This is a genomic window from Nguyenibacter vanlangensis, from assembly GCF_038719015.1.
GTDB lineage: Bacteria > Pseudomonadota > Alphaproteobacteria > Acetobacterales > Acetobacteraceae > Gluconacetobacter > Gluconacetobacter vanlangensis.
Map to the genome: position 1 here is coordinate 1,520,764 of NZ_CP152276.1, position 57,671 is coordinate 1,578,434.

Genomic DNA, 57,671 nt, shown 5'->3' on the forward strand with positions numbered 1-57,671 from the left:
CAGCCAAAGATCGGCACCCGCAACCAGCATCCTCGCCTGCGCGAAGCCGTAGTCGGGCAGGAAGACGATCGGCACGCGCCCCGTTGCGCGGCGCGCGGCGTCCGCAATGCGCGCGATCATCCGTTTGCCGTCTCCGTCGCGTGGATGCGCCTTGCCCGCGAACACGATCTGGATTGGGTATTCCCCGGCGAGTTCCATCAGGCGCGGAAGGTTTTCCAAGATCAGGTCCGCCCGTTTATAGGCCGTCATGCGCCTGGCGCAGCCGACGATCAGGACCGACGGATCCAGGGCCTGCCCCGTCGCCCGCTGAATCGCGGCCAGAAGATCCGACTTGGCCGCCTCATGTGCCGCGAACCAGTCCGTGGGCGGCAGGATATCCGCATAGGCCAGGAATTCCGGCTCGTGACGCCAGCGCGGGCATATCCGGTCGTAAAGTCGCGCGAAGGCCGGATGCACCCAGGTTTCCGGATGGACGCCGTTCGTAATCGAACGGATCACATAGCCGGGGAACAATTTCTGCGTCGTTTCGCCATGACGCTCGGCGACGCCATTGATGTAGCCGCACAGATTGACGGCCAGTTGCGTCATGTTCAGCGAGCCGGCGCCGGCCAGTTGCTGCAGCATCGGCAGGTCGATATAACGCCCCAGGATGCGACCGACCAGTTCGTACCCGAACCGGTCGTGCCCTGCCTCGACCGGCGTATGGGTGGTAAAGACGCAGCGTTCCAGCACACGCTCCCGGTCATACGGAAACATATCCGTCGAGACATGGCTGGGCGGTCGCGGATGCTGCCGCAACAGCGCGAGCGGCAACAGGGCGCCATGCCCCTCGTTGAGATGATAGGTCGCGATGGAGAAGCCGAGCGCACGCAGGACCTTCTCGCCGCCGATACCCAGAACGATCTCCTGCGCCAGCCGGTGCGCTTCGTTTCCGCCATAGAGGCGATCCGCGACGTCCCGGTCGCGGCGGTCATTTTCGGTAAGGTGCGTGTCGAGGAGCAAGACCGGAATCGCCCCGCCCGCCCGTTTCAGGACATGGAGCCAGGGCCGGATCCAGACCGCGCGGCCTTCGATGAAGACGGCGACCATCGCCGACAGCGGCCGGGCCACGGCGGAGAGATCCCATGGTTCGGGATGATCGTGCTGGACGCCCCTGGCGTCGATTTCCTGGTGAAGATAGCCCTGGCGGCAGGCAAGGGTCACGAACACCATGGGCAGATCGAGATCGGCCGCCGACCGCGCCGCGTCGCCCGCCAGAATGCCAAGGCCCCCGCTATAGGTCGGGATTGCCGGATCCAGCGCGATTTCCATGCTGAAATAGGCGATCGACGCCGAGCCGACAAAGCGTTCCAGGGGCCCCATCCCGACACCACTCCGGCAAAGATAAAGAAGATAGAGAAGATAGAGAAAATAAACCGGGCAGAGACGAGCGGACTGCCCTGCCAGCCGGCCCATAACGCCGCAGCGACCGGCCATCCCGCAAAAAAGATTCCGTGAAGGACGCATCCGCCGCCGGCCACGGCGCGCTAGTGTCCCGAAGGGCCGATCCCGGACTGATCCTCGGGAGGAAGACCTGCTCATGGCCAGCACGGGCGACGCTTTCCTTGACGAACAGATCGCCCTGGTCGGGGCCGATCGCGGCCGCCTGATGGACGTGCTGCGCGCGGTCCAAACCAGATACGGCCATGTCAGCGATGCCAGTGCATCCGCGATCGCTGCGGGGTTGGGCATGCATGTGGGTGACGTGATCGATGCGTTGTCCTTCTATGCATTCTTCAGCCGCGTCCCGGCCGGCCGGTTTCAGATCCGCCTGTCCCGCACCCCGATTTCGCGCATTCACGGCGCCGATGCCGTCGCCCACGCCTTCTGCCAGGCGCTGGGCATCGCCATGGGCGAGACGTCGCCCGACGGCCTCGTCACCCTGAACTGGACCAGCGATATCGGCATGGCCGATCAGGAGCCCGCGGCCCTGGTCGACGACGTGGTCGTCACCGCGCTGACCCCGGAGGTCGTCCCGGCGATCCTGGCCGCGCTGCGGGCCGCGATCGACGCCTCCACGGGCATCCCGTCGCCGGGTAACCGCGTCCCCCTGCCCCATGCGCGCGTCCATCCCAACGTGATCCAGGCCGGACCATTGCTGTCGCGCGCCGCCCGCCGCGGCGACGGGATTCGCGCCGCCCTGCTGCTGCCCCCGGAACAGGTGGTCGCGCGGATCGCCGCAGCACGCCTGCGCGGCAGGGGCGGCGCAGGCTTCCCGACCGCGCTGAAATGGCGCCTTTGCCGTAACGGTCCGGACGGCGAGCGCCACATCATCTGCAATGCCGACGAAGGCGAGCCGGGGACATTCAAGGACCGGGTGCTTTTGTCGGATTTCGCCGACCTTGTCTTCGACGGCATGACCATCGCCGGCTATGCGCTGGGGGCACCATCCGGGGTGATGTATCTGCGGGCGGAATATGCCTGGATGCTGCCGGCCCTGCACGATGTCCTGGCCGCGCGCCGCCGGCTGGGGCTGCTGGGCGGCGCGATCTGCGGGCATGATGCGTTCGGCTTCGAGATCCGCATCCAGTCCGGTGCCGGGGCCTATATCTGCGGCGAGGAATCGGCGCTGATCGAATCGTTGGAAGGCAAGCGCGGCGCGCCGCGCGACCGTCCCCCTTTCCCGACCGAACATGGATATCGCGACCGGCCGACCGCCGTGAACAATGTCGAGACCCTGGCCTGCGTCGCCCGAATCATGGAGAACGGGCCGGAAACCTTCGCCGCCCTGGGCACCCGCGAATCCACGGGCACGAAATTGATGAGCCTGTCCGGCGATTGTCCGCATCCCGGCCTGTACGAGGTTCCGTTCGGCATCACGCTGAACGGCCTGCTCGATCTGGCCGGTGCGCCGGACGCGGGGTTCGTGCAGGTCGGCGGCCCGTCGGGCCGATCGGTCGCGCCGAAGGATTTCGGCAGGCGCCTGGCCTATGAGGACCTGTCGACCGGCGGGTCGATCATGATCTTCGGGCCGGATCGCGACGTGCTGGACATCGTTCTGCAATTTGCTGAATTCTTCGCCGACGAATCCTGCGGCTGGTGCACGCCGTGCCGCGTCGGCACCGCGCTGCTGCGCGACCAGATGGCGCATGTCGCCGCCGGACGCGCCACCTTGCGCGACATCGGGGCGCTGGAATCCCTGGCGGGCACCGTGGCGCGCACCAGCCGATGCGGACTGGGCCAGACCGCGCCCAATCCGATCCTGAGCACGATGCGCGATTTTCCCGAACGCTATGAGGCGCGATTGCACGCCGCGGATTTCGTCTCGAAGATCGACCTGGTCGCCGCCCAGCGGGAAAGCGCCGCCCTGCAAGGTCGGCACCCTGTCGAGGAGTTGTTCTGAAATGCCGCTTGGGACACTGCAATTCACCATCGACGGGATTACCGTCCAGACGCAGGAAGGCCAGAGTCTGATCGCGGCATGTGATGCGGCGGGGCTTTATATTCCGCGCCTGTGCTATCATCCCGATCTGCGCCCGGCCGGGAATTGCCGCGTCTGCACCTGCCGCATCGACGGACACCAGGCCGCCGCCTGCGTAACCCCGGTGCGCGACGGCATGGTCGTCGAGAACGACACGCCGCAACTGAATGCCGATCGCCTGGCCCTGATCGAGATGATGTTCGTCGAAGGCAATCACCCCTGCCCGTACTGCGTGGCCAGCGGCGATTGCGAACTCCAGGCCCTGGGCTACCGGCTGGGCATGACGGCGCCGGTCTATCCGTTTTTCTGGCCGCGCCACGAGATCGATGCCAGCCATCCGGATATTTTCCTGGACCGCGAACGCTGCATCGCGTGCTCGCGCTGCATCGAGGCCTCCCGCATGCCGGACGGCAAGTCTGTCTTCAGCTACGAGGGGCGCGGCATCGCCATGCATCTGCATGTGGATGGATGGGGCGGACTGGGCGCAACCCAGATGGCGGCGATCGACAAGGCGGCCCATGTCTGTCCGGTGGCCTGCATCGTCATCCGGCGTGACGGCTATCGGATTCCGAACGGGCAGCGCCGCTTCGACAAGACGCCGATCGGAACCGATATCGAGGCGCGCCGCAAGGCGCCGCCGTCGTGATCCGCTGGAGGGCGACATGACCCGGCCGCGCCTCGCCACCTGTTCGCTGACCGGCTGTTTCGGCTGCCACATGTCCCTGCTGGATATCGACGAACGGCTGCTCGACCTGGCCGATCTCGTCGAACTGGACCGCTCTCCGTTCGACGACAAGAAACGGTTCGATCGCCCCGTCGATATCGGATTTATCGAGGGCGGATGCTCGAACACGCACAATGTCCACGTGCTGCGGCAATTCCGTACCCATTGCCGGACCCTGGTTTCAGTGGGGGCCTGCGCCCTGTACGGCGGCGTGCCGGCCATGCGCAACGTCGTCACCCTGCGCGCCTGTCTCGAGGAAGCATACCAGAACGGCCCGACCGTCACATGCGGCGGCCATATCCCCGACGATCCCGAATTGCCCCTTCTGCTGGATCGCGTCTACCCGGCGCACGACATCGTCCGGATCGATCATTTCCTGCCGGGCTGCCCGCCATCGGCGGATGCGATCTGGGAAACATTGCGCGCGCTGCTGACCGGCCAGGCACCGGACCTGCCTTATCCGCTTTTGAAATACGAATGACAATGCGTGACGGACCATGAACGACAAGGATAATGGCAACCGGGATTCGGGCACGCGCCGGATCGTCATCGATCCGGTCACGCGCGTCGAAGGCCACGGCAAGGTCACGCTGCGGCTGGATGACGCGGGAAACATCGCCCAGGCGCGTTTCCACGTCGTCGAATTCCGCGGGTTCGAACGCTTCATCCAGGGACGGATGTATTGGGAAGTCCCCGTCATCGTGCAGAGGCTCTGCGGCATCTGCCCGGTCAGCCATCATCTGGGCGCCGGCAAGGCGATGGATGCGATCGCCGGCGTGGACCGGCTGACGCCCACCGCCGAGAAGATGCGCCGGCTGATGCATTACGGCCAGGTCCTGCAATCCAGCGCCGTCAATTTCTTCCACCTTGCGTCCCCGGACCTGCTGCTGGGCTTCGAGGCCCCCGTCGAGACGCGCACGATCATCGGCGTGATGGAGCGCTATCCCGAGGTCGGGAAATGGGCGATCATGATCCGCAAGTTCGGACAGATGGTGATCGCCGCCACCGGCGGACGCCGGATCCATCCCCGGCTCTGCGTACCGGGTGGGGTCAACCAGAATCTCTCCGTGGAATACCGGGACAATTTGCGGCGCGATGTCGAACCGGTTCTGGCCTGGTGCTGCCAGGCGCTCGAACTCCATCGCGCCTTCATCGACGCCCACCCCGAACTGCACGCGGAATTCGCGCGGATCGAATCGCATTACATGAGCCTTGTCGCCGCCGATGGCGGGCTGGACCTGTATGATGGGCGGTTGCGCGCCATGGACGCAAAGGGCGGCATGATCTTCGACGGAATTCCCGCCGATCGCTATGCCGATCATCTCGGCGAGGAGGTCCGGCCGTGGAGCTACATGAAATTCCCCTATATCCGTGCGCTCGGCCCCGAACAGGGCTGGTACCGTGTCGGCCCCCTGGCGCAGTTGAATTGCTGCGCCTTCATCGGCACCCCCCTGGCGGAACAGGCGCGCCGCGATTTCATGGCCCAAGGCGGCGTCAGGAATGGCGGCGGGCCGATTCATGCGACCCTCGCCTATCACTGGGCGCGGCTTGTCTGCATGATCCATTGCGCCGAGACGATCCGCATCCTGCTCCATGACGACGACCTGCAGGGCAGCGACCTGGTCGTCACGGGCGAGAAGCGCCTGCGCGGCATCTCCGTCCTGGAAGCGCCGCGGGGCACGCTGTTTCATCATTACGAGATCGATGAACAGGACCGCATCGTGCGTGCGAACCTGATCGTCGCGACCACTCACAATAACGAGGCGATCAACCGTTCGATCCGCCAGGTCGCCGAGCGTGATCTCGCCGGCCGCGACATCAGCGAAGGACTGCTCAACCACCTGGAAGTCGCCATCCGGGCCTATGATCCCTGTCTGTCCTGCGCCACCCATGCGCTGGGACAGATGAAGCTGGTCGTGACGCTGGAGGACAGTGACGGCACGCCCATCCTGTCGAAGGCGCGCGGATGATCGCACGAACGCTGGTGATCGGCGTCGGCAATCCGGGGCGCGAGGACGACGGGCTGGGCCCCGCCGCCGCGACGGCGATCGCCGGCCTGCGCCTGCCCAACATCGCGATCCATGATCCGTACCAGCTCGCGATCGAGGATGCCCTCGACATCGCGGAAAACGACGTCGTCTGGTTCATCGACGCCACGCTTCGCGGGCATGCCCCATTCCGTGTGACGCCGGTCTTTCCCGCGCCCGAAATCGGCTTTACCAGCCATGTTCTCTCACCCCCCGCCGTCCTGGCCATCGCACGCGATTATCTCGGCGCGACGCCCCGCGCCTACCAACTGGCAATCCGCGGCTACAGCTTCACCCTTGCCGAGGATCTGACGCCGCGCGCGGCGCGCAATCTCGGCCACGCCGTCCGGGCGCTCGGCGCGCGGCTGCGCGGCGATGCGGGATAAGAAGATCATGGGTAATATCGGGCTTGGCGCGAAACGGCGCACCCTTCTGCTGATCGATACCGACGCGACCGCCCGGGGCGCCCTGCGCGACGCGCTGGAACAGGCCGGCTTCAGCGTCGGCGAGGCCGCCGACAGCCGCGAGGGCCTGCGCACGACACGCCGGGTTCGTCCGGATGCGATCCTGGCCGACCTGATGCTCGAAACCGCCGACGCCGGCGCCCATCTGGCGGAGACGCTGCGCAACGAGGGACTCGCAATCCCGCTTTTCATCATCAGCACCGCGTCGCAATCCCTGTCGGGCACGACGGGCTTTCACGAACTCGGCATTTCGGGCGTGTTCCTTAAACCCGTCGATGCACCGATCGTTATCCAGGCCTTGCGGTCACGGCTGAGCGCCTCCTGAAATATGGACCGCGCAGAAAGCCCGACATGCACGAAATGTCGCTCGCCGAAAATCTTCTGGCATTGATCGAGGAAGAATCCCGCAAACAGGGTTTTCGCTGCGTTCACACGGTCACGGTGGCCATCGGGGTGCTTGGCCCGGTCGAGCCCATGGCGCTGCAATTCTGTTTCGCCGCGGTCGCGCGGGGTACAATCGCCCATAAGGCGCGACTGCAAATCGAGACCGTACCGGCCAACGGTTTCTGTCCCGATTGCGGGTACACAGGCTCCGTAACCGAGTGGCATCAGGATTGTCCGCGCTGCGCCCTGGCCAACCTGGTGGTGACCGGCGGCGACGATTTTTTCCTGACCGGACTGGAGGTGATCTGATGTGCGTGATCTGCGGATGCGGAACGCCGGGTACCGAGCCGGCGGATCATGCCATGGCGCATCGGGAGGGGCATGCCCACCAGCACCATGACGGCGGCTGTCTTGATTTCAGATCCGGGCTTGATTTCGGATCCGGGGATGTCGGGCCCGACAGCGCACATGCGCATGCGCCGGGCGTCGGAAAGGAACGCGCGATACGGATCGAGCGCGATATTCTGGCGGCCAACGATGCCTTCGCGGCGGCCAATCGCGCGCGGCTGCTGCAACAGGGCAGCTTTGCGCTTAATATCGTCTCCAGCCCGGGTGCGGGGAAGACTTCGCTTCTGGTCAGACTTGTCGAACATATACGGACATTCCTGCCGGTCGCGGTCATCGAGGGCGACCAGCAGACGTCACGCGACGCCGAACGGATCCGCGCCACCGGGGCTGCGGCGGTGCAGGTCAATACCGGCAAGGGCTGCCATCTGGATGCGCACATGGTGTCGCACGCGATGGACATGCTGCCCACGCCGCAAAACGGCGTCCTGTTTATCGAGAATGTCGGAAACCTGGTTTGCCCCGCCGCCTTCGACCTGGGGGAAAGATCCCGCATGGTCGTGCTGTCGGTGACCGAGGGAGAGGACAAGCCGCTCAAATATCCGCATATCTTTTCCTCGTCGCATTTGATGGTGCTGAATAAGATCGACCTGCTTCCGCATCTGGATTTCGACCGCGACGCCTGCATCGCGGCGGCGCGCCGGGTGAACCCGCACCTGCAGATCCTGGAGGTTTCCGCCAGGACGGGCGCGGGGCTGAACGAACTGGCCGGCTGGGTCATGCAATGTCGCCCGGCCGCGGTCCCGGACGGGCCGGACCATGCATACCCTGCCCGGCGCTAGGGATACGCGCCGCGCGGCGCGGCGTGTCCAGGTTCGTATCGGCGGGGTCGTACAGGGTGTGGGCTTTCGTCCTTTCATCTACGGGCTTGCGCGGCAACATGGCCTTTCCGGCTACGTCCTGAATGACGGCGACGGCGTGCTGGCCGAAATCGAGGGTGCATCCCTGGACGGGTTTCTTGCCGCCCTTCGCGCCGCACCGCCGCCCCTTGCCCGCATAGAGCGGGTGGATGTGCGCGATATCCCTCCCGACGGCGGCAAAGGGTTCGAAATCCGCGAAACCATCCACCGCCCAGGCCACACCCGTATGGCCACGGATGCGCCACCCTGCCCGTCCTGCCTGCAAGAGCTTTTCGATCCGGCCGGCCGCTTTTACCTCTATCCATTCATCAGTTGCACGCAGTGCGGCCCCCGCCTGACGATCACGCGGGCGCTTCCGTTCGATCGCGCGAACACGACGATGTCTGCCTTCAGTCTCTGCCCCGATTGCCGGCGCGATTATCAGGCACCCGGCAACCGGCGCTTTCATGCCGAAACGATCGCCTGCGCGTCCTGCGGGCCGCGTTTGAGTGCCTCGACGGACCAGATCGCCAGCGCCCTGTGCGATGGCGCCATCGTGGCGCTGAAGGGCGTCGGCGGGTTCCATCTTTATTGCGATGCAGGGAACGAGGCCGCCGTGCGTCGGCTCAGGGTCCGGAAGAACCGGCCGGCCAAGCCCTTCGCCACCCTTGTCGCCGACCTGGCCGCCGCCGGGCTGGTCGCGATCGTCGATCCGCTGTCGCGCCGGATGCTTGAACGGCCCGAACGGCCGATCGTGCTGCTGGCCCGACGCACGATCGTGGCGCCGTCCGTGGCCCCTGGCCTGAGGCAGATCGGCGTCATGCTGCCATCGGCCCCGATCCATCACCTGCTCTTCCACGCACTGGCGCAAGAGGCGCGCCGGCGCGGCACCAGCGCGCCGGCCTGCCTGGTCGCGACCAGCGCGAACCGCGCCGGCATGCCGTTGATTACCGATAACGGGGCGGCGCATGCGCAACTGGCCGGCCTGGCCGACCTGATCGTCACCCATGACCGCGACATCGAAAACGGACTGGACGATTCGGTCATGACGGTCATCGACCGGGCTCCCGCCTGTCTCCGCCGGGCGCGGGGCATCGTCCCCGCGCCGATCGACCTGGCAGAGGACGGACCGCCCGTCCTGGCCGTGGGGGCCTATCTGAAGGCGACGATCTGCATCATCCGGGGGCGCGAAGCCTTTCTTTCCCAGCATATCGGGGATCTGGACAGCCCCCAGGCCATTCGGCGCCATGCGGACGCGATCCGCCGCATGACCGCGTTTCTGGGCGTTGTCCCGCTTGTCGTCGCCTGTGACCTGCACCCGGATTATCCGTCGAGCCGCTATGCGCAGGAAAGCGGAATGCCTGTTCTGCCGGTCCAGCATCACCTGGCCCATCTTGCTGCGGTGGCCGCCGAGCGGATCGTGCGCGGCCCCTATCTGGGCCTGGCCCTGGACGGCCATGGTCATGGTCATGACGGCGGCAATTGGGGTGGCGAACTGCTCCATGTCGACGGATCGACGTGGCACCGGCTTGGCCATCTTGCCCCCGTGCCGCTGCCCGGCGGGGACCGGGCGGCACGCGAACCCTGGCGCATGGGTGTCGCCGTTCTGGCCACGCTGGGGCGGGGGGACGAGGCAGGTCGAAGATTTCATACCGTTCCGCAGGCGGCGCGCCTGGCGGGTCTGGTGGCCGGCGGCGCCTTCCCGGGCACGAGCAGCATGGGCCGGCTGTTCGATGCCGCCGCCGCCCTGCTGGGAATCTGTGTCCGCCAGAGCCATGAAGCCGAAGCCGCCATGGCGCTGGAAGCCCTGGCCACGGCACCGCGGGGTCTGGTGAACGGCTATCGGCTGAATGGCGGCACGCTGGATTTCCTGCCGCTGCTTGCTGCGCTGTCGCAGCCGGGGATGGATGCACGCACAGGTGCGGACCTGTTTCATGGCACCGTCATCGCCGGCCTGTCGGCATTGACCGCCAGCCATGCCGCGCGCCTGGGGGTACGGACTGTGCTTCTGGCCGGAGGATGCCTCGCAAACCGGCTGCTGGCCGACGGGCTGGCAGGCGCATTGCGGAATGCGGGGTTGAATCCGATCATGCCGCGTAGCGTCCCGGCCAATGACGGGGGGCTGTCCCTGGGACAGGCGGCGTGGGCCAGGCTGTGCCTGAAAGACGGTACCCGCGCGGGCATTCCCGGATATGAAAGGACATAGCGATGTGCCTGGCGATTCCCATCCGGGTCGATGCGCTGCTGCCCGACGCCATGGCCCGCGTTACCCTGAACGGCGTCTCGCGCCTGGTCTCCGTCGCACTGCTCGAGGACGTGGCTGTCGGCGACTATGTCATCATCCATGTCGGATATGCCCTGGCCAGGCTCGACCCCGAAGAGGCGGCGCAAACGCTCGCCTTGATGCGCGCCGCCGGCCTGTCTTCGTTCCCGGGCGGGCAGGACGTCCTTCAATGAAAGACGCGTCGTGAAATACATGACGGAATATCGCGACGGGCATCTGGCCCGTGCGCTTGCCGAGACGCTGGCGCGCGAGGCCGATCCGCACCGCGATTATCGGATCATGGAATTCTGCGGTGGTCATACCCACGCCATCGCACGATACGGTATCGAGGATCTGCTGCCACGCAATGTACGGATGGTCCATGGCCCCGGTTGCCCGATCTGCGTCCTGCCCGTCGGCCGGATCGAGGATGCGATCCGGCTGGCCGGGCAACCCGGCATCACGCTATGCACCTATGCCGACCTGATGCGCGTCCCGACCCCGGACGGCGGCAGCCTGCTGCGGGCCCGCGCGGCCGGGGCCGATATCCGGATGGTGTATTCCACGCACGACGCCCTGCAGATTGCCGAGACCGAACCGGAACGCCGGATTGTCTTTCTGGCGGTGGGTTTCGAGACGACGACGCCGCCCACCGCCCTTGCAATCCTTCACTCTAAGGAAAGGAATATTTTTAATTTCAGTATATTGTGCAACCATGTTCTGACACCGCCGGCCATCCGCGCCATTCTCGACAATCAGGACGTGGCGATCGATGGGTTGGTCGGCCCGGCACATGTCAGCACGGTCATCGGCACGTCTCCCTATGAGGACATCGCGGCACGCTTTTCAAAACCCGTTGTCGTGACGGGGTTCGAACCGCTGGACGTGCTGCAGGGGATCGTCATGCTGGTCCGGCAGATGAACGCGGGGCGCTGCGTCGTCGAAAACCAGTATCGCCGTGCGGTGATACGGGGCGGCAATCTCCTTGCCCAGCGGGCCATTGCCGATGTCTTCGAGATTCGCGAATCGTTCGCATGGCGTGGGCTGTGCGAGATTCCATACAGCGCATTGCGCCTGAACGACCGCCATGCCGCATTCGATGCCGAACGGCGATACGGCATTACCACCCTGCCGGCCGCGGACAATCCTGCCTGCGCCTGCGGCGACGTATTGCGCGGCGTACGAAAACCGACCGATTGCCGTCTGTTTGGTACGGTCTGCTCGCCGGAAACGCCGATCGGTTCCTGCATGGTCTCGCCCGAAGGCGCCTGCGCCGCCCATTGGACCTATAAACGATTTCGAGACAGGACGCCGCCAGGTGCGCGGGACCGATGAGCAGGCAGGTCCCCCGCCAACGCCGGCTCGACATCGCCAATGGCCGCGTCGACCTGTCGCACGGGGCCGGCGGCCGGGCCATGGCGCAACTGATCGATGAGATCTTCCGCGCGGCATTTTCCAACCCTTTGCTCGACCAGGCTAATGATTGCGCCGTCTTCCCGGTGACCGGCGGCCATATCGCGCTCTCCACCGATTCATATGTCGTATCGCCGATCTTCTTCCCCGGCGGCGATATCGGATCCCTGGCCGTGCACGGCACGATCAACGACCTGGCGATGGCCGGTTCCGTCCCGGTGTACATGGCCGCGGGATTCGTGATCGAAGAGGGATTTCCGTTGCGTGACCTGCAGCGGATCGCCGCCAGCATGGGAACGGCCAGCCGCGCGTCGGATGTTGCGATCGTAACCGGCGACATCAAGGTCGTCGAACGCGGCAAGGCGGACGGCGTGTTCATCACGACGACCGGGGTCGGACGCATCCCTCCTGGGGTTGCGTTGTCAGGTGATCAGGCCCGGCCGGGGGACAAGGTACTGGTCTCCGGCTTCCTGGGCGATCATGGGGCCGCGATCATGTCCAAACGCGCCGGCCTGGGTTTCGAAACCGACATCCTGTCCGATAGCGCGGCACTTCATACCCTCGTCGCCGAGATGATCCGCGCATCCGGCAGCGCGCTCCGACTGCTGCGCGATCCGACGCGCGGCGGCATCGGCGCGACGCTGAACGAGATCGCGCATCAATCATCCGTCGGCATAATGCTGCGGGAAGAGGCCATACCCGTGCGGGAAAACGTGGCCGCCGCTTGCGAACTTCTTGGCCTGGACCCGCTCTATGTCGCCAGCGAAGGCAAATTGATCGCGATCGTCGCCCCCCAGGAGGCGACGCGCCTGTTGCAGGCGATGCGGAAGCATCCTCTGGGCCGCGATGCCTGCATCATCGGAGACGTGATCGAAGACCCAGACCATTTCGTGCAGATGACGACCGGATTCGGTGGCGGACGGATCGTGGACTGGCTGTTCGGCGAACATCTGCCGCGAATCTGCTGACGCGGCCGGGTCCTCCGTCCTCCATCCCCCGGGCCCGTCATCCCGTGGTCAGCCTTTCGACCTGTCCGCGGCAACACACGGGAAATGTTGCTTCGCCCGCTCGTACAGGCTGCCCGGCCGATGCATCGGCAATTTCAGCACGTAATTCCGAACGGCACGCGGCAGATGCACGACCAGATACGCAATAGCCTGCTGCTCGGAAATATCCGCCAGGGCCAGAAGTTTCCGCATGTCTTCTGGCGGGATCAGGACATGGATCATCCCGGGGGCCGCCTCGGGCGGATGGGGCTGGCACCCCCAGCCGCGCACCTGGTCATAGATCGCCGCGTCGGCGGCCCGGCTCAGCAGCCCGTACACCCCCTGGCCCGGCTTGTCCGCGTCGAGATATTGCTCCAGGGCCGCGGCAAACCTGTGCCGCTGGTCGGGTGTCAGGGCTGCCGCTTCCATGCCGGCGTTGGGTAATCCTTGTTCCATGCTGCGTTTCTCCTTTCCCTTTCCAACCTCATGAAGCGCATGACAGATCTTGGAAAATCCGCGCCGATGCCGACCAAAATCAGGTTTTTTCCCCGGCATGACGGACCAGAAGCAGCGCGATCGCGCATGACCCGAGACGGGCCAGCGTCTTGTCGGCACGACTGGTCAGAATGATCGGTACCCGGGCGCCGAGCGCTATGCCCGCCATCTGGGCATCGGCCAGATATTCCAGTTCCTTGGCCAGCATGTTCCCCGCTTCCAGGTCCGGCACGACGAAGATGTCCGCATGCCCCGCGACGGGCGAGACGATCCCCTTGGCCTTCGCCGCCATGACCGAGACCGCGTTGTCGAACGCGAGCGGACCGTCCAGTATGCCGCCGGTAATCTGGCCACGTTCAGCCATCTTGCATAAGGCGGCCGCATCGAGCGTTGAACGAAGAGCCTCGGTCACCGTTTCCACGGCGGACAGGATCGCAACCCGGGGACACGGAATGCCCAACGCATGGGCCAGCGCGATCGCGTTCTGGACGATATCCCGTTTGTCGGAAAGTGTCGGGTCGATATTGACCGCGGCGTCGGTCAGCAGGATCGGGCGCGGATAGAACGGCGCGTCGATCGCGAACACGTGGCTGAGCCGCCGTTCGGTCCGCAAGCCGTGATCGCGGTCCAGAACGGCGCGAAGCAGCACGTCCGTGTGCAGCGCCCCCTTCATCAGGGCCTCGGCCCGTGCCTCGCGGGCCAAGCGGACCGCGGCTTGCGCTGCCTCCTCGGGCCGATCCGCCGGGACGATTTCGTACCCCGACACATCGACCTGCGCCCGCGCGGCCTCGGCGCGTATCCTGTCTTCCGGACCGATCAGGATAGGCTCTATCAGATTGGCGCGCGCGGCCTCCATGGCACCGAGAAGGGAGATCGTCTCCACCGGATAGATGACGGCCGTCCTGATCGGCGCCAGCCCCCGGGTCAGGGCGATCAGCCGTTCGTACCGGCGCCCCTTGCCCGACGACAATTGATCCGATCGGGTCTCGCGAAGGCGCGATATCTTCTCGGTCGGCGCGATGATCTCGGCACGCCCACGGGCGACGATCTCGCCCCGCTGGTTCGTTGCCAGGCAGTCCATGCCGACGATGCCGTCCCGCGCATCCTTCGCCGTCACCGTCAAGGTCACCGTCATCGTATCGCCCAGCGCGATCGCGCGTTCGAAGTGAAGGCTCTGCGCGGCATATTTGCTGCCCAGGCCGGGAAGCCGGGTCGCGACCAGCGCCGAAACCAATGCGGGCAGCCACATTCCCTGGGCGGCGACATCATAGAACGGCTCGCTGCGGGCGGCCGCTTCGTCGATCGCGGCAGGGCACATATGCCGCGCCATCGTCGAGAATATCTGCATGTCCTTATAGGTCAGCGTGTGGGTCACGCTGGCCGCCTCCCCCGGCGCGATCGCATCGAATACGCGGTTTTCGATCGGCTGCATCCCCTCTCGACCCTTGCCTTGCGCGCGCGTGCGACACCGCGCATCGCCGCTTGCCGCGGCATCCGACAGATAGGGATCCTTCTCCGCGCGGATCAGTGTCCGCCCCTCGATTTTTTCGACACGACACAAAGCACGCAGCCGGTGCTTCGGGTGACAACTTACCGCCGGATCCCGCGTTCCCTAGCCCCAGAGACCAGCTTGCCCCCTGCCTGGTACTCGCAGTGCGAAGACATGGAGATTCCCATGGCAGACCCCAACAAACTCGCGATCAAACCGGAATCCAGGCCCGCAAAACCGCTACGGGCGGCATCCTGGCCGGCGCTCGATACGTTGCGCCGCGAACTGGACCGCAGGTTTGACGAACTCCCGTCGGGGTGGTGGCGCCGTCCCTTTGGCCGTTCATCGGGCCTCGATATGTTCTGGCCGCGGGGCGAGGGCCTCGACATCGCGCCTCCGATCGACATTCTCGACCGGGACAACCGCTATGAAATCACCGTCGAGCTTCCCGGAATGGACGAGACCGACGTCGAGGTCAAAACGACGAATGACACTTTGATCATTCGCGGTGAAAAACATGAAGAAAAAGAAGAGAAGAAGAACAATTATTACCACTCCGAGCGACGCTTCGGCACGTTCCTGCGCTCCTTCCAGATCCCTGACGAGGTGGATGTCGGGGCGATCGAAGCATCCTTCAGCAAGGGCGTGCTGACGGTGACCCTGCCCAAGACGGCCGAGGCCCAGAAGAACGAACAGGTCATCCCCATCAAACATACCTGAACACGACCGCGACGGAGACGCCGGAACCGGCGGCAGGAATGCCGCAACACGGTACGGGATCGTGCCCCCGGCTCAGGCCGCGGAGTGCGGCCCCGTGCCGTGTGACGTCCTGCCCTGGTGCTGGAACAGCAGGCTGCCGACGAATTCCTGGAACGGCTCGTGGGAGATGCCGTCATGCCCGTCCACCACATGGGAACCTGCACGCACGATCCAGAAGGGCGTCCCCGGCCGGTTGGCATTGCCGGTCGGGGTCAATGAAAACATTTCGCCATCGACGGGACCCCTCAACCGGTGCGTGCGAAATGGGCGGATATTTCCGATCGTGCGCCCCAGGCATCTGCGCTCCAGCCGGGACCGGCAGCGTTGCATCATGCGGGCCGCGGCATGTCCCAGCGGAAACAGGATGCGGTCGGGCCAGTCATTGCGCGCCGACACACATACGAAGACCGGTGGCGTGTCATGACCATGCAGAGGGACGCCCGGCCGCCGCAGGATGTCGTAGATCGGCAGATAGCGTGTCGCTTCCAGCACGGGGTTGATCAGCAGGACCAGATCTGCGAACCGGGGCGAATCCTGCGGGTCCGGCGAGGACGCATATTCGATCAGCGACTGGCTCAAGACCGAGTACACGATCATCCCGCCGAAACTATGACCGATGACGGCAAGCAGGGGGCACCCGCCTGCCGCGCGTCTAGCATCACGATACCGCCGCAACAGCCCGAACAATTCGCGTACCGACCCGCCGGCAACCCGCCGCCCTGCCGCCTGGCGCCCCCAGAAAGTGAGATATTCGAGCACGGGATGAAAAAGCGTCCGGCCGCGCCACCCGACGAATATCCCCAGAATGGAGCGGGGACGGGCCGGGTTCAATTGCCGTTCGTGCCGCGCGGCGATCGACAGGACATGCCGAAAACCCAGCAGACCGGCATCCAGGGGATCGGCGTTATGGTTCCAGCCATGAACAAAGACGACGATGACGGCGTCCGTGTCCTGACGGACCAGACGGGCGACCTGGTCCGCCAGGGCGGCCATCTGCGCGCGTTCATAATAGCAGCCCTGGTCGTCGAATTCGACGATGGCCAGTTCGTAATCACCCGAGGCATCGGCGACGAACCCGCGACGATCGGGCTGCCGCGGGCAATTGCCGATCAGCAATCGCCGGCGCCTTTCGGATATCTGCCCCTGCCCGGCCGGACTGTATTGAAGCATGGTGGCCTCCGCACGGATGCGACATGCCCGAAGAAAAGGATGACCCAAAACCGGCGGATCGGCCCGTGCCAATCCACTCTAAGTGTAGCGAGAGGCCCCAGGTTCAAGGGAACACGAAACCGTCACATGATCCGGCTTCGCGGCATCCAACTCTTCAGAACCATCCCAGGACCATCTCGACGGTTGAAACCGCCATCACGAAGGTCGCGATCCATCCAAGCGCCAATATGGTCTTGCTGACCACGAATTTTCCCAATGTCAGGCGCCGCCCCCCGAGCAGAAGCAGGACGGCCATCAGCGGCGCGGCGACGACGCCGTTCAGGACGGCACACCAGAACAGCGCCTTCATGGGGCTGAGGGGGGAGAACTGGATGACCAGCGCCGCCAGGACACTGACGATGATGACACCATAGAAGCCGCGCGCGTCGGTCGCCTTGCGTTCCAGCCCCCATTGCCAGTTCATCGCCTCCGAAAAGCCATAGGCCGCCGATCCGGCCAGGACAGGGACACCGATCAGGCCGACCCCCCAGATACCGACCGCGAACAGGTAATAGGCGAAGTCACCCGCCAGGGGCCGGAGCGCATCGGCGGCCTGTGCCGCCGTTTCGATCCGGGTGACGCCGTGCGCATGCAGCGTCACCGCCGTCGCAAGGATGATGAAATACGCGGTCACATCCGAATAGAACATGCCGCTCCATGTATCCCACGAAATGCGGCGCAGCTCGCCGGCGGCGCCCATGTCATCGGTCAGCAGGGGTTCCGCGTGATGAATCCGCAGATCCTCCACTTCTTCCGAGGCCTGCCAGAAGAACAGATACGGGCTGATCGTCGTGCCGAACACGCCCAGCACCATTTCGGCGGTACGTCCATCCCAGGTCACATGGGGCCGGATCGTCCGCATCGCGACGTCGTGCCAGGGCACATGAACGATCATGGCCACGATGAAATAGGACAACAGGGAAAGCGTAAGCCATTTCAGAAAATATACATATCGGTGATACGGGACGAAGACCTGCAGCACAAGGGTGACGATCACCCAGAATATGGCTGCAAGCTGCTTGTTCAGGCCGGTGACCAAAGAGGTGACGTCGCCCATCGCGGCGATGTCGGCCGCGATGTTGAGCGTATTGGCAAGCAGCAGCAGGCCGGTGACGGCCAGCAGCACCGGGGCGGGAAACGCGGTCTTGATATTGGCCGCCAGGCCACGCCCGGTGACCCGGCCGATGCGCGCGCAGACCAACTGGATCGCCGCCATCAGCGGAAATGCCAGCGGCATCGTCCAGAGCATGTCCAGACCGAAGGTGGCCCCTGCGTGCGAATAGGTGGCAATTCCGCTGGGATCGTCGTCCGCGACCCCGGTAATCAGGCCGGGTCCCACCCGCGTGATGGGACTCTTTCTGATACGGGCCCCGATTTTGGCTAGGCGGCCCTTCATTCCCCGCTGTCCCAGGATCGTCATGTTCTGTTCAGTTTCCGATGTTCCGAACGCCCCCCGGTTACGGTGAACTCGTTCGTAGCGGGCCTCGTCCCTCGCAGCGTACGACAGGCAGACGGCTTCGCAAAGCGCCGCAAACACATAATCTCCCGACAAACACATAATCTTCAGCCAGCCGCTCCGGCAGACGCGCCACCGGCAGGTGATCGGCCGCGCCGGGGGATGGGCGCGCCCTGTCCCCTACCGTTCCCGCTCAAGCAGGCGATAGATTTCCTCCTCCTGCGCGAAATGCAGGCGGGTAATGGCTTCGAGGCCGTAGAGCAGGCGCTGCAGTTCGCGGCGCTGCAGCGCATTCGCGCCATGTTCCGACACGGCGCGGCGCAGCGCGGCCAGATTGTGGATCTGGCGCCGTATCTCCATGTGGGTGCGGCTCATGCCGGCCAGCAGGTCGGGCATGCGCGCCTGCCGCCTGATGCGGGCATAGATCTCCCGGTCATCCTGCCGCTCATGCGGCAGAAGCCGCTGTCGCAGCATCTGATCCAGGATTTCCAGATCCTTGTCGAGATCCGGCCCCGACACGTCATGCGACCGGTCCGCGGTCACGCGAATGCGGTCGACGACGTCGAGCAGCGCCTGGTGTTCGGCATCGAGGGCGCGCAATTCATCCGGTGCGAGGCCGGCATGTCCGGCGCGGCGCCAGAGGCCGCCATGCAGCGCGCGCAGGGCATTGAGAATGACGGCGGCATCGATACCTTCCTGCAGCAGCGCGCCCTCGACCGGGATGAGATACCCCGCGGTGGCGGCCAGCATGGCGCAAATGGACAGGCCCACGCCCGCATAGACGCTTTGCAGCGCGATCCGGCGCGCCCGCCGGGCGATGCGCAGGGCATCCACCAGCCGGTCCAGCCTGTCGACCAGGATGACGATGTCCGCCGCCTCCGACGAGGCCGCGGCACCGCGGGCGCCCATGGCCACGCCCAGGTCGGATGCGGCCAGGGCCGGCGCGTCATTGACCCCGTCCCCGGCCATCAGAACCGGGCCGGCCGATTTCTCCGCGGCGACGATCGCCGTCTTGTCCTGGGGCTTGAGATCCGCCACGACGGCATCGACCTCGAGGAATACGCCGACACTGGCCGCGAGGTCGGCCCGGTCCCCGGTCGCCAGTACGATCCGGCTTATGCCGGCATCCCGCAATTGCCGCAGCACGACCCCGGCCTCGGGCCGGACCTGGTCCGCCAGCAGGAACGCGCCGGCGACATGGCGGTCGATGCCCACCGCGACCGCCACCGCGCCGTCGCGGCGCATCCACTCCGAAATTTCCGCCGCAAACGGCGTGTCGTCGGTGGCGGCGCGCACATAATCCCAACTGCCGACCACAACCAGATGCCCCTCCAGCCTGCCGGTCACGCCGGCGCCGGACTGTTCGTGGGCCGCCTCGGGCAGGGACAGGACGATCCCGCGTTCTCCGGCGCTCAGCACCAGCGAACGCGCGACGACATGGTGCGAAACCTGGTCGAGCGACGCCGCGATGCGCAATAATTCGCGCGGATCGATGGTGTCGCACATCATGTCCAGAATGCGGGCCCGGCCGTCGGTCAGGGTGCCGGTCTTGTCGAAGATGACGGTCCTGATCCGGCTGAGCTGTTCCAGCGCGCCGCCGCCCTTCACGAGGATGCCGCGGCGCGCGCAGCGGGAGATGCCGGACATGATCGCCACCGGCACCGCGAGGATGAGCGGACAGGGTGTTGCCACGACCAGGACCGCCAGGGCCCGGACAGGATCGCGGCTGACGATCCAGGCCGCCCCCGTCACGAAAAGAGTAAGCGCGAAGAAGACCAGCGCATAACGATCGGCCAGGCGCACCATGGGCGCCCTTGCGGCGCCCGCGGCCTCGACCAGACGGACGATCCCGGCATAGGTGCTGTCGGCGGCCGTGCTGGTCGCCTGCATGCCGAAGGCGTCGCCGGCATTGGTCGTGCCGCTGACGATCGCGGCGCCGACCCGGTGCGATACGGGCAGCGCCTCTCCCGTCAGCGCCGATTCATCCAGGACGGCGATCCCCTTGGTCACCAGCCCGTCCACGGGAACGACATCGCCCTGCCGCACCAGGATGCGGTCGCCGGCCAGAAGCGCGGCCAGAGGCACGTCCCGCAATTGTTCCCCGTCATAGCGGGCGGCGCTGCGCGGCACGCGATCGAGCAGCGCGGTCATCTCGCGCCGCGCGCGCCCCTGCGCAAAACCTTCCAGCGCCTCTCCGCCGGCAAACATCAGGGCAATGATGATGCCGGCCAGATTCTGGCCCAGCAGAAGGGCGCCCCCCATGGCGAGGGCGGCGATCAGGTCGAGTCCGAATTCGCCGCGACGCAGCGTCAGGGCGATCTGCAGCAGCAGGAAGCACAGCACGACGGCGGTTCCGGCCATCCAGAACCAGTCGCTCCATGCCCAGCCCAGCAGACGCCCCACACCGCCGATGCACAATGCCCCGGCAACCAGAGGAAGCAGGACACGCCGTGCCGCCCCGTCCAGGATGGCGCCCAGGGTGACGCCCAGGGTGATGGGATGCCGCGTGATGGGATGCCGCGCATCCTCGGCCCGCTGAGGCATGATGAAGGACCCCCTCCGACAAGCGACCGGACCGCATGATCGGGCGCGTATATCGGGAAATCTTGTATCGACGCGAACCTGAAACCAGCCGCGTCGCGAAAGACGTCCGAGGGCGAACCCGACCGTGCGTCGCGCGTTGCGAATGCGATCGGGCCGTCACGCCCTTTCGGTCGCAGGCAGGGCCGCGGCAGGCGGGGCCGGATGTCCAGGGGACGACGCCATGGCCATTCCCGTGCAGATCACCTTCAAGAACATGGATCCCTCGCCGGCGCTCGAGGCGAAAATCCGCGCCAGGGCCGCACAGTTGACGCATTTCGAAAGCGACATCCTGCGTTGCCATGTGACGGTCGAAATCCCGCACCGCCATCATCACCAGGGCGATCTGTACCACGTGCAACTGGTGGTGAGCACCCCGGCGGGCGACATCGTCGTCTCGCGCGAAGGACCGCGAAACCATGCGCATGAGGACGCCTATGTCGCCGTCCGGGACGCGTTCGACGCGGCAGTCCGCCGGCTGGAAGACCATGTGCGCACGCGCGGCGGACAGGTGAAACACCACGAACCCATCTTGCAGGAGGGCCACGTCACCCGCTTCGTCGCCGGACAGGATTACGGCTTCATCGAACTGCCCGATGGGAAAGAGGTCTATTTCCATCGCCACAGCGTGGCCGACGACGGATTCGACCAGTTGCAGGTCGGCAGCCCGGTGCATGTCGCCGTTACCGAGGGGGAAACCGGCCTCCAGGCCGCCATCGTGCGTCCGGGCGAGAAACGCCGGCCGGCGTCCTAAACCTGACGCCGCCATGTCCGACCTCACCCTCCTGCTCGGCGGCGACGTCATGCTCGGGCGCGGCGTGGACCAGATCCTGCGCCATCCCGGCCAACCCGAACTGCATGAGCGCCATGTCGCGTCGGCCCTCGGCTATCTCGACCTGGCCGAGCGGGAAAACGGTCCCATTCCCCGGCATGTCGCGCCGGACTATGTCTGGGGCGATGCCCTGCCCTATTTGCGCGATGCCGGCCTTTCGGCGCGGATCGTCAATCTGGAAACGGCCGTCACCACGTCCGGCGCCTATGTGCCCAAGGGGATCAATTACCGGATGCATCCGGACAATGTCGATTGCCTGACGGCGGCCCGCATCGATTGCTGCGTGCTGGCCAACAATCATACGCTCGACTGGGGGCAGGCCGGCCTGATGCAGACCCTCGATACGTTATGGAAGGCGCATATCCAAACCGCCGGCGCGGGGCGCGACCTGGCCCAGGCCACGGCCCCGGCCGTACTGCCGCTTGCCGGCGGCGACCGGCGCCTGCTGGTCTTCGCCTGCGCCCTGCCGAGCAGCGGCGTGCCGGAGGAATGGAAGGCCGGCGCGCATATGCCGGGCCTGTATCTTCTGCCCGACCTGTCGGCCGGCAGCGCCGAACTGGTCGCGCAAGACATGCAACGCTGGCGCCGGCCGGGCGATATCGTGATCGCCTCCATCCATTGGGGCGGCAATTGGGGCTATCTCATCCCGCAGGCGCACCGACAATTTGCGCAGGCCCTGATCGATCGCGGCGCCGACCTGATCCACGGGCATTCCGCGCATCACCGGCTGGGGCTGGAATGCCATCGGGGGAAACTGATCCTGTATGGCTGCGGCGACCTTATCAACGATTATGAAGGGATCGGAGGGTACGCCGCGTTCCGGCCCGATCTGGCCGCGCTCTATCTCCCCCGCCTGGGCACAGACGGCCGGCTGGCCGCCCTGCGCGTCGTACCGATGCAGATCCGCAATTTCCGCCTCCGAACGCCACGGCAATCCGATATCACGTGGTTCCATCATGTCCTGGCCCGCGAAAGCGCGGCGCTGGAAACATCGCTGACTCCGCTGCCATCGGGAGAGTTCGAGATCCGATAGCCAGGCCAAGAGCCGGGACCAGCGTCTAATACCAATCCACTTGGACATTGACCGTTTGGAAGACAGGTCGGGCTCCGCCCGAACCCGGCAGGGGTCACTGACCCCTGCACCCCATTACCCCCGTTATATTGATAAATAATCGGTTTCCAAAGGCACCGCCTTTGGCGGGGTTCGGGGCAGCGCCCCGAAAAGAGAGAACGGGACGGTCAATCATGACACGCGCTGGTATAATCGGCTTCGTGCCCGGCGGTACAGCATTGGGGGTCGCTGAGGACCATGCCGGTCACCGGATTGGGGCGAAAAGTGGTGCAGCCCTTGAGGCCGCTGTCATAGGCAAGGTCGTAGACGCGCTTGAACGCGTCGAACGGATAGTCCTGCGGCACGTTCACGGTTTTCGAGATCGCGCTGTCCACGAAGGGCTGCAGTGCCGCCTGCATGGCGATGTGATCCTCCGGCCCCAGGTCGCTGGCGGATACGAAAGCGGGCGGCAGGCCCGGCCGCCCGCTTTCGCCCCCGGCCCCGCGCGCCCCGGCCCCCCGAGCCCAGACCTCAACGGCATAGTCGGTCAGCAGAAAATCCCGGGGCGCCGCGGTTTCGTCCAGTATCGTGCGGTGATGGGACGCGGCGAAGATCGGCTCCAGCCCGCTCGAAACATTGCCGGCCAGCAGGCTGATGCTCCCGGTCGGCGCGATCGCCAGCAGATGGCTGTTGCGGATGCCGGACGCGGCGATCGCATCGCGGATATCGCCGGGCAAGGCGCGGATGAACGGCCCCTGCATATAGGCATCACGCACGAAACGCGGGAAAGGCGATTTCTCGCGCGCCAGGGCAACCGAGGCGCGATAGGCCGCGTGGCAGACGACGCGCATCATGTCCGCGGCAACGGCGCGCGCCTGTGCGGAATCGTAGCGCAGGCCCAGCATCAGCAGCATGTCGGCCAGCCCGGTCACGCCCAGGCCGATGCGGCGCGAGGCGCGGGCGTTCTCGGCCTGCTGCGGCAGGGGATAACGCGAGACATCGATCACGTCGTCGAGAAAACGCACGGCGCCTCGCGTGGCCTCCGCCAGGCGCCCGGTATCGAGATCCGCCTGCGGGGTAAAAGGCGCGCGCACGAAACACGCCAGGTTGAGCGAGCCCAGGTCGCACGCCCCGTAAGGGGGCAACGGCATCTCGCCACAGGGATTCGTGGCGCTGATCCGCTCGCAATACCAGAGCGTGTTGGACGCGTTGATCCGGTCGACGAACAGGACCCCGGGCTCGGAAAAATCATAGGTGCTGCGCAGGATGTCATCCCATAGCGCACGGGCGCCGACACGCCGCACGACGCGGCACGGGACCGGAACGGACAACCCCGGCCATCGCCGCGCCACGCTCTCGCCGCCCTGATCGTCCGGCCCGAATGCGGCGGCCGGAAACACCAGCGGCCAGGCCGCGTCGGACCGCACGGCCGCCATGAAGGCGTCGGTCACCTGGACCGACATATTGAACCGCCGCAGCATGCCGGGCCGATGTTTGGCCGAGACGAATTCCGCGATGTCCGGATGATCGCACCGCAGGGTCGCCATCATCGCGCCGCGCCGGGCACCGGTCGACAGCACGGTCCCGCACATCGCGTCCCAGATCTGCATGAACGAGACCGGACCGGATGCGATGGTGCCGGCCGCCCATGCCCGCAGGCCGCGCGGGCGAAGCGTCGAGAAATCCAGCCCGATCCCGCCGCCGGCCTGCATGGTCACCGCCGCTTCCTCCAGAGCCCGGAAGATGCCCGGAATCGAATCCTCTATTTCTCCCATCACGAAACAGTTGAAGAGGGTGACATTGCGCGCGGTTCCGGCCCCGGCCTGAATCCGGCCGCCGGGCAGGAAGGACCGATCCTGCAGGAGATCGAAGAAACGCGCCTCCCATAACGGCGCGCCGGACGGCTCGGCGGCGGCGATGGCACGCGCGACGCGCCGCCAGCTATCGGCAATGCCCGCCTCGCTCCGGCCGGCATCGACCAGCCGATATTTGGCGCGCCATACATAATCGGAAATTTCGGCCGGGTCCATGTCCATTGAACCTGTCCGTGTCGCAAAACGGGCAAAAACGGAATGTGACCCGGCCGCCGCGCGGAAAAAGCCCCCCGCCCCTGGATTCATGGGGGATCATGCCAATGTGCCATCATTATCCTGCGATGCCGATGGAGCAGGCGCATGCCGGTCCAGAATGCCGAGATCGCGGCGATGTTCGACCAGACCGCGGACCTTCTGGAAATCGAGGGCGCGAACCAGTTCCGGGTACGGGCCTATCGTCGCGCGGCCCGCACCATCGACGGCTTGCCCGAAGCGGTCACCGCGATGCTGGAGGCCGGGGAGAACCTTGCGGACCTGCCCGGCATCGGTGAAGACCTGGCCCACAAGATCGCGGATATCGTCGGCTCCGGCCGCTTCGCGCTGCTGGACAAGCTGAAGGCCGAGCTTCCGGGCGAACTCGACGCGCTGGCGACGCTTCCGGGTCTCGGACCGAAGCGCGTGAAAATCCTTTACGACCTGCTCGGGGTCCGCTCGCTGGATGATCTGCGCCGGGCGGTGGCGGCGGGGCATGTCCATGAATTGCCGGGGTTCGGCGACATCACGGAACGCAAGCTCGGCGAGGCGCTCGGAAGACCGGTGGGCCCCAGGCGCTTCAAGCTTGCGGTCGCCGAGGCCGAAGCCCAGGCGCTGACCGGCTATCTGGGCGAAAGCGGGGGACGCGTGGCGGTGGCCGGCAGCTATCGCCGCCGCCGCGACACCATCGGCGATCTCGACATCCTGGCGAGCAGCGCACAGGCCGCGACGGCCGGCGACAGGCTGGCCGCCTATGAGAATACCGCAGAAATCCTGGCCCACGGCCCGACGCGCACCACCGTGGTCCTGCGTTCGGGCATCCAGGTCGATTTGCGCGCGGTTCCGGAAGAAAGCTACGGCGCCGCCCTGCTCTATTTCACCGGCTCCAAGCCGCACAACATCGCCCTGCGCGCGATCGCCGCCAGGCATGGGTGGAAACTCAACGAATACGGCCTGTTCGCCGGCGAACGCCGCATCGCCGGCACCACCGAGGAGGAGATCTATGACAGGCTGGGCCTTGCCTATATCCCCCCTGAAATGCGCGAGGACCGCGGCGAGATCGCATTGGCGCAGGCCGGAAGGCTGCCGCGCCTGATCGCACTGGCGGATATGCGGGGCGACCTGCATGTCCATTCCGACTGGACCGACGGCACGGCCACGATCGCCGACATGGCGGCGGCGGCCCGTGCCTGCGGCCATCGCTACATGGCGCTGACCGACCATAGCCGGCGCGTCGCCATGGCGCACGGGCTGGACCCCGACAGGGTCGCCCGCCAGGGCGCGGAAATCGACGCGCTGAATGCCGGCCTCAAGGGCTTCACGATCCTCAAGGGGATCGAGGTCGATATCCTCAAGGATGGTACCCTGGACCTGCCGGATACGACGCTTGCGCGGCTCGATATCGTCGTGGCCGCCATCCATTCCTTCTTCGACCTGCCGCGCGACGCGCAGACCGCACGGATGCTGCGGGCGATGGAAAACCCGCACGTGTCGATCATCGCCCACCCGACCGGCCGCCTGCTGGGCGAACGCGCGCCCTACGCGATCGATATGGACCGCGTCACGTCGGCCGCGCGCGACCTTGGCTGTGCCCTGGAAATCAATGCCCAGCCCGATCGGCTCGATTTGAATGACGCCCATGCCCACATGGCCAGAAGCAAGGGCGTCAAACTCGCCATTTCCACCGACGCGCATTCCGTCAACGCGTTTCAATATATGCGCTTCGGCATCGACCAGGCACGGCGCGCATGGCTCGGCCCCGACGACGTGCTCAATACCCGCCCGCTGGCCGGGCTTCGCGCCCTGCTGGGACGGCGTGCCGCGCGCGCGGCATAGGCGGCAGCGGTCCGCGCGCCTATCGGAAATCCGTCTCGGTGTTCAAGGGCGAAGCGGGGTTCATGGGCGAAGCGGGGTTCTGAAATCCGGCGGCAGGGACGGCGAACGGGTCCGCCGGCCATGCCAGCATCCCGATCCGCCCGATTTCCAGCAATTTTTCGCGCGACGCGCCGTCGCGCGCCTGCACCGCCATCCCGCGGAACAGCGCGCTGAAGAACGCCGCAAGCCCTTCGGCATCCGTATGCGCCGGCAGGTCCGCGTCCGCGATCCCCTTGCGCAGGCGCTCCACCAGCGCAGCCTCCGACAGCGCGCGCTGCCGCGCCATCAGGTCGCGCAACCGCGCCTGTTCCGGCCCCCCCTGGGTGCCCGACACCGAGATCATGCACCCGGCCGGCAGATCCTCGCGGGTGAACTCCATGGCCGCCGCCAGCATGAGTTTCTCGAACGCCGTCCTCGTATCCGCGTTTTCATGCAGGATGCGCAGGAACCAGGTGCCGGCCGCCTCGAGATAAGCGTCGATCGCCTCCTGATAGAGCCGCTCCTTGCTGCCGAACGCGTTGTAGAAGCTCGACGGGCTGATCCCCATCGCGGCGATCAGGTCGTCGAAACGCGCGCCCTCATAGCCCCGGTCCCAGAACAGCCGCATCGCGGCGCACAGGGCCTTCGACCGGTCGAAGGATTGCGGGCGGCCGCGGCCGCGCTTCTCTCCACACGGTTTCTCCTCGCGGATATTTTTTGATGCCATCGCTCCATAAATCCTTGAACGCCGGATCTCCGATCCTCATGTGGCTGATGTTGGAGCGGCCACTCCAAATTTTAAGCCCGTGGCCGCTCGACCCCGACAGGACGTCACGAAACAAGGCACCATGCCGTGCCGGATGAAGCAGGAGCAAGAACCATGAGCAGACTTTCAGGAAAAGTGGCGGTCGTGACCGGCGCCTCCAAGGGCATCGGTGCCGGCATCGCCAAGGCGCTGGCGGCTGAAGGGGCCGCCGTCGTCGTTAATTACGCCTCCAGCAAGGCGGGCGCCGACGCCGTCGTCGCGGCGATCACGGCGGCCGGCGGCAAGGCCGTCGCCGTACGGGGCGACGTGTCGCGCAAGGAGGACGCCGAGGCGATCATCGGCGCCGCCATCACGCAGTACGGGCGGCTCGACATCCTGGTCAACAATTCCGGCGTCTATGAATTCGCGCCGCTGGAACAGGTGACCGAGGAACAGTTCCACAGGCTCTTCAACATCAACGTGCTGGGTGTCCTGCTGACCACCCAGGCGGCCGCCAGGCATGTCGGCGCGGGCGGCAGTATCATCAATATCAGTTCCGTCGTCAGCAGCATCACCCCGCCGCATACCGCAATCTATACCGGCACCAAGGGCGCCCTGGATGCGATCACCCGCGTGCTGGCCCTCGAACTCGCGCCGCGGCAGATCCGGGTGAACAGCATCAATCCGGGCCTGATCGAAACCGAAGGCACGCAGAGCAAGGGCATCATCGGTTCCGATTTCGAGAAGAACGCCCTCGCCCAGACCCCGCTCGGACGCGTCGGCCAGGTCGGTGACATCGCGCCGGTCGCGGTTTTCCTGGCGTCCGAGGACTCCGCCTGGCTCACCGGCGAAGAAATCATCGCCGCCGGCGGGGTTCGCTGAACCCGGTCCTTTCGGCCTGAAACGATCATGACATCCCGGCCCGGGGAGTTTACTCCCCCGGGCCGGACTGGTCGGCCATATATCCCGAGCTTCGCTCACGCGTCACGAATGCGCAAATTCTTGTAGACGGCATCTCTGATCTCATTCGGAAACAAGCCGTCACTGCCCTCCAACCCCGTGTTCGTCATTGAAACCGCGCTAAGTTGGGCCACCTGGTCGATGAACCAGCTGTGCCCGAAAACTCCTCCCCAGCGGGCGGTCCCCGCCGACGCCGGCGACCCGGCCAGCGCAGGATGATCAAGCCATGCGCCGATAAGGCAAAATTGCCATCCGGGTGCAACCGCATGTGGTAGATGGGGCGTCTGATTCGATAACGCCTCCGCTGCACCGGATTTTCCGAAAGGCGTTCTGCCACGCCAAAGAGATTCGAGCAGCAACATGTAATCCGACGCGGTCCCGATCATTCCATCACTACCGGACAAGAAGGCCTGACCGTCGAAGATCCTGTCGGGGTGAAATATAGTTTGACCGCCCCATGGATCAGGAAGCACGTGCGGGTCACGCATGCGAACCGGTTGCGTGGCGCCGTCGGCATAGGCGGTGGCCAACCGGGAACGGTCCGTCACGCGAAATCCCGTATCGCGCATGCCCAATGGCCGAGTCACGAATTTTTCCACGGCGCCTTCGAGTGTGTCATCGGCAAGCAATGCCGCAATCGCCCCGAGCACGTCATAGGATCGGGAATAAGCCCAGGCCATCCCCGGCGTGAAGCGCAGCGTGCTGCCGCCATGAAGCCTTACGACCTGCTCCAGAGACCGATGATAATAAGCCATTTCGATTCGTCCAGGATCTTGTCCGTCGCTTGCGAGTCGCGACACGTCCAGACCAAGACCGGACGTGTGGGTCAAGAGATGCCGGACAGTGATCGGCGGCATGCTTCCGTCGGGCATGCATGGCGTGAAGGCTGGGAAAAAATCCGACACCGCATGATCGAGGTGGAGAAGCCCGCATTTCACCTGCGCCAGGATACATGCTGCGATGATCGGCTTTGTCAGAGACGACAGCCGAAACATCGTATCGATATTCATCGGCCTCCCATTCTCGCGATCGGCCCATCCATGGGCGGCCTGATAGATCGACGCTCCACGATGGCAAACGATCACCACCGAGCCGACAATGCGCCCGCCATCGATTGCAGTTCTGGCTATGCGGTCAAGGTCGTCGCGAAGGCTCATCGCGTTCTCCGTTTTAAACCCACCAATCGATGGCGAAGCTGCGCATGACCGCCGTCCCCCTGGTAATCCCGCCAAATTACCGCTCATCGCGCATTTGGCATGTTGCCTTCGGCCTACGCAAGTTTCTCTTTTCCCAGATCCGCACGCCCTCACCCACCAAACGGCAGACGTCACGATGCCCCCCTCAGCGCGGCATCGCTTTCATCGCGACAGGCGAATATCCGGTTCGACAAGGACCGGCGATGCCGGAAGAAGCGTCGTTCCGGCCAGATACAGGATCGACGCGATCCCACTTCCCGCAAACCATGAAAAATTGCGCAGCGGCGCAAGAGCCGCACAGAATTCGGGCAGCAACGCCATCGCGACGGCGCACAGCATCGCCCCGATGGCCACGGGATTACACCCCCACCAGTCGCGATAGGGGCCTTGCGCGGCATCGGCGTAAAGTGCGCGCACATCGCGCCACCCGCGCCGTATCAGGCAGAAATCCGTCAGGACGATCCCGAAAAACGGGCCGATGAAGGCCGAGAGCACGTCGAGCGTCATATGCATCCGCGCAGGGTCGTCGTAGAGGTTCCAGGGCGTGATCGCCACCGCGCCCACGCCGCACAGCCACCCGGCGCGCGCCCAGTTCATGCGCCCGGGCGCCAGCGCGCACAGATCCAGCGCGCCGGAGACAAAATTCGCGGCGATATTGATCCCCGCGGTGGCCACGGCGAAGGTGATGATCGCCAGCAGCGTGGCGGTCACGCTGTCCACCCGCGCGATGATCGCCACCGGATCGATCAGTTGCGCGCCGAAGACCGGCAACGTCAGCGCGGTCGTGGCGACGGACAGAAGCGAAAACAGCACGAAATTGACGGGCAGCCCCAGCAGGTTGCCCCAGATGATCTGGCGCATGGACCGGCCGTTCCGGGCGAAATCGCCGAAATTGAGCATCGGTCCGGAAAAATACGAGACGACCAGCGCCACCGCGTTCACCGCCGCCAACGCCCCGCCATGCGCCTCGGAATGCCACAGCGCGGGCCAACGCCATCCGTTGCGCCGCGCCAGATAGAGCAGCAGCAACAGCATGACGCCATAGACCGCCGGCCCCGCCAGGTCGAAGAAGCGGCGGATCGCCGCGACCCCGCGCTGAAAGATCAGCATCTGCACGGCCCAGAGGATGACGAAACACCCCCACCCCACCGCCGAGAGACCCAGGAAGCCATGGCGGCGTACGTCGTCCCACGCGGCCAGCCCGGGCAGCAGGCGGACCAGCAGCAGGCAGATGGCGTTCGATGCCAGCCATGTCTGGATTCCGTACCAGGCCATCGCGACGACGGCCCGCACCGCCGCGGGCAGCAGCGCGCCGCGCCGGCCGAATGAGGCACGGACGACGATGGCGAAGGGCACGCCGTGACGCTGGCTGGGCATCGCCATGAGCGTGCAGAACACGCACACCAGCAGGCTGCCGGCGACCAGCGCCCCGAGGACCTGGAGCGCCGACAGGCCAAGGGAAAACAGCGTCCCCGCCATGACATAGCCGCCGATGCTGTGGACATCCGACATCCAGAAGGAGAGATAGGCGAACCATCCCCAGTCCTTCACCGCCACCGGCGCGAGTTCGTCATGCGGCATCCCCGTCCCGGCGGCCCGTTCCATTCCGTCAGAACCCCGTCCGGAAGGTCACGATCGCATAAAAATGGCTGAGCGTATTGTAGGTCGGTGCCTGCCCGGCGATTTCCGTGCCGAAGATGCCGCGCGTCGTCCTGGCGTTCAGGCGGGGACTGTTGATCGCGGAATAGGCCTTGGTATCGGCGAGATTATTGATCCACAGCATGATTTCCGGCGACTTGAAGACCGATGACGTCCTGCGGCCCAGCCAGCCCGTCTTGGGCAGGCGTGCGCCGACGGTCAGGTTCATGGTCACGAGGCTCGGCAGCGCCTCATCGTTCATGAAGGTCGAATATTGCTTGGAAAAATAGGTCAGGCCGTAATTCCAGAAGAACGTCCCGTTATCCCAGTCGATCCCCAGCGACGTCGTCCATTCGGGGCTGTTGATCGCCGTCTTGCCCTTCGTCGGAAGGTAGTCGTTGCCCGCCCGGATGTTGTTGTCGATGGTCGAATGGAGATATTGCGCCGACACATAGGGCCGGAAATGATGGATCGGCCTGGTCCCGATCTCGGCGTCGAAACCGTCGCTCGTCTGCCCGCCGCCGTTCAGGTTCTCGGCGATCTGCTCGTTGCCCAGATAGCCATAGGTCGAAATCTGACGGTTGGTGAAATTATAATGAAAATACGTCAGCGATCCGACCAGCAGCGTCCCGTCATAGCGAAGCCCCGCTTCCTCCGAGATCGAATATTCCTGCTTGACCGCGGCATTGCCGCGATAGGCATATTGCCCGGTATTCGGATTCAGGGTCGAGATCAGATAGGAATCCGGCGGCGCCTTCGCCCCGGTCGCCACGCCCGCGAACACCTGCCAGTTCCGATCGATCTGGTAATGCGCGCCGAGCTGCGGCAGAAGCTGCAGCTCGTTCAGGCCATATTTATAGGGCAGCCCCGGCAGGCGCTGCGTCGCATCGCGGTTGATCATCGTCACGCGCATGCCGCCCTCGGCGACGAACCGCCCCTGCAGAAGGCTGAGCGTATCACCCGCATACAAGGCGTTGGTCTGCGTGATGTCGCTATAGTCCGTGGTATAATAAGGCCGGCCATCGGGCATCCGCAGGGTCTTGCTGAGATAACCCCAGGGCGTATAGGGCGAACCGTCCTGATAGACGCCGGTAAAGCCGGTCAGGTCCGTCGCATTGTCATAATCGTACCAATATCCGATGAACGGCTTGTTGGCGCCGAGATCGACAATCGTCCTGGCGCTGAACCCGCCACGCATCTCGTTCAGGCTGGAATAGGATTCCGCGATGCCGGACGTCGTGCCGGGATGCTGCCCCGGGATGACCATGCCGGTGACGAACTGGTTCCCGTAATACAGGTCGTTGTTCAGGTCGGTACCCGATCCATAGACCTTGTCGTTATAGGCCGTATAGGGCGTGAAGTCGAAGCTGACGCGCCCGGCCTTGAAATGCATCGGCGCGACGATGTTATAGGTTCGCGAATGCAGCCAGTTCAGCTTCCAGTAATCGGTATTCTGCGTGCCGGGGTCGTAATAGCGCGCGAGTTGATTGCTCCAGCCGTAGCGTCTCCAATTGGCCATCGTCGTGTTCCAGTACGGCTCGTTCCCCGCCAGGCCGCGCATGAATCCGCCGATCAGCGCAATCCGGTTGTTCTCGTCCCATTCCTTCAGGATCTTGAAATCGACGTGCTGGAAACTCTCCTGCCCTGGTCCGCGATAGAACGAATCATGCTGGTTCGAGACCGAGATGAACGAGCGGATGCCCGAATGCCCCCATTCGCCCGTATCCACGCGGAAGAACTGGCGCGTATAGTCCCGGCTGCCCGCGCCGACATCCGCCAGGCCGCCGAATGTCCGCGACGGATCGCGCATCGACAGGGAAAACAGGCCGCCCGACCCGTTGATCGCGGGAGAATCCAGGCCGGCCGAGCCAGGCTGGACGGAAATGCTGCCGATATTCTCGGTATCGATCACCCAGGCCAGGTCGAGGTTATATCCGCCCACGCTTGAAAGCGGCATCCCCTCATAGACGTTCGCGATCTCGTCCTGGGTCAGGCCACGCATGCTCAGCGCCGATTTCTCGTGCCCGGCCGGGTCGGTATTCGCCACAACGACGCCCGGCGCCATCTTCACCAGGTTATAGGCGTTCTGCGCCGGGGCCTGCTTGGCGATATAATCCTGCGAAATCGTGCTGCGGGCCTTGGGCGCCGTCTGCGGGCGGATCAATCCCCCGCCCGGCGCGCGGCCGTTGACGCCATCGGCACCCAGGGTCGCGCCCTGCACGGTGATGGCCTCCGCCTGCGGCGGCAGGGCGGCACGGCGCCGTCCGGCCGGCGGCACCGTTGCGCCGGCCCGGGGACGATGGCTGGCGGCGGCCCGGCCTTTCGCCGGCACGGCCTGCGCCGGCTGACGCGCCACCGCCGCCGAAAGCAGCAGCATCGCCGGCAGAAGCGCGCTTCCGCCCGCCAGGGAGAGCCGTAGCGGCAATTCCCGCAATTTTCCTCTGCTGGCCATCTCGTCCCTCTCCATCCTGCACGTGCCCGGCCCACCGCCCGGAACCCGACCACTCGCGAAACATTCCGAATGGAGAATGACGATCCGTCACAATATGTCAACGATTATTGTTCACAATATTTGAGAGCAAATCAGCCCCGTGCTGCCATATGGGACACCACCGCCCGCAAGGTTTCGGTGAGGCTGCAATGCACGGGCACCGCCAGCCGCGCGGCCAGCGCATCCCGAAATCCCGCCAGCCCCGTCCCGCCGAGCAGGATCCGCTCCGCACCGGTCCGTTCGATCGCAATCAGGGCTTCAGCGGCCAATGCCCCAAGCGTGCCGTGCGGATCGGCCTGCGCCGCCCGGCCGAAATGGGGAATCGCCCGCACGTCGGCCAGGCTCCGGCCATATCCCGTCCGGTCGGCCAGGTCGCGGATCAGCGGGGGCCAGTCCGCTCCTCCCGTCACGACGGCGAACCGCCCCCCGGGCGCCGCGCAGGCGGCGAAGCCGCTCTCGGCCATGCCGAAGACCGGCGCCGAAAGCGCCCGGCGCAGCGCGTCGAGCGCCGGGTCGCCGAAACATGCCAGCAGGACGGCGTCGCACCCCGCCAGGTCCAGGCCGGCAAGGCAGTCCATGGCGACCATGCCCGCCATGCGCAAGGCCTTGGGCGATGCGATATACCGCGCCCCGCGCGGCGCCGTCATGCCGCGCACCGCCCAATCCGGCAATTGGCGCCGCGCGATCGCCACCAGTCGGGCGGTCAGCGCGGCATCGGTATTGGGATTGAAAAGCAGAAGCCGCGGCACGGCGTCCCCCTTGCGACCAGGGCGGAAGCGGAAGAGCCTCGCCGCTCGCCATCCTATTGTTCATCTTTTTTGTTTACAATCTATAAGTGGCAGCCCTTTCACTGGACAGGGATGCGGCGGCCATGCATGACGTTCACAATCGATCATGCGCCTCCTGCTCCCGAGACAGCCAGAACCGCCATGTCCATGACGCTTTCGTTTTTCGACCCGACCGATTCCAATGGCCTCGCGCCGGAAGAAGCCACGATCGCGAACCGGATCCGCGACGCGATCCTCGAGCGGCGCCTGCCGCCGGGCAGCAAGCTGCCCGAGGAGCATCTTGCGGAGACCTTCGCGACGACGCGCGCGCGCGTCCGCCGCGTCCTGCTGGCATTGTCACGCGAACATATCATCGTGCTGCAACCGGCCCGCGGCGCCTCGGTGGCCCGGCCGACGCCCGAGGACGCGATGCATATCCTCGCAGCGCGCCGCGTGCTCGAAATCGGCACCGTCGAACATCCCTGCCGGAAACTGACGGACGAGGCGTACGAAACGCTGCGCGCGACGATCGAGCGCGAGCGCGAAAGCCATCGCCAGAATGATTCGGTGAACATGATCCGGCTGTCCGGCCAGTTCCATCTCGAACTCGCCCTGGCCGTCGGCAACCCCGTCATCGCGGCGATGCTGCGCGACCTCATCCTGCGGACGTCCCTGATCATCGCCCTGTTCGAGCGGCGCAAGGCAACCTGCTGCCTGACCATGGATCACGGGCAAATTCTGGCGGCGATCCACGAAGGGGCGACCATGGAGGCGGCACGCCTCATGGCGCGGCACCTGCTGGAAATCGAGGGCAACATGGATTTCTCCCTCGCCCCCCCGCCCGTCACCTCGCTCAGCTTCCTTCTCGCCCCGTCATAACGATCCGCATCCGCCGCCACGCCCCGGCGGCAAGCCGGTGCCACCTGCCCGGGCCTTGGGGGATGGCATGATGGGATAGACCCGTCACGACATGGTCCACGTCACCGTTTTGCAGAAAATCCCACGACACTGCGTGGTTCCGACCGACCGCGAGAGGCCCCGGAAAACAAAACGCATGTCCGATGAACACCGGTTCACCGGACATGCGCCATGCCATGGTTTCGCCCGACGGCCCTGCCTGCTCGGATGCGCGCATCCGAGCAGAACCTGCATCAGCCGTGCTTCATGTCTTCCAGGATGGCGTCGCCGGCACGCAGCGACAGCGCCGCCATCGTCAGGGTGGAATTGACCGTTCCCGACGCCGCCATCGTCGCCCCCGTCGCCAGGAACAGGTTCGGATGGTCATGCGTCCTCAGCCATTGGTCGACAACGGAATCCTTGGGGTCATGCCCCATGATGGCCCCGCCGGTGATATGGTTGTTCGGCGTGAAATAGGGCGTCATCTCGATTTCCGTACCCCCCATGGCCTGGGCGATCTTCATCAGATGCTGGCGTGACAGAACCGCCGACTTGCGGACATAGTCGCCGACATCGTACGTCACTTCCGGATGCGGAATCCCCAGCGCGTCGCGATGATCCTTCGACAGAACCAGGCGGTTTTCCGGATTCGGCAGGATCTCGTGATTGGCGTAGATATCCACGCCATGCGCCGAACGGCGGCGGATCTCCTCGTCCAGCTTCTTGCCGACCAGCCCCAGGGAAAGGGCCTTCATCCCGGCGCGGGAATTCTGCGCCGTGTTGTTGTAGCCGATCTGGATGGCGGCACGCTCCGAACGGAATGCGCCGTCGCGGAAATTGGTGATCGAACTCATCTGCACCGACCCGCCGCCGGCCCAGACGGGCTCCGCCGCCTGGAAGCTCATCCCGATCCCCGGGTGATCCATCATGTTGCGGCCGACCTGGTCGGACGAATTGGCGATCCCGTTGGGGTTGCGGTCATTGGCCGCCAGCAGCAGCAGCTTGGGCGTCTCGATGCCGTTGGCCGCGATGACGAACGTCCTGGCGACGACGCGGTGCGTCCCCTTGTCCGGATCGTAATAATTCATCGCGACGATGTTGTTTTTCGCGTCCGTCTCGATCGCGTAGACGACGGCGTTGGCGATGATCCTGGCACCGTGGCGCTCGGCCTTCCACGCCCCGTAGACACCGTGATACATCGCGCCGATCGGACAGATCGGCATGCAGTTGTTGTTGCCGCAGCACTGGGGACGGCCGTCATAGGGACGGCTGTTGCGGGCCTGGGGCACCGGCGTATTGTCATAGCCCAGCGGCTTGACGATTTCCGTGAAGAGACGATCCCCCGGGCCATAGGGCATCGAATCCATCGGCCACGGATTTTTCCTCGGCGCCGACGGAATGATCTCCTGTCCGTTGGGGCCCTTCACGCCCATTTCCAGTTCCGCCGCGTAGTAATACGGCTCCAGCTCGTCATAGCTCATGGCGTAGTCGCGGCCGACGCCATACGTCGATTTCAGGCGGAAATCGTTCGGCAGGTAACGCCAGCTCGACGCGGCCCAATGCCAGGTCGTGCCGCCCACGCCCTTGATGATGCCCTGACGATACGCGCTGGCGTCCGGCCCCTTGACGATCAGATAGCCATTGTCCGGAAAATAATTGGTATGCGGCGCCCACGGGACCGACGGGTACGGCGTGGCGTAGTCGTACAGGGACTTGTTGTTGGGCGGCATGTTCCGCCAGTTCTCGACGATCTGGTCGCGATCCCTGTGCGGACCCGCGTCGAGCAGCAGCACGGACAGGCCGTTGCGCGCAAGCTTGTGCGCCAGCATGGAGCCGCAAATACCCGCGCCGACGATGACGACATCCGCCGTCTGCGTATCTTGTGCCATGACTGAAATTTCTCCTGTTTCCCGGCGGCTCAGGCGGCGCGTCTGGACTTGAGGGCAAAACGAAGCACCAGAGCGAGGACGCCCAGGATCACGAGAACGACGACAGCCAGGACCGCGATGACCGAAGGGTCGGCAAGCTTCGCAATAGGGACCTGCTTGCCGCCCGCGCGGACCGTGGCGACGGTCTCGGCGGTCACCGAAGCCTGCGCGTTGCCGAAATGCGCCAGGACGTAATTGGCGATCGCGGCGACCTGCTGATCGGACAGCGACTGCACCAGGGAATGTCCGTCGAAACCGGGCATCAGGATTTCACGGCCACCGACCGTCCGGTCGACGCCGAAAAGGATGCTCGCGACCAGGTCGTTCGGGTTCAACTGACCCGTGGTCGTGTTGCCGACCAGCGAGGGATAATATCCGTCGGCACTGCCCCTGCCATCCGACTGGTGGCAGCTTGCGCAGACCGATTCATACAGGACATTGCCGGCCGCCATGGTCGTGATGGTGCTGTCGCCGCGCCGCGCGTTGGCTGCGGCGTAATCGAACGGCGCCGCCTTGCCGCCATGCGCGAAATTCGCGACGCTCTGGCCCGGCTCGCCGATCGCCGGCACCGATTTCACATAGACCGCGATCGCCGCCAGGTCATCCGGCGTCAGATACTGGAAACTATGCTCGACGGCTTCGGCCATCGGTCCCGCGGCACGGGCATGGGCGGTTTTGCCCGTCTGCAGATAGGTCTGAAGCGCCTGGTTGGACCAGCCGCCGACCCCGGCCACGGCATCGCTGGTGATGTTGGGCGCCCGCCACGATCCGACATCTCCTCCCGCGAGATAGGCCGATGTTTTCGGTGCCAGAAGGATATTCCTCGGCGTATGGCATTCTCCGCAATGCGCGAGGCCATCGACGAGATATTTGCCGCGATTCCACGCGGCGCTCTGCGCGGGATCGGCAACATAGGGCTTGCCGACGACGCCGCTGAGCAGCTTCCAGCCCCAAAGGGACGCCCGGATCGAAAACGGGAACGGAAGCCGGGTTTCCGGCGCGGGCCGATCCACCGGCTTGACCTCGTGCATGAGGTAATCGTACAGCGCCGCAACGTCGTCGTCCGTCAGCAGGCTATACGACCCGTAAGGCATCGCCGGATAAAGCTGGGCGCCATCCGCCCGCACACCATGCCGAATGGCGCGGGAGAATTGCTCGAGCGTATAATTGCCGATGCCGTATGTCCTGGACGGCGTGATATTCGTCGAATAGATCGCCCCCATCGGCGATGCGATGGCATATCCGCCCGCCAGGAACGCGCCGTCACGGCCATTGGTGTGGCAGGCCGCGCAATCGGCAGCAACCGCGAGATAATGGCCGCGGCTCATCGGTTCTCCCTGCGATGCTTGCGCATGCGACGGCGCCGCATACCCCGCCAGGACCAACGGAGCCGCCAGCCAGAAACGCCGAAGCAGCGTTCCGGACGTCGAGACAGAATTCTTCAATGTTTTCGCTCCCGTTCAGAATTGCGGCATTTGCGCGACGGGAGCAGGCTCGGCGACCCAGTAATTCGGGCCGTTATGCGCATAGGTCGGAATCACCACGACATCGCGCGCCGGCTGATACATCAGGGCATTTTCGAACGCATAGACCTTGGCATCGGTGCCGTCTTCTATCACGCCGGAATACCAGCCGCGAATGATCTGCAGCAGCGTGTCATGCAGCGGATTGCCGCGCAGCGATTCTTCCAGCGCCTCGACGTCCGCCGGCTTGCTGTCAGCAACCGTCTTGATCAATGCGGCAAGCTGATCCGGAAAAGCCGTGCTCTGGGCACGCAGGGCCGCCAGAAGGGACCGCCCGACCAATGGGTCGAGATTATCGTGTCCGGTTGCGAAACGGGAAAAGGCGACGAATTCCGCCGTGTCGTCCCCCGCCGCGCCGCCGATCCCCTGGGCCATGGCCGACCGGAAGGACGGTGCGAACAAGCCGAGAGCCGACGCGCCGGACACCATCAGCATATTGCGGCGGGACACCATACGGCCGCGCGCGCGCGGCGTCCCCCGCATTTCAGTATTTTCCATATCTTTTCCGATTTATCGAAAGCGTGAATTTAAAAATTCAAGAAATACGCAAAATCTTCTTCCCAGCGTCAGCGGACTTTACCAGAAGGGTGGACAATCCATAATCGCGGAAATTTGTGAGCGCAATGCGCCGGGACCGCGGACGGGAGGGCGAACAGGTAACTTTTTTTTGACCACGAAAAGGAGAGCCGTTCATTTGGAAAAACAGCCCGTCAATTACATGATATCAGAAGAATAATTCCATAATTCACAGTTAATTATAAATATTTGAATGTTATTTCAAGTAAATACCGATCAAGACCGGCATATTGCCGGGATTTTACGAAATATTAACATAATTTTTATATAATATCAATTTTATTATATGATTTCTTAGGCAGGAATAAATAATTATTTATGTTATTTTATTTTCCCAGAAGCATTCACGGCACATATTAAACAGATATTTAATTTAGTAACCTAAGTATAAATTATTATTTAATCAGACGATACTTCCACGATTTTACGTTCTGTAGATTTTACACCGTATATTTTTTTAAACGGACCTTTCCGAAAGAACAATTTTCCGTCTCGTGACCGGCGGCTCTCCTTGGACAACACGGACATCCATGGAGCGCAATAACGGAATCGAACAGTCTATGCTAAGCCGGGTCCCAGTGATCCATGCCCCGATACGAAAGAAGACTTGATGCCCCCATTCCCCTCATGAATCGAATGCCTCTTTTTCACAGATAAAAAATTTCGCTGTTTCCCATAGGACTCCAATGGTTGGACGCAAGAAATGTCACCATTTACGTCACTTCATTGAAAGTGCCGCATGGTTCCTTGTCGCTTTTGTTCTGACGTCTTTCTGTCATTCGCACGGGGCGCATGCCCAGGCCCATGCCCAGACCCAGGCCGTCCCGCATGAGCTGATCGACCAGGGCGCGCCGCCGCCGGAATATCAGGGGATCGCCTATCCCATGGATAATGTCGGGGAATTCAATGTCGGCCCCATCATCCCGACGCTGGCGGGCGCGCCGCATCTGTTCGGCGACTGGCATGGCATCCAGCCCTGGCTGGTCAAGCGCGGCATTTTCCTGAATTTCTCTTTGAACGAGGAATATATGGGCAACATCACCGGCGGCAAGACCCGGGCGAACGTCCTGGCCGGCCAGGTCGCCGGAGAGCTGGATATCGACTGGCAACGCCTTGCCGGGGTGAACGGCTTCTGGACCCATATGCTCGTCGTCAATGGACACGGCCGGAGCTTCAGCCAGGCCGTCGGCGATTCCGTTACCAACCCCGAACAGATCTACGGCGCGCGCGGCAACGTGGTCGCCCATCTCGTCGAACTCTATGCGGACAAGACCTTTTTCAACAAACACGTCATCCTGTCCCTGGGCGACATCCCGACCGGCAGCTTCTTCTCCTTCGATTATACGGCCTGTTTCTTCATGAACGTCTCGGTCTGCAGCAATTTCGCACCCGGGAAATACAATCCCGGAGGCCGCGACTGGCCCTCGGGGAATCTGGGCGGCGTTCTCAGGATCCGTCCGACCGATCAGACCTATATCATGGGCGGCGTCTTCGCCGTCAGCCCGCACGCCTATAATGGCGGCATTTCGGGTTGGGCCATGGCGCAAAGCGGCCTTGGCAAGGTGACGTCGCAGTTCGAAATCGGATGGATGCCCGAATTCGGCCGGGACAAGCTGCGCGGCAACTACAAGATCGGCTATTGGTACGACAATTCGCGCTATCCGAACCTGTACGAGGACATCAACGGCAATTCCTTCCAGGCCACGGGTCAGTCGCGCCGCTATGAAGCCGGCATGAACGTCGCCTGGCTGATGTTCGACCAGATGCTTATGCGCAACGGACCGGGGCTGACCAACGGCCTGATCATCGAAGGCGGCGCAGGCTATGCGCAGGGCAACGAGGTCGCCATGCGCGACCGCGAATGGGTCGGCTTCGTGGACAGCGGCACATCCTGGCGCCGGCCGGGCGATTTCGTGGGCATCCTGTTCCAGCATGTCGACATGAGCCGTACCGTCAGCCTCCAGCAGGAATCCTCTCAAGCCCTCGGACAGCCCTTCCTGTCCAACCAGTGGGGCCCGGTTTACGGAATCCAGAACTGGGAAAACATGTACGAGGCGTTCTACAGCATCAACCTGGCACCGGCGACGAACCTTCAGGCCGATTTCCAGTATATGCAGCATCCCGGCGCCACGACGACCTTCAAGGACGTCGCCGTGCTCGGCGGTCAGTTCACGACGAATTTCTGATGCGTCCCGCCGGGCCGAAGATGCCCTTCACACGACCCCCGGCGGCCTGCTTTATATGAAGCCTGCTTATATAAGCCCTGCTTGTATAAGCCCTGCCCGATCGGGACGGCATGCCGTCCCGCCCCTTTCCCACTCTCCCATCGACGGCGAACCATCATGCGCTTTCTCTCCGGCCTGTCCCTCTCATTCGCGGCCTCTCCCGACGCGCGGCGCACGCCGGCGCGCGGCGCGCTGGCTGCGGCCTGCATGCTCGCCACGGGGCTGGTCCTTTCGCATCCTGCCCTGTCCCAGGAGCGTGCCATGGACCTCGGCACATCGCTTGCCTTCATCGCGCACGCGGAGCACGCCGCCGAGGCCCGGCATGCGCATGTCGCGATCGCCATCGTCGATGCCGGCGGCAATCTCGTGGCGTTCCAGAAAATGGACGGCACGCAGCTCGGAAGCGTCAGGCTCGCGATCCTGAAGGCCAAGACCGCCGTGAACTATCTCCGCCCGACGGCGGACATGGAACACGCCTTGAACGCCGGCAACTACATGATCGCCACCCTGCCGGACACGCTCCCCGCGGGCGGCGGATATCCGATCATGGTGAACGGCAAGCTGATCGGCGCCCTCGGCCTCAGCGGCGGCGAAGGCGAAACGGATGCGACTCTGGCCAAAGAGGCCGTCACCCGGGGCGTCCAGACCATCAAGTGATGCAAACCGCCATGCCGCGTCGTCCCGAACGGGTGATGCGGCATGGCGGTCGCCGATGTCAGTGAAAATCCCTCGACCTGACGGAAATGGTCGCGGCCGCGCTCTCGAAACGCCCGGCCCCGGCGACGTCCCGGTTCCCGACATCGGCGAACAAGGGGGAAAGATCGGTCAGTTCCAGGGTGACCAGGTGGACGACGTCGCCCTCCCGCTGAACGCGCCCCTTCGCGGCCAGCATGGTCGCGGACAGGATGACCCGGCGATATTTCTCGAAAATATCCGGCCAGATGAGCAGATTGGCGATTCCCGTCTCGTCCTCCAGGGTCACGAAGCACACGCCCTCGCCTGACCCGGGGCGCTGGCGCACCAGCACCACGCCGGCGGCCTCCGCCCGGCATCCGTCGCGCATCGCCATGGCGGCGCGGCAGGAGACGAATCCCCGCTGCCGCAGATCCTCCCGCAGGAAAAATACCGGATGGGCGCGCAGGCTCAGCCCCACCATGTTGTAATCGTCCACGACCTCTGCCCCGGCCGGCAGCGGCGCCAGCGCGATCTCCGGCTCGAGGGTTTCCCGCTGCCGGTCCGCCGCCGCGAACAGCGGCAGCGGCGCGTCCCGCAGGCCCCGGATGGCCCAAAGCGCCTCCCGCCGCGCCAGCCCCAGGCCGGGGCGGAACGCATCGGCCCCGGCCAGTTTCACCAGGGCGGCCTGGGGAACCCCGGCCCGGCGCCACACGTCATCCACCGAGCCGAACGGCCGTTCGCCGCGCGCGCCGACGATGGCGGCGGCATGGGCGTTGGACAGCCCCTTGACCAGGCTCATGCCCAACCGCACCGCGCAGATCCCGTCCGCGCGCTCAGGCTCCTCCAGCGTGCTGTCCCAGCGCGAGGCATTGACGCAGACCGGCCGCACCGTGACCCCATGCTCCCGGGCATCCCGCACCAGTTGCGCGGGCGCGTAGAACCCCATCGGCTGGGAATTCAGCAGCGCGGCCAGGAACACATCCGGATGGCGGCATTTCAGCCATGAGGACGAATAGGCCAGGATGGCGAAACTCGCGGCGTGACTTTCCGGAAAGCCATAGGCGCCGAATCCTTCGAGCTGCCGATAGATCCGCTGGGCGAACTCTTCGGAATAATTGTTCCGCTTCATCCCTTCGATCAGCCGGGTCTGGAATTGCGACACGGTGCCCGTGTTCTTGAAGGTCGCCATGGCGCGGCGAAGCTGGTCGGCCTCCGAGGCGGTGAAATCGGCGCAGACCATCGCCACCTGCATCGCCTGCTCCTGGAACAGCGGCACGCCGAGGGTCTTTTTCAGCACCTTCTCCAGCGCGGGCGTCGGATAATCCTCGGGCTCCAGCCTCTCCCGCCGCCGCAGATAGGGGTGCACCATGTCGCCCTGGATGGGGCCGGGACGCACGATCGCGACTTCGATGACCAGGTCATAGAACGCCTGCGGCTTGAGCCGCGGCAGCATCGACATCTGGGCCCGGGATTCGATCTGGAACACGCCGATCGTGTCGGCCTTGCGGATCATCGCATATGTAGGCGGATCCTCGGCCGGAATGGTGGCCAGCGTATAATGCTGTCCCTTGTGCGCGGCAAGCAGCTCCAGCCCCTTGCGCATGCAGGTCAGCATGCCCAGGGCCAGCACATCGACCTTCATGAATTTCAGGACGTCGATATCGTCCTTGTCCCATTCGATGATCTGCCGGTCGTCCATCGCCGCAGGCTCGATCGGCACCAGTTCGTCCAGCCGGTCGCGCGTCAGCACGAACCCGCCCGGATGCTGCGAGAGATGGCGCGGCACGCCGATCAGGCCCTGCGCCAGTTCCAGGGTCAGGCGGATCCGCCGGTCGTCCAGATTGATCCCGGTCCCGGAAAAATTCTCCGGATCGACAGTGCGCGACCATCCCCGGATCTGCCCCGCAAGCTGCCCGATCAGATCCTCGGGCAGCCCCATGACCTTGCCGACATCGCGCAGCGCGCCCTTGGCGCGATAGCGGATCACCACGGCGGTCAGGGCCGCGCGGTCGCGGCCATAATGTTCATAGACCCACTGGATGATTTCCTCGCGCCGCTCATGCTCGAAATCGACGTCGATATCCGGCGGCTCTCCACGCGCCTCGGACACGAACCGCTCGAACAGCAGGGCATTGCGCGTCGGATCGATCGCGGTGATGCCGGTCACGTAGCAGACCGCCGAATTGGCCGCCGAGCCCCGCCCCTGGCAGAGGATCCCCCGCCGCCGCGCCTCCCGCACGATCGCATGCACCGTCAGGAAATAGGGCGCATAACGCATGCGGCCGATCAGGCCGAGTTCATGCCGCAGGGTATTGCGCACAGTCTCGGGAACACCATCCGGATAGACCGATCGCGCGCTCCGCCAGGTCAGCGCCTCCAGCGCCTGCTGCGGGGTCTGGCCCGGCACGACGCTCTCGTCCGGATATTGATACGCCAGATCGTCCAGGCTGAACGCGCACCGCTCGACGATCTCCATGGTGCGGTCGATGGCCTCGGGATACCGGCCGAACAGCCGCGCCATCTCTTCCGGCGGTTTCAGGTAACGATCGGCATGGCGCTCCCGCGCGAAGCCCGCCGCGTCGATGGTGGTGTTGTGCCGGATGCAGGTGACGACATCCTGCAGGATACGCCGGTCATGGCTGTGGAACAGCACGTCATTCGTGACGACGGTCTTCACCCGGGCCTGCTGCGCAAGGCCGGCCAGTTCATAAAGCCGCATCTGGTCGTTCGGACGGCGGCGCAGGGTCAACGCCACATAGGCCCGCTCCCCGAATGCCGCGCGCAGCCTGCGCAGATGCAGCGCGCACGCATCATCGGCCCCACCCGGTGCCATTTCCGGCGCCAGTTCCGGCGCCAATTCCGGCACCAGTACGGCCAGCAGCCCCTCGTTCGATTCCGCCAGATCCCGCCAGGCGAGACTGCATTTCCCCTTCCCCGCCCGCGCCTTGCCCACAGAGAGCAGGCGGCATAACCGGCCATAGGCGGCGCGATCGGCGGGATAGACCAGGACGGGGGCGCAATCCGTCAGGTCCAGCCGGCAGCCGACCACCAGCCGCAACCCGCTTTCCCGTGCCGCGACATGGGCCTGCACCATGCCGGCCAGCGTGTTGCGGTCGGTGATGCCGAGCGCCCGGATGCCCAGCGCCTTGGCGCGTTCGAACAGCTCGCGCGGGGACGACGCCCCGCGCAGGAAGGAAAAATGGCTGGTGACCTGCAATTCGGCATAGCGCGTCATCCGAAGATCCCATGCAGGAACCAGCGCTGCGAACCGCTCTCGCCATGCTCGCCGTCGCCGGCGCGATAGATCCAGAACCGCGCGCCGGACGTGTCTTCCACGCGGAAATAATCCCGCACCGTGGCCAGTTCGGCGTCGCCCTGCCACCATTCGCCGAACACCCGCTCCGGACCGTCGGCGCATGCGACGCGCCGCCGCACGCCCCGCCAGACGAAGAACGCCGGCGGGTGATCCGGCAGCATCGCCATGGTCCCGATCGGCTCGGGATGCGGCAGCAGCCGGATCGGGCGCGGCCAATAACCGGGCCATTCCGCACGGGCGTCGGGCGCCAGAGCCGGGACGCGCGTGACCGACCGCTCGGGCACGTCGCTTTCCACCGGGGCGAGGCGATAGAGCGCCCGCATCCCCACCCGGTTGGCCAGGATATCGATCAGGCCGGAAAGATCGGCGTCCTCCTGCTCCACCAGCGCGGAGACATGCTGGCGGGTTTCGATCGGCTCGGTCAGCGTGGCGGTCAGCACCATGCGCTCGATGCCGAAGCCCGGATCGATGGTTTCGATCTTCTCGCACAGCAACCGGGCCAGGCGTTCTGCGTCGCGGACGGGCCGGCCCGTCGCGATCCGGACGGCTTCGGCCCGACGATCCACCCGATGCAGCAGCAGGTCGAGCCGCCGCACCCCCAGCCCCCGCGCTTCCAGCCCGGAGCAGAGCGGCGGCACCAGCGTGCCGATCGCGCGCGCGATGGTCTCGGCCGCCGCAATCGGCTCGGCAAAGGCGCGGGCGGCCGAAACGGGATCGACCGGACGGACCGGCAGGATGGGTTCGTCGACGCGGCCGAGGGCCTGGTCCAGGCGCAGGGCGACCTCCGGCCCGAAACGCAGGGCCAGCGGCGCGCGGGGCGCATGGTCCAGGTCGCCGATCCGGCGCAGCCCCAGCTTGTCCAGGCCCGCAACGATGTTCTCGGGCAGGCGCAACGCCGCGATCGGCAGATCGGCGATCCTGTCGCGCAGGCCGCCGGCCGGCACCACCACCGCCATATCCCGGGTCGTGCGGGCCACCGCATGGGCCGCGCCGAGCGTTCCGGCCGCCACGGCGCGGGCATGCACGCCCGAGGCGGCCAGCCGCCGGACGATATCGCGCAGCATGACCGTCTCGCCGCCATGCAGGTGATCGGCGCCGGTGGTGTCCAGCACCAGCCCGTCCGGCCGATCGAGGGCGACGATCGGCGCGATGCGCTGCTGCAGCCACAGCGCCAGCCGCTCCAGCGCGGCCAGGTCGGCCTCGGGCCGGGCGTCCATCACGGTCAGGCCGGGCACCAGCGCCTGGGCCTGGGCCACCGGCATGCCGGCGCGCAGGCCGAGCTTCCGGGCGGCGAGATCGGCGGCCAGCACGACGCGCCGGCTTCTCTCCCGTCCGGCCAGGACCAGCGGGACATCATGCGGAAGCGCGGCCTCGCCCAGATGCCGCCGCACCCGGTCGGTCGCCCAGAGCGGCAGGTACAGCGAGACGATCCGCCGCCCCGGGCAAAGCCAGTCTTCCCCGCTCATCGCAGGCCTCCACTTCGAAAGCGGCGGACTCGCCGGCCCGCGCCCGCATCAGTTCCAGCAGCCAGCGTCCCCGCCCTACCCCGGGCACCGGCAACGGCCCGGAAGGCAGGACCGACACCCGCCAGCGCGTCACCGCCGCCGTCGGCTGGCCGAAATCCGCCGCGTCCGCCTGGCGGCGCCAGCGGCGGATCGCGATGCCCAGCGCCCCGGATGTCTCGGCGGCCAGTTGCAGGCGGCGCGAGGCGGGCATGGTCAGCCGCGCCACGTCCGCCACCACCGCCCCCGGTCCGCCATGGCGCAGCCCTTCCTCGAAACAGGCCAGCCCGTCACGATCGGTGCCGGCCTCCACGAAGATCACCCGCGCACTGGACAGGCCGGCCTGCTGCAGGGCCGGGGCGAACAGATCGGCACGGGTGACGATCCACAGCACCTTGCCCGTGGCGCGCGCGGCGATGCCGGCGGCGAACTGCCCGGCGGCGGCACAATGCAGGGCATCGGCGCCGCCGCCCGCGACCTCATGCAGCGCGCCCAGCGCCAGCCCGCCGCCGGGCAGCCGGCGATCGATCTCCCCGACGCCGAAGGGCAGCACGGCGCGCTCGCGCCCCGACCGGCCTTCGAGGCGGCTGATCTGCGCACGTAGCGCCTCCAGTGCCGGGCGCGTGTCGGGTTGCGTCATGTCGCGGGTCCGTCAGGGCTCCCGGACAAGGCCGGGCGCGTTCATGTTCCCTTTTTGTTCCTGATCGGACCGTGGAGTCAAGCCGCGGAGTCAATCCGCGGCGTCCCGCCTTGAAGGCTACCCCTTGTCGTAGGACGCGCGCGCGGCGTCGACAGCATTGCCTTGCGGGAGGGAGAAGCCCTCGGCGCGAAGGGAGGCCTCGAGTGCGGCGAGGGTGATGAGCACCTTGTGCTTCATGGCGTTGTAGCCCATGGCGCCGATGCGCCAGATCTTCCCCGCCAGGGGGCCGAAGGCGGTGCCGATCTCGATTTCGAATTCCGCGCGCATGCGGGTGCGCACCGCCTCGCCGTCGATGCAATCGGGGATGTGCACGCCGGTGACGTTGGTCATGCGATGCGCGTCCTGGCCATACAGGGCCAGCCCCATGGCGCGCAGCCCGGCGCCCATCGCCGCCCCGGCCGCGCGGTGCCGGGCGAAGCGGGCCTCCAGCCCCTCTTCCACCATGATCCGCGCCGCCTCGCGCGCCGCATAGAGCATGGAGGTCGCCTCGGTATGGTGGTTCAGCCGCTGCTCGGACCAGTAATCCATGACCATCGCCAGGTCGAAATAGTTCGAGCCGATGCGCGGCCGCGCGCCGTCGCGGCTGCCGGCGGTGCGGATCCCGGCCTCGACATGGCGGCGGGCCATGATGTGCGCCGCCGCGCGGTCCGAGATCGTGATCGGCGCCGAGCCCGGCGGGCCGCCCATGCATTTCTGCAGGCCGCCCGTCACCACATCCACCCCCCAGGCATCGGTCGCCACCGCCATGCCGCCCAAGGTGGCGGTGGCGTCGACATAGGACAGCACGCCGTGGCGGCGGCAGATGTCCCCCACCCCGTCCAGCGGCTGCGCCATGGTGGTGGAGGTGTCGCCGTGGATGGCCGCGAAGATTTGCGGCTGGTGCTCGACGATCGCGGCCTCGATCTGCCCGCGGGTCGCGACTTCGCCCCAGGGGATGTCGAGGGTGCGGATGTCGGCGCCGATGCGCCCGGCGATTTCCGACAGCAGCAGGCCGAAGCGACCGGCGCGCAGCACCAGCAGCCGCGCCCCCGGTTCGACCAGCGAGACCAGCGCCGCCTCGATCCCCGCCCGCGCCGTGCCGTCAACCAGGAAGGTCCAGCGGTTTTCCGTCATGAACACATGACGATACAGCGCCATCGTCTGGTTCATATACCCCGTCATCTCCGGGTCGAACTGCCCCAGCATGTCCGCCGCCATCGCGCGCAGCACCCGCGGATGCACGTTCACCGGCCCCGGGCCCATCAGCAGCCGGTGCGGCGGGTCAATCTGTCCGAACATCATGTCATTCCCTACCATGGGAGGATTGAATGCAAGGGGGCGGCTTCGCCCCGTCCTGAGTCCTACAGGGTGAAATTGACGCGCCCGTAGTAATATCCGCCGGTCATCGGCACTTGCGACGAGAACGTATCGTACGGGTTCCCGCCGAGCTGGTTCAGTTCGCCCGGAAGCTTGCGCGGACGCACGTTGAAGATATTGTTCGCCCCGACCGCGACGTGCCAGCGCGGGCTGATCCGATACCCGACCTCCAGATCCGTCAGCCAGCGCGGCGTATTCTTGAACTGCGCGAAGCAGACGCTGGACTGTTCCAACTGGCCACCGCCCGGGCACGTCGCGGCCGAAGGCGTCCAGTCCTGATAGGTCATCATGTCGGTCGTTTCGCCATAGCGGGTCTGGCGCAGATTGACGTCCCACGCGCCGACGGTCCAGTAGGCATTCAGGATGAGCTTGCTGCGCGGGAAACCCGTCGTCAGGTAACCGATGTTCTGCGCATTGAGAAGCGGCGATCCCGTGCCGGACAGGCCATTATGCGTCAGGCGGGTACGGTTCAGGTCCAGCGCCATCGACAGGGACAGATTGCCGTAGCGGTGCAGATGCACCAGGTAATCCGCCTTGATATCCAGGCCCTGCGTCCGGGTGCTGGCGCCGTTCGTAAAGTAGTAGGTCTGAACGGCGTTCTCGGACTGCTGGGTCAGCGCCGGCAGCGAGACCCCCATCTGCTCGAGCGCCGAGACGGCCGCCGGGCCGGTGACGTTGCCGCCCTGCACCACGCGGTCGCGGATATTGATCTGGTAGACGTCGGCCTCGACATGGAATCCATTGACCGGTTCAAGGACGATGCCGCCGCTGGCGCTGGTGGACCGTTCCGGCTTCAGCGGCGAGGCGCCGGTCGCCGCCGCTTCCGGCGACGAGACGGGCAGCAGCCCCAGCACGGATGTCGGACCGACATTGATCGCGCTGTAATGCTGCTCGGCCATGGTCGGGGCGCGGAAGCCGTTGCTGATGGTCGCACGCACCCCGACGCGGCGGGTGAAATCATAGCGCGTCGAGACCTTGCCGTTCTCGGTGTTGCCCACGTCCGTGTAATGTTCGAAACGCCCGGCGAAATCGAGGTCCCATTTCCGCGTGGGATGGAAATCCCCGTCCAGATAGGCGGCCCAGATGTCGCGGTTCCATTTCCCCGCATCCTGCGGCGTCAGGCCCGCCAGGGCGGACGTGCCGCCATATTCATAGGACGCGGGTTCGCCCGCAAGCACGGTATATTGTTCCAACCGCTGCTCGCCGCCGAAGGCCAGCGTCATCGGCACCGTGTTGAAGATCTTGAAATTTCTTCTGAAATCCAGGTTGTTCGTCCATTGCGCCAGGCGGAAATTCTCATTGCGGACGGTCGTCGGCGTATAGCCGGTCGCCGCGTACATGTTGGGGTTGGTCGTATGCCGGGTGGAGACCTTGTCCAGATCCTCGCCCCAGGTCGAACTCAGGTCCCAGTCGAAGCCGAAGACATGGCTCCCCTTCAGGCCCAGCGTGGCGGCATAGTCGTTCTCGTCGATCGTCTCGAGCGGCGAGTACCCGTAGGGAAAGAGTTCGGGATTGCTGGCGCTGGTGCCCGACGGCAGGCGATAATTCTCATACGCCTCGGCATGGCGATGCGCATAGGTGACCTGCCCGTAGAACTGGACGTCGTCCGTAATCGACTTGCCGAAATCGATGCCGAGATTCTCGCGCGTCTCCTCCGGCGTGCTCATGATCTTGTTCGAATTTTTGGGAACGTTCAGAGATCCCGTATACAGCTCGTTCGCCACGCCGGGCGGCGTGTATCCCGACAGGCGATGATCGACCGTGTCCGTCACGAAATGGTCGGTATGATAGGTCTGGGCGGCGATATGCATATAGCCGTCATCGCCCAGCCTGAAGCCCCCATCGGCATTGAGCTGATACTGCCAGCCGTCGCCGTTATAGGCATTCGCGCCGGTCTGGGTGCTGATGTCCAGGCCGTGATCGCGCTTCTTGGTGATGATGTTCACCACGCCCGCGATCGCGTCGGACCCGTACATCGCCGCGGCCCCGTCCTCCATTACCTCGATATGGTCGATCATGTTGGAGGGGATCATGTTCAGATCGACCGGCGTCGATCCGAAATTCGGCCCTGCGTCGGCATTGATGTTCGCCGTCGTGTGGCGACGCTTGCCGTCGACCAGGACCAGGACCTCGTTCGGGTTCAGGCCGCGCATGCGGATGGCGGCCGTCAGTGCGCCCGCGTCATTGCCCATCGTGCTGACATTGATCGACGGATAGGTCCGGGTCAGGGCGTCCGAGAGGTTCAGCATGCCCGACCGGCGCAGCGTCGCGGCGGAAATAACCGTGATCGGGCTGGTGCTCTGGCGCGCCTGCCGGTGCGACGCGTGCGTTCCGGTCACGATCACGGCTTCCTCGCCGCCGGCGAAATGCACCGGGGCCGGTCCGGGCTTTTTCGCGTGCGCCGGTTTCCTGGGTGCCTGCCTTTTGGACGCCTGCGCGGACCGGGTCGCATCGGCAGTCGCCGCGACGGCCGCCCCGTTCCAGAGTCCGAAGGACAGAATGGTCGAAAAAAGCGCAAGCTTTCTGATGTTCATGTCGGCTCCATCGGTCCGCCCCGGTGGGGGACCCGCGTTCCAGGCGGAGGGCACCGGTTCAATGCGGCGCCGTCCGCAGAAGGATGTTTTCAGATCGTTGTTCGTTTCGTTGTTCGTTACGGCGTAAGCCCCTGGCGGCTCAGCAGCCGCCACAGGGCCAGCGCCACCACTTTCGTCGCCCGGCGCATGTCTTCCAGGACCACGTGTTCGTCCGCCCTGTGGCCGTTGGCATCCTGAAGGCGGCGCGGCCCCGCGCCGTACAGGACGGTCGGGCATCCGGCATTGCTGTAGAGGCGGGCATCGGTGAACAGGGCCATGCCCTGCGCCGGGATCCGCTCGCCGATGACGGCTTCGGCCGCGTCCTGCAGCGCGGCGACCAGAGGGGCCTGGCGGGCCTCGGGCACCAGGGGAAGCGCCAGAAGATGGCGGCGCACGGCGCAGGTCACGCCGTCGACCGTCGCGGCCCGGGCGATGATGTCGCGCAGTTCGCGCTCCACCTCTTCCGGATTCTCGTGCGGCAGGATCCGCCGCTCCACCCGAAAGGCGGCCTGTTCCGGCACGACGTTCGCCGCCACGCCGCCGCCCATGGTGCCGATCACCAGGGTGGGCGCGTCGATACCGGGAACCGGAGACGTCCGAAGCGCCAGTTCCTCCCGGTGGGCATACAGCGCCGCCATCACACGGCAGGCCGCCTGGATGGCGTCGCAGCCCGTGCCGGGCCACGCGGAATGCGCGGATTTTCCCGTGAACGCCACGTCGAGCTGAAGGCTGCCGTTATGGGCGATCATCACCCCATAGGTGAAACCGGCGCTGATGACGTAATCCGGCCGCGTCAGCCCCTGGTCCAGCAGCCAGCCCGGCCCCGCGCTTCCGCCCGTTTCCTCGTCATAGGTGAAATGCAGCTCCACCTGCCCCTGCAGGCCGGCGGCGTGGGCGTTCAGGGCCCGCAGGGCAAAGGCATAGGTCGCGAAATCGGATTTCGAGACCGCGGCACCCCGTCCATACAGCCGACCGTCCTCGATCACCCCCCCATAGGGATCGTGCGTCCATCCGCCGCCGGGCGGCACCACGTCGCCATGGGCGTTCAGGGCGATGACGGGGCCGTCCCCGCTTCCGAAACGCCGGCGCACGATCAGGTTGATAACGCTGCGCAGCCCGCTGCGCGCCAGGACGTCCGCCGGCACCGCGTGCCGTTCGACCGCGAATCCCAGTTCCTGCAGGTGATCGGCGGCAAAGCGGCCATGCAGCGCGCAATCCCCCGGGGGATTGTCCGAGGGAACACGCACCAGTTCGCGCAGGAAGGCGACCTGCAGCGTATCGAAATCGCGATCGACGACATGTTCGATCCCGTCGCGCGGGATTTTTTCGTCACTCACAGTCTGAACTCACAGTCTGAGGCATCGGCAGGTCTTTCGCTCGGATCCGCGTCACGGTCTTCTTTGTATATTCGATTTGTATACCGTACGAATTCAGTCGTAAAGCGGAACAATGACGCAGCACCGTTTTTGTGTGTCCCATTTTGGATGCCCCCCTTTGCGTGCCACTGCCGGCCCGGGGACGTGGTCAGCAGACGCTGTTCAGGAACGCCTGCGCGCGCGGGCCGCACCTTCCCGCGAAGAAATCCACCGAGGAACAATCATCGACGATCTCGCCCCGGTCCACGAACAGGATCCGGTCCGCGACCTGGCGGGCAAACCCCATTTCATGGGTCACGCACATCATGGTCATGCCCTCGCGCGCCAGTTCGCCCATGACGGCCAGGACCTCGCCGACCATCTCGGGATCCAGGGCCGAAGTCGGCTCGTCGAACAGCATGATGGAGGGACGCATCGCCAGGGCCCGCGCGATCGCCACGCGCTGCTGCTGCCCGCCGGACAGGGCGATCGGATATTTCATCGCATGCTGCGCCAGCCCGACGCGCGCCAGCAGGCGCATGCCGTCGTCGCGCACCATCCTGGCGGGGCGCTTCTGCACCAGGCGCGGGGCCAGCATGACATTGTCCAGGATCGTCAGGTGGGAAAACAGCTCGAAGCTCTGGAACACCATGCCCGCCTTCGCGCGCAGGGCCGGCAGGCTGACATCCGGCGAACGGACGGCCATGCCGTCGACCGTGATCTGTCCGCCCTCGAAGGGTTCGAGCGCGTTGATGCATTTGATCAGCGTCGATTTCCCCGAGCCCGACGGCCCGCAGACCACGACGACCTCTCCCTGCCGGATGGTCGCCGAGCAGCCATTGAGGACACGAAAGCCGCCATAGGATTTCGTCACGTTGTCCAGGACGATCATGCCGAGCCTCCCTGAAAGCGCAGAGGGGAAAAGATGTCGAGATCCGCGCGCCGCCCGGTGCCGAGCACCATGTCGGCGACGCCGCGCCCCATGGCCGGCGCCAGCGTGACGCCATTGGCCGTGACGGCGTTGTAGAATCCGGGGACATCCGGGCTTTCGCCCAGGATCGGCGCCCCGTCGATATCGATGTTCATGGCCGCCCAGCTCCGCACCACGTGCACGTTTCCCAACGCCGGGATCAACCTGCGGGCCACCCAGAGATTGCCTTCCAGACTCTCCCGCACCGGCCGCGGATGGCGGTGCACCGCATCCAGCCCGGCGCTCCAGCCCCCGCCGATCAGCAGCGTGCCGTTGGCGGCCTGCTTGAGCGTCAGATGGCGGCTGGCATGGGCCAGCAGCGACCCGACCAGCGGGGCCACCGGTTCGGTCACGATCATCTGCAGCGGCGCGCCGAAGACCGGCAGGCGCCGGCCGACCAGGCCGGCGATTTCGCCGGCATAGGCACCGGCCGCGTTCACGACCGCGCCCGCCGACCAGGCCTGTCCGCCCGCGACGATCCGGAATCCGTTGGTCTCCCGCGTGATCGCCGTGACGGGCGTCAGGGGCCGGATCGCAACGCCTGCCTCCCTGGCCCGCGCCATGACCGCCAGCGTGGCCGCCATCGGGTTGATCTTGCCTTCCTCCGCGCAATGGGCGCCTCCGAGGAATCCGGCCCCCAGCGCCGGCTCGATCGCCCGCAATTCGCGGCTGTCCACCATGCGGGACGCCACGCCCAGCGACTGCTCGACGGCCACCTTCGCCCGCAGGCGCGCCATGTCGGCTTCGCTTTCGGCCACGGCCAGGCCGCCGCAGATCCTGATCTCCAGGTCGCGGTCGAAGAACGGCGCCATGGACTGCCACATCCGGATGGAATCCCGCTGCAGGGCGAGCGTCCGTGCCGGCAGCGACGGACCGTCCGCCCCCGCGCTGTCGTCGAAGGCCATGAGCTGGGCATGAAGACTGCCGGCATTGCCGCCCGACGCCAGGGCGCCCGGGCGCCCGCGTTCCAGCACGACGACGCGGCGCCCGGCCTGCGCCAGGAACAGCGCCGCGAACAGCCCGACGATTCCCCCGCCGATCACGACCACGTCCGTCACCTGGACGCCGGCCGAAACCAGGGGCACGGCCCCCTGCCCCGCCAGGGCGGACGGGATGTCCACACGCCGGTGCCCGCGCCATTCGGGCTTTTCCACCGCCAGGGCGGCCAGCGGGATCGGGCGCAGGGGCATCTGCGGCGCGGCGAAATCCATCTCGCCGGTCGGGGCGGGCACCAGGGCGGCCAGCGCGGCCTGGCAGAACCGCCCCTGGCATCGCCCCATCCCGGCCCGGGTCGCCCGCTTCAGCGTTGCGATGTCCTGCACCGCGTCGCGGGCGCAATGCTGGCGGATCCCGCCGGCCGACAGGGCCTCGCAACGGCAGAGTATCGTGTCGTCCGCCGGCGCCGGCAGGTCCGCGACCGGCGCGTAGAGACGCCAGAGCAAATCCTGAAAGCGTCGCCCCTGCCGGAAGCGCCGCCGTGCCGCGCGGCCCGCCGCCACCGGGACCGTCTTCCCGAACAGGGCCAGAAGACGCCCGGCGCACAGCGCGCCCTGCGCCTGCGCGATGGCGGCGCCGCCGAACCGTCCGGCCTCGCCGATGATCGAGACGTCCGCCCGGTCGGTCCCCCCGTCCGCCGTCCGCCCCGCCTCGGGATGCGGCACGGGCCAGCCGGACACGTGATGCCTGCAGCCGAGAAGACGCGCCAGTTCGTTGGCCGGCACGAAACCGTCCCCCAGGCACACGGTCTCCGCGTCCAGGCGGCGCTCGCGCCCGTCCGGTCCGGCGACGATCGCGGCCTGTGCCTGCCCCGCCCCTTCGATACGGACCAGGCGGCTGCTCCAGAGCACGGGCACGCCGGCAACCCGCAGCCGGGACAAATGCCGTCCCCCCGTCGCGGCGAGCGACGGGCCGGCGGCGGTCAGGCGGGCGGCCAGCGCGGGCCGCGTCCAGGGGGGCGGGGCGGCCTCGACCAACGCCGCGACCGCAGCACCCCGTTTGGCGAGTTCGTCGGCCAGTTGCAGGTTCAACGGCCCGTTCCCCGCGATCACGATCCTGCCCGGCAGGGGACTGTCATAGGCCCGCAGCATGGTCTGCGCCGCGCCGGTCGTCATGACGCCGGGCAACGTCCAGCCGGGGCGCGGACGCGGCGCCTCCTGCGCCCCGGTCGCGATCACGACGTGACGGGGAATGACATAGCCGACCCGCCCCCGCCGAAGAACGCCGACGCGCAGCTCCACCCCTTCGCGGAAAGCCCCCCAGACCAGCGTATCGGTCCAGATCCGCGCACCGCTGTCCTTCAGCGCCGCGATCGCGTCCCGTCCGTCGCGCGCCTGCGCGTCGGGGGGGCGGGTCCCGACCGCATCCTGCTTGAAATATTGCCCGCCGGGCCCGTGCCGCTCATCCACCAGCAGCACGTCCAGTCCCCCGGCCGCCATCAGGCGGGCCGCCACGATCCCGGCCGGCCCGCCCCCGACGACCAGCACGTCGCACCGCTCCACGCCGATCGCGTCGGGCATGTTGCCCAGCGGCGCGGCGGCCCCGGCATCCGGCAGGGCCCCGGCGCGCCGGACCTCCATGCCCGCGCGCACCGCCGTCATGCAGCCGCGCTGGGACAGCCGGCCATCGATCTCCAGCAGGCATTCGTGGCAGGCGCCGATCCCGCAGAGCGGCCCGCGCCGCGTGCCGTCGCGCGCCGTGCGATGGGCGACGACACCCTGCGCCAGCAGCGCGGCCGTCACGCTCTGCCCCGGCCGGGCCGTCAGGGTGCGCCCTTCGAAACGGAAGGCGATTGCGTCGCCCATCACCGCGCGTCCCGGCTGGCGGCGGCCAGATCCGGCAGGTCGGCCGAACCGGGCGCGGACAGGCGGCGGTACGGCCGTTCGGCATGGCGCTCGATATGGCGCTGCAGGAAATCCCACGCCGTGGTCATGAAAAGATAATACAGCGCGGCGACCGAGAAGAGTTCGAGCACCATGAACTGGTCCTGTACCAGGATCTGGCTGCGCTGCATCAGCTCTTCCATCGAGATGACCGAGGTCACGCTGGTCGTCTTCAGAAGGCCGTTCACCGAATTGCCCAGCGGCGGAATAATCAGGCGAAAGGCCTGCGGGAACGCGATGCGGCTGGAAATCTGCCATTCATCCATGCCCAGCGCGCGCGCGGCGGCGATCTGGCCCGGCGGCACGGCGTTCAGCCCGGCCCGGATGATTTCGGCCAGATAGGCGGCCTCGTTGAGGCTGAGGCCGATCACCGCGCAGGCCGTGACGCTGAGCCGGATATCCAGTTTCGGAAGCCCGGCATAGATCACGACCAACTGCACCAGCAGCGGCGTGCCGCGGAACAGCCAGACATAGAACCGCGCCGGAACCGACAGCACGCGCCGCCGCGACCGTTTCATGACCGCCAGCGCCAGCCCGAGAAGACAGCCGAACACCATTGCCGCGAAGGTCATCCACAACGTGACCAGCGCGCCGCGAAAGATATAGGGGCTGGTAAGATAGGTGAAGAACCCGTGCCAGTTCC

At 65.8% G+C, this 57,671-nt stretch carries 44 protein-coding genes (2 of these 44 only partly in view); 20 read left to right on the forward strand and 24 right to left on the reverse strand.

Annotated features, from left to right (window positions below; translation table 11 throughout):
- Positions 1–1,362, reverse strand: the 5' portion of a protein-coding gene (gene glgP, locus AAC691_RS06935) for an alpha-glucan family phosphorylase (protein WP_342629467.1). The gene continues 351 nt to the left of window position 1, outside the view; 1,362 of the gene's 1,713 nt are visible here — the first part of the coding sequence; the start codon lies at positions 1,360–1,362; the stop codon falls past the left edge of the window.
- A gap of 217 nt (positions 1,363–1,579) precedes the next feature.
- On the opposite strand from glgP, the gene AAC691_RS06940 reads away from it, so the two are divergent.
- The 12 genes from AAC691_RS06940 to hypE are packed head-to-tail and all read left to right on the forward strand — an operon-like array spanning position 1,580 to position 12,947.
- On the forward strand, positions 1,580–3,382 hold the full coding sequence (locus tag AAC691_RS06940; RefSeq protein WP_342629468.1) for an NAD(P)H-dependent oxidoreductase subunit E: 1,803 nt from the start codon (positions 1,580–1,582) through the stop codon (positions 3,380–3,382).
- 1 nt (position 3,383) lies between these two features.
- Positions 3,384–4,106, forward strand: coding sequence for a 2Fe-2S iron-sulfur cluster-binding protein (locus tag AAC691_RS06945; RefSeq protein WP_342629469.1), 723 nt, complete (start codon positions 3,384–3,386; stop codon positions 4,104–4,106).
- A gap of 16 nt (positions 4,107–4,122) precedes the next feature.
- A complete protein-coding gene (locus tag AAC691_RS06950; RefSeq protein WP_342629470.1) occupies positions 4,123–4,665 on the forward strand; it encodes an NADP oxidoreductase in 543 nt (180 codons plus the stop codon).
- A gap of 16 nt (positions 4,666–4,681) precedes the next feature.
- Complete coding sequence (locus tag AAC691_RS06955) at positions 4,682–6,154, forward strand: Ni/Fe hydrogenase subunit alpha (protein ID WP_342629471.1); 1,473 nt, start codon at positions 4,682–4,684, stop codon at positions 6,152–6,154.
- A complete protein-coding gene (locus AAC691_RS06960) occupies positions 6,151–6,597 on the forward strand; it encodes a hydrogenase maturation protease (RefSeq protein WP_176638805.1) in 447 nt (148 codons plus the stop codon). Before AAC691_RS06955 ends, AAC691_RS06960 begins: the two co-directional genes overlap by 4 nt.
- Positions 6,598–6,604: 7 nt before the next feature.
- Entirely contained in the window at positions 6,605–7,000 is a 396-nt protein-coding gene (locus AAC691_RS06965; protein WP_342629472.1) for a response regulator, read from the forward strand.
- Between the two features lie 35 nt (positions 7,001–7,035).
- Positions 7,036–7,368, forward strand: a complete 333-nt coding sequence (locus AAC691_RS06970; RefSeq protein WP_342629473.1) for a hydrogenase maturation nickel metallochaperone HypA — start codon at positions 7,036–7,038, stop codon at positions 7,366–7,368.
- Positions 7,369–7,421: 53 nt separating this feature from the next.
- Complete coding sequence (gene hypB, locus AAC691_RS06975; RefSeq protein ID WP_342629474.1) at positions 7,422–8,246, forward strand: hydrogenase nickel incorporation protein HypB; 825 nt, start codon at positions 7,422–7,424, stop codon at positions 8,244–8,246.
- Positions 8,224–10,509 (forward strand): carbamoyltransferase HypF, encoded by a 2,286-nt coding sequence (hypF, locus tag AAC691_RS06980; protein ID WP_342629475.1) that lies wholly within the window; start codon positions 8,224–8,226, stop codon positions 10,507–10,509. The genes hypB and hypF overlap by 23 nt, the downstream gene beginning before the upstream one ends.
- Before the next feature lie 2 nt (positions 10,510–10,511).
- Entirely contained in the window at positions 10,512–10,760 is a 249-nt protein-coding gene (locus AAC691_RS06985) for a HypC/HybG/HupF family hydrogenase formation chaperone (protein ID WP_323991781.1), read from the forward strand.
- A 19-nt stretch (positions 10,761–10,779) separates the two neighbouring features.
- Entirely contained in the window at positions 10,780–11,901 is a 1,122-nt protein-coding gene (gene hypD / locus AAC691_RS06990; RefSeq protein WP_342630163.1) for a hydrogenase formation protein HypD, read from the forward strand.
- The gene (gene hypE, locus AAC691_RS06995) at positions 11,898–12,947 is read left to right on the forward strand and encodes a hydrogenase expression/formation protein HypE (RefSeq protein ID WP_342629476.1); all 1,050 of its coding nucleotides are present in this window, start codon (positions 11,898–11,900) and stop codon (positions 12,945–12,947) included. The genes hypD and hypE overlap by 4 nt, the downstream gene beginning before the upstream one ends.
- A 48-nt stretch (positions 12,948–12,995) precedes the next feature.
- Here hypE and AAC691_RS07000 read toward each other — a convergent pair whose 3' ends face one another.
- Together AAC691_RS07000 and AAC691_RS07005 are read right to left on the reverse strand one after the other, a co-directional pair.
- Positions 12,996–13,421 carry a hypothetical protein gene (locus tag AAC691_RS07000; RefSeq protein ID WP_342629477.1) on the reverse strand — a complete coding sequence of 142 codons (426 nt, stop codon included), beginning with the start codon at positions 13,419–13,421 and terminating at the stop codon, positions 12,996–12,998.
- A 79-nt stretch (positions 13,422–13,500) separates the two neighbouring features.
- Positions 13,501–14,892 (reverse strand): bifunctional enoyl-CoA hydratase/phosphate acetyltransferase, encoded by a 1,392-nt coding sequence (locus tag AAC691_RS07005; protein ID WP_342629478.1) that lies wholly within the window; start codon positions 14,890–14,892, stop codon positions 13,501–13,503.
- Positions 14,893–15,135: 243 nt separating this feature from the next.
- On the opposite strand from AAC691_RS07005, the gene AAC691_RS07010 reads away from it, so the two are divergent.
- Positions 15,136–15,669, forward strand: coding sequence for an Hsp20/alpha crystallin family protein (locus tag AAC691_RS07010; RefSeq protein WP_342629479.1), 534 nt, complete (start codon positions 15,136–15,138; stop codon positions 15,667–15,669).
- 72 nt (positions 15,670–15,741) lie between these two features.
- On the opposite strand, the gene AAC691_RS07015 is transcribed toward AAC691_RS07010, so the two are convergent.
- From AAC691_RS07015 to AAC691_RS07025, 3 genes are all read right to left on the reverse strand, one after another.
- On the reverse strand, positions 15,742–16,878 hold the full coding sequence (locus AAC691_RS07015) for a hypothetical protein (protein WP_342629480.1): 1,137 nt from the start codon (positions 16,876–16,878) through the stop codon (positions 15,742–15,744).
- Positions 16,879–17,032: 154 nt separating this feature from the next.
- Positions 17,033–18,256, reverse strand: coding sequence for a divalent metal cation transporter (locus AAC691_RS07020; protein ID WP_342629481.1), 1,224 nt, complete (start codon positions 18,254–18,256; stop codon positions 17,033–17,035).
- A gap of 297 nt (positions 18,257–18,553) precedes the next feature.
- Positions 18,554–20,917: a heavy metal translocating P-type ATPase gene (locus AAC691_RS07025; RefSeq protein WP_342629482.1), complete on the reverse strand. Its 2,364-nt coding sequence runs from the start codon at positions 20,915–20,917 to the stop codon at positions 18,554–18,556.
- Positions 20,918–21,137: 220 nt separating this feature from the next.
- On the opposite strand from AAC691_RS07025, the gene AAC691_RS07030 reads away from it, so the two are divergent.
- Both AAC691_RS07030 and AAC691_RS07035 read left to right on the forward strand, forming a co-directional pair.
- The gene (locus AAC691_RS07030; RefSeq protein WP_342629483.1) at positions 21,138–21,707 is read left to right on the forward strand and encodes an HPF/RaiA family ribosome-associated protein; all 570 of its coding nucleotides are present in this window, start codon (positions 21,138–21,140) and stop codon (positions 21,705–21,707) included.
- 13 nt (positions 21,708–21,720) lie between these two features.
- Positions 21,721–22,818 (forward strand): CapA family protein, encoded by a 1,098-nt coding sequence (locus AAC691_RS07035; protein ID WP_342629484.1) that lies wholly within the window; start codon positions 21,721–21,723, stop codon positions 22,816–22,818.
- Positions 22,819–23,024: 206 nt separating this feature from the next.
- Here AAC691_RS07035 and AAC691_RS07040 read toward each other — a convergent pair whose 3' ends face one another.
- A complete protein-coding gene (locus AAC691_RS07040; RefSeq protein WP_342629485.1) occupies positions 23,025–24,872 on the reverse strand; it encodes an adenosylcobalamin-dependent ribonucleoside-diphosphate reductase in 1,848 nt (615 codons plus the stop codon).
- 138 nt (positions 24,873–25,010) lie between these two features.
- Between AAC691_RS07040 and polX the strand changes: the two genes are divergently transcribed.
- Positions 25,011–26,738 (forward strand): DNA polymerase/3'-5' exonuclease PolX, encoded by a 1,728-nt coding sequence (gene polX, locus AAC691_RS07045; protein ID WP_342629486.1) that lies wholly within the window; start codon positions 25,011–25,013, stop codon positions 26,736–26,738.
- Between the two features lie 19 nt (positions 26,739–26,757).
- On the opposite strand, the gene AAC691_RS07050 is transcribed toward polX, so the two are convergent.
- Positions 26,758–27,483, reverse strand: a complete 726-nt coding sequence (locus tag AAC691_RS07050; RefSeq protein ID WP_342629487.1) for a TetR/AcrR family transcriptional regulator — start codon at positions 27,481–27,483, stop codon at positions 26,758–26,760.
- Positions 27,484–27,636: 153 nt separating this feature from the next.
- Between AAC691_RS07050 and AAC691_RS07055 the strand changes: the two genes are divergently transcribed.
- Complete coding sequence (locus tag AAC691_RS07055; protein ID WP_342629488.1) at positions 27,637–28,383, forward strand: glucose 1-dehydrogenase; 747 nt, start codon at positions 27,637–27,639, stop codon at positions 28,381–28,383.
- A gap of 95 nt (positions 28,384–28,478) precedes the next feature.
- On the opposite strand, the gene AAC691_RS07060 is transcribed toward AAC691_RS07055, so the two are convergent.
- The 4 genes from AAC691_RS07060 to AAC691_RS07075 all read right to left on the reverse strand — a co-directional run bounded on the left by AAC691_RS07060 (position 28,479) and on the right by AAC691_RS07075 (position 34,535).
- The gene (locus AAC691_RS07060) at positions 28,479–29,618 is read right to left on the reverse strand and encodes a serine hydrolase domain-containing protein (RefSeq protein ID WP_342629489.1); all 1,140 of its coding nucleotides are present in this window, start codon (positions 29,616–29,618) and stop codon (positions 28,479–28,481) included.
- A gap of 201 nt (positions 29,619–29,819) precedes the next feature.
- The gene (locus AAC691_RS07065) at positions 29,820–31,262 is read right to left on the reverse strand and encodes a cytosine permease (protein ID WP_342629490.1); all 1,443 of its coding nucleotides are present in this window, start codon (positions 31,260–31,262) and stop codon (positions 29,820–29,822) included.
- A gap of 4 nt (positions 31,263–31,266) precedes the next feature.
- Positions 31,267–33,747, reverse strand: a complete 2,481-nt coding sequence (locus tag AAC691_RS07070) for a TonB-dependent receptor domain-containing protein (RefSeq protein ID WP_342629491.1) — start codon at positions 33,745–33,747, stop codon at positions 31,267–31,269.
- Between the two features lie 131 nt (positions 33,748–33,878).
- Positions 33,879–34,535 (reverse strand): aspartate/glutamate racemase family protein, encoded by a 657-nt coding sequence (locus AAC691_RS07075; RefSeq protein ID WP_342629492.1) that lies wholly within the window; start codon positions 34,533–34,535, stop codon positions 33,879–33,881.
- 186 nt (positions 34,536–34,721) lie between these two features.
- On the opposite strand from AAC691_RS07075, the gene AAC691_RS07080 reads away from it, so the two are divergent.
- Positions 34,722–35,432: a GntR family transcriptional regulator gene (locus AAC691_RS07080; RefSeq protein WP_176639591.1), complete on the forward strand. Its 711-nt coding sequence runs from the start codon at positions 34,722–34,724 to the stop codon at positions 35,430–35,432.
- Positions 35,433–35,704: 272 nt separating this feature from the next.
- Here the strand turns inward: AAC691_RS07080 and AAC691_RS07085 are convergent, their stop codons facing one another.
- From AAC691_RS07085 to AAC691_RS07095, 3 genes are all read right to left on the reverse strand, one after another.
- Positions 35,705–37,339, reverse strand: coding sequence for a GMC family oxidoreductase (locus tag AAC691_RS07085; protein WP_342629493.1), 1,635 nt, complete (start codon positions 37,337–37,339; stop codon positions 35,705–35,707).
- 29 nt (positions 37,340–37,368) lie between these two features.
- On the reverse strand, positions 37,369–38,706 hold the full coding sequence (locus AAC691_RS07090; RefSeq protein WP_342629494.1) for a cytochrome c: 1,338 nt from the start codon (positions 38,704–38,706) through the stop codon (positions 37,369–37,371).
- Positions 38,707–38,838: 132 nt separating this feature from the next.
- Positions 38,839–39,384, reverse strand: a complete 546-nt coding sequence (locus AAC691_RS07095) for a sugar dehydrogenase complex small subunit (RefSeq protein WP_176639593.1) — start codon at positions 39,382–39,384, stop codon at positions 38,839–38,841.
- Between the two features lie 977 nt (positions 39,385–40,361).
- Between AAC691_RS07095 and AAC691_RS07100 the strand changes: the two genes are divergently transcribed.
- Positions 40,362–41,663, forward strand: a complete 1,302-nt coding sequence (locus AAC691_RS07100) for a carbohydrate porin (protein ID WP_246285478.1) — start codon at positions 40,362–40,364, stop codon at positions 41,661–41,663.
- Positions 41,664–41,819: 156 nt separating this feature from the next.
- Positions 41,820–42,359, forward strand: coding sequence for a heme-binding protein (locus AAC691_RS07105; protein ID WP_342629495.1), 540 nt, complete (start codon positions 41,820–41,822; stop codon positions 42,357–42,359).
- Between the two features lie 58 nt (positions 42,360–42,417).
- Here AAC691_RS07105 and AAC691_RS07110 read toward each other — a convergent pair whose 3' ends face one another.
- The 9 genes from AAC691_RS07110 to AAC691_RS07150 form a co-directional block, all read right to left on the reverse strand.
- Positions 42,418–45,612: an error-prone DNA polymerase gene (locus AAC691_RS07110; RefSeq protein ID WP_342629496.1), complete on the reverse strand. Its 3,195-nt coding sequence runs from the start codon at positions 45,610–45,612 to the stop codon at positions 42,418–42,420.
- Entirely contained in the window at positions 45,609–47,003 is a 1,395-nt protein-coding gene (locus AAC691_RS07115) for a DUF6504 family protein (protein WP_342630164.1), read from the reverse strand. The genes AAC691_RS07110 and AAC691_RS07115 overlap by 4 nt, the downstream gene beginning before the upstream one ends.
- A 43-nt stretch (positions 47,004–47,046) precedes the next feature.
- Positions 47,047–47,835: a damage-inducible protein gene (locus AAC691_RS07120; protein ID WP_342629497.1), complete on the reverse strand. Its 789-nt coding sequence runs from the start codon at positions 47,833–47,835 to the stop codon at positions 47,047–47,049.
- 117 nt (positions 47,836–47,952) lie between these two features.
- Positions 47,953–49,173, reverse strand: a complete 1,221-nt coding sequence (locus AAC691_RS07125; RefSeq protein WP_342630165.1) for an alanine--glyoxylate aminotransferase family protein — start codon at positions 49,171–49,173, stop codon at positions 47,953–47,955.
- A 62-nt stretch (positions 49,174–49,235) separates the two neighbouring features.
- Positions 49,236–51,785 (reverse strand): TonB-dependent receptor, encoded by a 2,550-nt coding sequence (locus AAC691_RS07130; RefSeq protein ID WP_342629498.1) that lies wholly within the window; start codon positions 51,783–51,785, stop codon positions 49,236–49,238.
- Between the two features lie 116 nt (positions 51,786–51,901).
- Positions 51,902–53,161 (reverse strand): ArgE/DapE family deacylase, encoded by a 1,260-nt coding sequence (locus AAC691_RS07135; protein WP_323991825.1) that lies wholly within the window; start codon positions 53,159–53,161, stop codon positions 51,902–51,904.
- 187 nt (positions 53,162–53,348) lie between these two features.
- Positions 53,349–54,071, reverse strand: coding sequence for an amino acid ABC transporter ATP-binding protein (locus AAC691_RS07140; RefSeq protein ID WP_323991826.1), 723 nt, complete (start codon positions 54,069–54,071; stop codon positions 53,349–53,351).
- Complete coding sequence (locus tag AAC691_RS07145) at positions 54,068–56,950, reverse strand: FAD-dependent oxidoreductase (protein ID WP_342629499.1); 2,883 nt, start codon at positions 56,948–56,950, stop codon at positions 54,068–54,070. Before AAC691_RS07145 ends, AAC691_RS07140 begins: the two co-directional genes overlap by 4 nt.
- On the reverse strand, positions 56,950–57,671 hold the 3' portion of the coding sequence (locus AAC691_RS07150) for an amino acid ABC transporter permease (protein ID WP_342629500.1). 10 nt of this gene lie beyond the right edge of the window; the window shows 722 of its 732 coding nt (coding positions 11–732); its start codon lies beyond the right edge, outside the window; the stop codon is at positions 56,950–56,952. Before AAC691_RS07150 ends, AAC691_RS07145 begins: the two co-directional genes overlap by 1 nt.

Coding starts and splice junctions, on each gene's coding strand:
- AAC691_RS07125 (WP_342630165.1), bottom strand. CDS start 49,173: ATGTTCGGACAGATTGACCCGCCGCACCGGCTGCTGATGGGCCCGGGG.
- AAC691_RS07035 (WP_342629484.1), top strand. CDS start 21,721: ATGTCCGACCTCACCCTCCTGCTCGGCGGCGACGTCATGCTCGGGCGC.
- AAC691_RS07085 (WP_342629493.1), bottom strand. CDS start 37,339: ATGGCACAAGATACGCAGACGGCGGATGTCGTCATCGTCGGCGCGGGT.
- AAC691_RS06960 (WP_176638805.1), top strand. CDS start 6,151: ATGATCGCACGAACGCTGGTGATCGGCGTCGGCAATCCGGGGCGCGAG.
- AAC691_RS07095 (WP_176639593.1), bottom strand. CDS start 39,384: ATGCGGGGGACGCCGCGCGCGCGCGGCCGTATGGTGTCCCGCCGCAAT.
- AAC691_RS07145 (WP_342629499.1), bottom strand. CDS start 56,950: ATGGGCGACGCAATCGCCTTCCGTTTCGAAGGGCGCACCCTGACGGCC.
- AAC691_RS07015 (WP_342629480.1), bottom strand. CDS start 16,878: ATGCTTCAATACAGTCCGGCCGGGCAGGGGCAGATATCCGAAAGGCGC.
- AAC691_RS07100 (WP_246285478.1), top strand. CDS start 40,362: ATGGATAATGTCGGGGAATTCAATGTCGGCCCCATCATCCCGACGCTG.
- AAC691_RS07055 (WP_342629488.1), top strand. CDS start 27,637: ATGAGCAGACTTTCAGGAAAAGTGGCGGTCGTGACCGGCGCCTCCAAG.
- AAC691_RS06985 (WP_323991781.1), top strand. CDS start 10,512: ATGTGCCTGGCGATTCCCATCCGGGTCGATGCGCTGCTGCCCGACGCC.
- hypE (WP_342629476.1), top strand. CDS start 11,898: ATGAGCAGGCAGGTCCCCCGCCAACGCCGGCTCGACATCGCCAATGGC.
- AAC691_RS06950 (WP_342629470.1), top strand. CDS start 4,123: ATGACCCGGCCGCGCCTCGCCACCTGTTCGCTGACCGGCTGTTTCGGC.
- AAC691_RS06940 (WP_342629468.1), top strand. CDS start 1,580: ATGGCCAGCACGGGCGACGCTTTCCTTGACGAACAGATCGCCCTGGTC.
- hypF (WP_342629475.1), top strand. CDS start 8,224: ATGCATACCCTGCCCGGCGCTAGGGATACGCGCCGCGCGGCGCGGCGT.
- AAC691_RS07080 (WP_176639591.1), top strand. CDS start 34,722: ATGACGCTTTCGTTTTTCGACCCGACCGATTCCAATGGCCTCGCGCCG.
- AAC691_RS07105 (WP_342629495.1), top strand. CDS start 41,820: ATGCGCTTTCTCTCCGGCCTGTCCCTCTCATTCGCGGCCTCTCCCGAC.
- hypB (WP_342629474.1), top strand. CDS start 7,422: ATGGCGCATCGGGAGGGGCATGCCCACCAGCACCATGACGGCGGCTGT.
- polX (WP_342629486.1), top strand. CDS start 25,011: ATGCCGGTCCAGAATGCCGAGATCGCGGCGATGTTCGACCAGACCGCG.
- AAC691_RS07110 (WP_342629496.1), bottom strand. CDS start 45,612: ATGACGCGCTATGCCGAATTGCAGGTCACCAGCCATTTTTCCTTCCTG.
- AAC691_RS07000 (WP_342629477.1), bottom strand. CDS start 13,421: ATGGAACAAGGATTACCCAACGCCGGCATGGAAGCGGCAGCCCTGACA.
- AAC691_RS07130 (WP_342629498.1), bottom strand. CDS start 51,785: ATGAACATCAGAAAGCTTGCGCTTTTTTCGACCATTCTGTCCTTCGGA.
- AAC691_RS06970 (WP_342629473.1), top strand. CDS start 7,036: ATGTCGCTCGCCGAAAATCTTCTGGCATTGATCGAGGAAGAATCCCGC.
- hypD (WP_342630163.1), top strand. CDS start 10,780: ATGACGGAATATCGCGACGGGCATCTGGCCCGTGCGCTTGCCGAGACG.
- AAC691_RS07090 (WP_342629494.1), bottom strand. CDS start 38,706: ATGAGCCGCGGCCATTATCTCGCGGTTGCTGCCGATTGCGCGGCCTGC.
- AAC691_RS07025 (WP_342629482.1), bottom strand. CDS start 20,917: ATGCCTCAGCGGGCCGAGGATGCGCGGCATCCCATCACGCGGCATCCC.
- AAC691_RS07065 (WP_342629490.1), bottom strand. CDS start 31,262: ATGGAACGGGCCGCCGGGACGGGGATGCCGCATGACGAACTCGCGCCG.
- AAC691_RS07010 (WP_342629479.1), top strand. CDS start 15,136: ATGGCAGACCCCAACAAACTCGCGATCAAACCGGAATCCAGGCCCGCA.
- AAC691_RS07050 (WP_342629487.1), bottom strand. CDS start 27,483: ATGGCATCAAAAAATATCCGCGAGGAGAAACCGTGTGGAGAGAAGCGC.
- AAC691_RS07040 (WP_342629485.1), bottom strand. CDS start 24,872: ATGGACATGGACCCGGCCGAAATTTCCGATTATGTATGGCGCGCCAAA.
- AAC691_RS07030 (WP_342629483.1), top strand. CDS start 21,138: ATGGCCATTCCCGTGCAGATCACCTTCAAGAACATGGATCCCTCGCCG.
- AAC691_RS07005 (WP_342629478.1), bottom strand. CDS start 14,892: ATGCAGCCGATCGAAAACCGCGTATTCGATGCGATCGCGCCGGGGGAG.
- AAC691_RS06955 (WP_342629471.1), top strand. CDS start 4,682: ATGAACGACAAGGATAATGGCAACCGGGATTCGGGCACGCGCCGGATC.
- AAC691_RS07060 (WP_342629489.1), bottom strand. CDS start 29,618: ATGAGCCTTCGCGACGACCTTGACCGCATAGCCAGAACTGCAATCGAT.
- AAC691_RS06945 (WP_342629469.1), top strand. CDS start 3,384: ATGCCGCTTGGGACACTGCAATTCACCATCGACGGGATTACCGTCCAG.
- AAC691_RS07070 (WP_342629491.1), bottom strand. CDS start 33,747: ATGGCCAGCAGAGGAAAATTGCGGGAATTGCCGCTACGGCTCTCCCTG.
- AAC691_RS06965 (WP_342629472.1), top strand. CDS start 6,605: ATGGGTAATATCGGGCTTGGCGCGAAACGGCGCACCCTTCTGCTGATC.
- AAC691_RS07140 (WP_323991826.1), bottom strand. CDS start 54,071: ATGATCGTCCTGGACAACGTGACGAAATCCTATGGCGGCTTTCGTGTC.
- AAC691_RS07120 (WP_342629497.1), bottom strand. CDS start 47,835: ATGACGCAACCCGACACGCGCCCGGCACTGGAGGCGCTACGTGCGCAG.